Source organism: Bacillus cereus group sp. BfR-BA-01382, assembly GCF_022663475.1.
GTDB lineage: Bacteria > Bacillota > Bacilli > Bacillales > Bacillaceae_G > Bacillus_A > Bacillus_A thuringiensis_S.
In genome coordinates, this window is the sequence record NZ_JAKUFQ010000043.1 from 1 (window position 1) to 44,461 (window position 44,461).

Here is a 44,461-nt window from a genome sequence, read left to right on the forward strand (position 1 = left end):
GTTATCTGCAAATACACAAGCGAAACTCCTTCGTGTATTGCAGGAAAAAGAAATTGTAAAAGTTGGTGGAACGAAAGCGATACCTATTAATGTTCGAGTAATTGCAGCGACACATGTGAATTTAGAAAAGGCTATTCTAGAAGGGAAGTTTAGGGAGGATTTATATTATCGATTAAATAAAATTCCAATTCAAATTCCATCTCTTCGTCAACGTAAAGGAGATATACCGAAAATTGCGGACAGGTTGATTCAAAAAATTAATCAAGATTATGGTCGTAATGTAGAAGGGCTCACTGATTCAGCTATTTTATATTTACAATCATACGAATGGCCAGGGAATGTGAGAGAACTTGAAAATATTTTAGGACGAGCGATTATTTTTATGAATTATAACGAGATATATATTGATGTACAACATTTACCACCATTACATAACGAAGAGCAGGTGGAGTCAAAGCAATCTCATTTATTACCTGAATTAGAAGAAAAGCCACTTGAACATTTAGTGACAGAGTTTGAAGGGAATATTATTCATGAATATTTGGAGAGATTTGATGGGAATAAAACACAAACTGCAAAAGCGTTAGGAATTTCCGTACGAAATTTATATTATAAGCTAGAAAAGTATGACCATGCAAAAAATAGCATGCAATAAATTGCGTACTGTGCAATTTATTGCATGGTATACAAAAAGCGACAAAATAAGACAGAATCTTTTGTTATTTTCCAAAGTATTGATTTTACTGCATTTTGAATGCGTTTTCATTATTGGTAAGACCACTTTTAAAAGTTGGCACGGTATTTGCTTTATAAATAGACGAGGGACGACGGAAAGGGTTGATTACAAAATATGAAGTTAGAATACTTAATTGATCAAGCAGCGGGACAGCCTAAAAAAACTGTAGCTGTAGCAGTAGCTGAAGATCATGAAGTAATTGAAGCTGTAGCGAAAGCAATTAAATTACAGCTAGCTCAATTTCGTCTATATGGAAATCAAGAAAAAATAATGGGGATGCTACAAGAACATGGTTTACAAACTTCAGAACATGTTGAAGTGATTGCAGCAATGTCTAATGCAGAGGCTGCAGAACTTTCTGTTAAAGCTGTGAGAAATGGTGAGGCAGACGTGCTTATGAAGGGGAACATCCCAACAGCGAATATTTTGAAGGCTGTGTTAAACAAAGAGTGGGGCCTACGTAAAGGTAGCGTACTTTCACATGTAGCAGCATTTGAAGTTCCAAATTATGATCGTCTTATTTTCGTTACAGATGCAGCGATGAACATCGCACCTGATGTAACACAAAAAGCTGCTATTATACAAAATACTGTAGAAGTTGCCCAGGCAATAGGAATCGACTTGCCAAAAGTGGCACCAATTGCAGCAGTAGAAGTTGTGAATCCAGCGATGCAGGCGACAATTGATGCAGCGATGTTAACACAAATGAATCGCCGCGGACAAATTAAAGATTGTATCGTTGATGGACCACTTGCTTTAGATAATGCAGTATCACAAATTGCAGCAGAGCATAAAGGCATAGTAAGTGATGTAGCAGGTAAGGCAGATATTTTACTCGTCCCAACGATTGAAGCTGGAAATGTGCTATATAAATCACTCGTATACTTTGCGGATGCAAAAGTAGGAGCAATGATTGCTGGCGCAAAAGCACCGATTGTTTTAACATCTCGTGCTGATTCAGCAGAAACAAAAGTATATTCATTAGCATTGGCAGTTGCGACTGCTTCAAAATAAACCAAAAAGGGTAAAACATTAGGGGGAAACGACAATGACATTAGAAATCTTCGAATACTTAGAAAAATATGATTATGAGCAAGTGGTATTTTGTCAAGATAAAGAATCTGGTTTAAAAGCAATTATTGCAATTCATGATACAACACTTGGACCGGCTCTTGGTGGAACAAGAATGTGGACATATGATTCTGAAGAAGCGGCGATTGAAGATGCATTGCGTCTTGCAAAAGGGATGACATACAAAAACGCAGCAGCTGGTTTAAACTTAGGTGGTGCGAAAACAGTAATTATCGGTGATCCTCGTAAAGATAAGAGTGAAGCAATGTTCCGTGCACTAGGACGTTATATCCAAGGACTAAACGGACGATACATTACAGCTGAAGATGTTGGTACAACAGTAGATGATATGGATATTATCCACGAAGAAACTGACTTTGTAACAGGTATCTCACCATCATTCGGTTCTTCTGGTAACCCATCTCCAGTAACTGCATACGGTGTTTATCGTGGTATGAAAGCAGCTGCAAAAGAAGCTTTCGGTACTGACAATTTAGAAGGAAAAGTAATTGCTGTTCAAGGCGTTGGTAACGTAGCATATCATCTATGCAAACATTTACACGCTGAAGGAGCAAAATTAATCGTTACAGATATTAATAAAGAAGCTGTACAACGTGCTGTAGAAGAATTCGGTGCATCAGCAGTTGAACCAAATGAAATTTACGGTGTTGAATGCGATATTTACGCACCATGTGCATTAGGCGCAACAGTTAATGATGAAACTATTCCACAACTTAAAGCAAAAGTAATCGCAGGTTCTGCAAATAACCAATTAAAAGAAGATCGTCACGGTGACATCATTCATGAAATGGGTATTGTATACGCACCAGATTATGTAATTAATGCAGGTGGCGTAATTAACGTAGCAGACGAATTATATGGATACAATAGAGAACGTGCACTAAAACGTGTTGAGTCTATTTATGACACGATTGCAAAAGTAATCGAAATTTCAAAACGCGATGGCATAGCAACTTATGTAGCGGCAGATCGTCTAGCTGAAGAGCGCATTGCAAGCTTGAAAAATTCTCGTAGCACTTACTTACGCAACGGTCACGATATTATTAGCCGTCGCTAATCATTCATATATAACTTTTACAAAAGGTGTGGTTACCTCTTATGAGGTTTCCGCTTCCTTTTGAATTTATTAGTGGAGGTAGCAACATTGTCTGTAAATCGAATTCTTGTTATTAACCCAGGTAGTACATCCACAAAAATTGGTGTTTTTGATAATGAAAGACCCGTTCTAGAAGAAACGATTCGTCATGACGTAGAACAGATTGGAAAATATAAGCGAATTATCGACCAATATGAGTTTCGAAAAGAAACGATTTTAGAAGTTCTACATTCTCATGGTATTAACATTTCAAAATTAAACGCTGTTTGTGGACGTGGTGGATTACTTCGTCCAATCGAAGGCGGTACTTATACAGTAAACGATGCGATGTTAGAAGATTTGAAAAATGGCTTTAGCGGTCATCACGCTTCAAACCTTGGAGGCATTTTGGCATATGAAATTGCTTCTGGATTAAATATCCCTGCATTCATTGTGGATCCTGTCGTTGTAGATGAGATGGAGCCGGTTGCTCGTATAAGTGGCATTGCTGGTATGGAACGCAAAAGTATCTTCCATGCATTAAATCAAAAAGCAGTTGCTCGTAAAGTAGCTGAACAGTTAAATCACAAATACGAGGATTTAAATTTATTAGTTACACATATGGGCGGTGGCATTACAGTTGGTGCTCATAAAAAAGGAAGAGTAGTCGATGTGAATAACGGTTTAAACGGAGAAGGACCATTTAGTCCAGAGCGCGCTGGTACAGTACCAGTAGGGCAACTAGTAGAAATGTGTTTCTCTGGTGAGTATTACCGTGATGAAATGATTAAAAAACTTGTCGGACAAGGTGGACTTGTAAGTTTAATCGGTACAAATGATGCGATTAAAGTAGAGAAAATGGTTGAAAAAGGTGATCCTGAAGCAACTCTTATTTATAAGGCAATGGCATATCAAGTTGCAAAAGAGATTGGCGGAGCTAGCGCTGTACTTCACGGGAAAATCGATGCAATCGTATTAACTGGTGGACTGGCATACAGTAAAATTCTTGTCGATGAAATAAAAGAGCGAGTGGACTGGATTGCAGATGTTATCGTACATCCAGGCGAAGATGAGTTAGAAGCGTTAGCAGAAGGAGCACTTCGTGTGTTACGTGAAGAAGAAGCTCCAAAAGAATACGTTGTACGTGAAAAAGAAACGGTAGCTAGGGGTTGAGATAATGGCAAAAGAATATGATTTAGTCATCGTTGGCGGCGGTACTGGTGGATATGTTGCTGCAATTCGTGCATCACAATTAGGATTAAAAACAGCACTAGTCGAAAAAGAAAATCTTGGTGGTACTTGTTTACACAAAGGATGTATTCCTAGTAAAGCTCTTTTACGTAGTGCGGAAGTATATGCAACTGCTAAAAAAAGCGAAGAGTTCGGAGTTATTGCAAGCAATGTAGAACTAAACTTTGCGAAAGTACAAGAGCGTAAAGAGAAGATTGTAACGCAGCTTCATAAAGGCGTTCAACATTTAATGAAACAAGGTAAAATTGATGTGTTTGAAGGTATTGGTCGTATTCTTGGCCCGTCTATTTTCTCTCCTATGCCAGGGACAATTTCAGTTGAACTTGCAAGTGGAGAAGAGAATGAAATGTTAATTCCAAAAAATGTACTTGTTGCAACAGGTTCTCGTCCAAATTCATTACCAGGTTTAGAATTAGATGGAGAATACGTAATGTCTTCGGATCATGCCCTAAAAATGGAAACGCTTCCTAGTTCGATTATTATCGTTGGTGGCGGTGTAATCGGTATTGAGTGGGCATCTATGCTTGCTGACTTCGGTGTAGAAGTTACAGTATTAGAGTATGCAAAAACGATATTACCACTAGAAGATCAAGACGTTTCAAAAGAAATGCAACGTCTATTCAAGAAAAAAGGTATTAAAGTGGTAACTGGTGCAAAAGTATTACCAGAAACATTGGTAAAAGATAATGGAGTAACAATCCAAGCTGAACATAACGGTGAGAATAAAGAATTTAAAGCTGAAAAAATGCTTGTATCTGTTGGAAGACAAGCGAATACGCAAAATATTGGCTTAGAGAACACAGATATCGTTGTGGAAAAAGGATACATTCAAACAAATGAGTTTTATCAAACGAAAGAATCGCATATTTACGCAATTGGAGATGTAATCGGTGGTTTGCAACTTGCTCACGTTGCTTCTCATGAAGGAATTGCTGCAGTAGAACATATTGCAGGGAAAGAAGTTACACCAATTGATTACTCTATGGTATCAAAATGCGTATATAGCAGTCCAGAAGTTGCTTCTGTTGGCTTAACAGAACAAGAAGCGAAAGAAAAAGGCTATAAGTTAAAAGTAGGTAAGTTCTCATTCCGCGCAATCGGAAAAGCACTTGTATACGGAGAATCAGATGGTTTCGTAAAACTTGTAGTTGATGAAGAGACAAATGACATTCTTGGTGTTCATATGATTGGACCACATGTAACAGATATGATTTCTGAAGCTGGTCTTGCAAGAGTACTTGATGCAACACCTTGGGAAGTAGCACATACAATTCATCCGCATCCATCATTATCTGAGGCGATTGGTGAAGCAGCACTTGCTGTAGATGGAAGAGCGTTACACGCATAAAAATGTGGATTTAGGAGGTTATGAAAAATGGCAGAAGTAAAAGAAAAGCGCCATGAAGAGCTTGGCTTAAGTGATGAGCAAGTATTAGAAATGTTCCGTACGATGTTACTTGCACGTAAAATCGACGAACGTATGTGGTTATTAAACCGCGCTGGTAAAATTCCATTCGTAATTTCTTGTCAAGGACAAGAGGCTGCACAAGTTGGAGCGGCGTTCGCTCTTGATAGAGAGAAAGATTATGCATTACCATACTATCGTGATATGGGTGTTGTACTAGCATTTGGTATGACAGCTAAAGAGCTTATGTTGTCTGCTTTCGCGAAAGCTGGAGATCCAAACTCTGGTGGTCGTCAAATGCCTGGTCACTTCGGTCAAAAGAAAAATCGTATTGTTACAGGTTCATCTCCAGTAACAACGCAAGTACCACATGCAGTTGGTATTGCACTAGCTGGAAAAATGGAGAAGAAAGATTTAGTAACGTTCGTTACATTTGGAGAAGGTTCTTCAAACCAAGGTGACTTCCATGAAGGGGCAAACTTTGCTGGTGTACACAGACTACCTGTTATTTTTATGTGTGAAAATAACAAATATGCAATCTCTATTCCGGTTGAAAAACAATTAGCATGTAAAAACGTATCAGATCGTGCAATTGGTTATGGTATGCCTGGATATACAATAGACGGAAACGATCCGCTTGCAGTATATAAAGCTGTAAAAGAAGCAGCAGATCGCGGTCGTCGTGGTGAAGGCCCAACTTTAATTGAAACAGTATCATATCGTTTAACAGCACATTCTAGTGACGATGATGATCGTGTTTATCGTGATAAAGAAGAAGTAGAAGAAGCAAAGAAAAAAGATTCAATTATAACATTCGCGGCTTATTTAAAAGAAGCTGGTGTGTTAACTGAGGAATCGGAAAAACAAATGTTAGACGAAATTATGCATATCGTAAATGAAGCAACAGAATATGCAGAAAATGCTCCGTATGCAGCACCTGAAGATGCATTGAAGCACGTATACGCAGAATAGGGGGGAACGTTTCATGGCTGTAATGTCTTATATTGATGCTATTACATTAGCAATGCGCGAAGAAATGGAACGCGATGAGAAAGTATTCGTTTTAGGAGAAGATGTTGGTAAAAAAGGTGGCGTGTTTAAAGCGACACACGGTTTGTATGATCAATTTGGTGAAGATCGTGCGCTTGATGCACCGCTTGCAGAATCTGCAATTGCTGGGGTAGCAATTGGTGCAGCAATGTATGGTATGCGTCCAATCGCTGAAATGCAGTTTGCTGATTTCATCATGCCAGCAGTAAACCAAATTGTTTCTGAGGCAGCAAAAATTCGTTATCGTTCTAATAATGATTGGACTTGTCCAGTTACAATCCGTGCACCATTTGGCGGGGGGGTTCACGGTGCATTGTATCATTCACAATCTGTAGAAGCGATGTTTGCAAACCAACCAGGTTTAAAAATCGTTATCCCTTCTACACCATATGATGCAAAAGGCTTATTAAAAGCAGCCATTCGTGATGAAGATCCAGTATTATTCTTCGAACATAAACGTGCATATCGTTTAATTAAAGGTGAAGTGCCGGAGGATGACTACGTATTACCAATCGGAAAAGCAGATGTAAAACGTGAAGGTGATGATATTACAGTTATCACGTACGGATTATGTGTTCATTTTGCTCTTCAAGCAGCTGAAAAGTTAGCACAAGATGGCATCTCTGCACACATTCTTGATTTACGTACTGTATATCCATTAGATAAAGAAGCAATCATTGAAGCAGCTTCTAAAACAGGTAAAGTTCTTCTTGTAACAGAAGACAATAAAGAAGGAAGCATTATGAGTGAAGTGGCAGCAATTATTGCTGAAAACTGTCTATTTGATTTAGATGCGCCAATCGCACGTCTTGCAGGTCCAGACGTTCCAGCAATGCCATATGCACCAACAATGGAAAAATTCTTTATGGTAAATCCAGATAAAGTTGAAAAAGCAATGCGTGAACTTGCGGAATTTTAATCGGGGGGACTATACATGGCTGTAGAAAATATTACAATGCCTCAGCTCGGGGAGAGCGTTACAGAGGGCACAATTAGTAAATGGCTCGTTAATGTTGGCGATCACGTAAACAAGTATGATCCGCTTGCAGAAGTAATGACTGATAAAGTAAATGCTGAAGTACCATCTTCTTTCACTGGTATTGTGAAAGAGTTAATCGCTGGTGAAGGTGATACGTTAGCTGTAGGTGAAGTAGTTTGTGTGATTCAAGTAGAAGGCGCAGACGAAGTAGCAGCAACAGCTGTTGAGGAAAAAACGAAAGAAGAACCAAAGGCAGCAGCAATTACGCCTGAAAAAGCACCGAAAGTAAAACAACCAACTGATGGAAAACCACGTTTTTCACCAGCTGTGTTAAAACTTGCGGGTGAGCATAACGTTGATTTAGATTTAGTAGAGGGTACGGGAGCAAACGGCCGTATCACTCGTAAAGATATTTTAAAGCTAGTGGAATCTGGAAATATTCCACTAGCAGGTGCGAAGAAAGAGGAAGCTGTAGCGGTAGTAGTAGAAGCTCGCCCAGAAGCACCAAAAGCAGCACCAGTAGCGCAAAAAGTAGAAGCTGCGAAACCAGTTTCTGTACCTACAATGCCTGGAGATATCGAAATTCCAGTAACAGGTGTGCGTAAAGCAATCGCAGCAAACATGTTACGCAGTAAACACGAAGCACCACACGCTTGGATGATGATTGAAGTAGATGTGACAAACCTTGTGTCATACCGTAACTCAATTAAAGGTGACTTTAAGAAGCGTGAAGGCTTTAACTTAACGTTCTTTGCTTTCTTCGTAAAAGCAGTGGCACAAGCGTTAAAAGAGTATCCTCAAATTAATTCAATGTGGGCTGGCGATAAAATTGTTCAGAAGAAAGATATTAACCTTTCTATCGCTGTTGCAACAGAGGAAGAATTATTTGTACCAGTAATTAAGCAAGCGGACGAGAAAACAATTAAAGGTATCGCTCGTGAAATTACAGAACTTGCAGGAAAAGTACGCACGAAATCGCTAAAAGCAGACGAAATGCAAGGTGGAACATTTACAATTAATAACACAGGATCATTCGGTTCTGTTCAATCTATGGGTATTATTAATTACCCACAAGCGGCTATTTTACAAGTTGAATCAATTGTAAAACGCCCAGTAATTATGGATAATGGTATGTTCGGTGCTCGTGACATGGTTAACTTATGTTTATCACTTGATCACCGCGTACTTGATGGTTTAATCTGTGGTAAGTTCTTAGGACGTGTTAAAGAAATTTTAGAAAACATGTCAGAAAACAATACATCTGTATATTAATAAAAAGCTCGCTTATGCGAGCTTTTTATCGTCTTATTTCTTCATCTACATCCTACTATATGTATAAATACCTTTCCCAGTAATCTTACAATAAACGATTATGTATTAGGAATTTACGAAAATACATTGCTGATATATGGTATATGGATATAAAATAAGAAAAGAATAATTTTTTTGGCAAATCTTACTGATGAAACTGTAGTATAATATATTGTATTGTATGAAAAAGAGAGTTATTCTATATAAGTGTTTTATAGATAATGTGTAATCAGTCGTCAAAACATGAAGAATGTTGACTCCTGGTTTTTTATTTTGCTGTAACAATGTTTCAGGAGGATGTCATGAAAAGAAGTACCGAGTTTCTAAAAAGTTTAGATGTAAAATTAATTTTAATTTTGTGTGCACTATGTGTGACGAGTATAGCTGCTATATATAGCAGTCAGCAAACGGGACAGTATGGAGCTGCAAACTTTGCTATGAAGCAGGGGATTAACTACATAATTGGGGTTGTATTGTTACTTCTTATTGCTAGCATTGACTTAGATCAGTTGCAAAAATTGTCTTGGCCGCTTTATATTGCTGGGTTTGCTTCACTTATTCTTTTGAAAGTATTACCACCATCAGGTTTTACACCTGAAAAATTAGGTGCAAAAAGATGGTTTGTTTTCCCAGTATTTGGACAAATTCAGCCGTCTGAGTTTTTCAAAATTGCATTGCTTCTTGTAGTAGCGAGTATAGCAGTGAAACATAATGCACAGTATATGGCAAGGACATTCCAAACAGATTTAAAGCTAGTAGGTAAAATTATGCTAGTGTCACTTCCGCCTATGGCGGTTGTATATAGTCAACCGGATACAGGTATGGTGTTCTTATATGCTGCTGCAATTGCATGTATTTTATTTATGTCAGGTATACAAAAGAAATTGATAGCATTATGTACAGTTATTCCGTTGACCATATTATCTGCTTTAATATTTATTTTCTTTAAGTATCAAGATTTTTTCTATAATAATTTAGTTACTTTACTAAAACCTCACCAACAGTCGCGTATTGTAGGTTGGTTAAATCCATTTGAAAATGCAGATCAAGGTTACCAAACGCAACAATCGATTTTAGCTGTAGGTAGTGGAGGAATGGAAGGTAAAGGGTTTGGGGGAGGAAGCGTCTATATCCCAGAGAAGCATACTGACTTTATTTTCGCTACAATTGCCGAAGAAGGTGGGTTTATCGTAGCAGCGTTAGTTGTCTTCTTGTTCCTATTACTACTATATCGAACAATTATTATTGGTTATTCCGCTGATAATTTATTTGGTACATTATTATGCGCTGGATCGATTGGTATATTAACAGTTCAAATATTCCAAAACATCGGTATGATCGTTGGATTAATGCCTGTAAAAGGTATTGCATTACCTTTCTTATCGTATGGGGGAAGTTCCTTATTCTCGAATATGATTATGATGGGGCTCATACTATCGGTACGGAAAACTTATAAAAAATATATGTTTTCAGTTAAGTAAAAAAAGCTGGTTCGTTTTTAAACGAATCAGCTTTTTTACATATATGCTCATAAACGTTGCAAACTAAAACAGGATAGCAGTTTGAGACGGGTAAGGAGTGCAAATTGATGCATATGCATATTTTTGAAGGAGCACGGCATCTTTCTAATAGTGAATGGGTTATTCGGGCTATTATAGCATACATATTTTTAATATTAGTTGCGAAAGCGATGGGGCAAAGGTCTATCGCACAACTTCGTTTTTTAGATGTTGTATTAGTGTTATTGCTTGGTGGGAATATTTCTAACGCATTGTCTGATGAAAAAGTAGGGTTACTGGGCTCGATGATTACAACGTTCATACTTGTTGTACTTCATATTATAAGCTCAGTTTTAATGCTGAAATGGGATAGATGGAGACGCTTTTTAGAGCCAGCACCTATCATTCTTATACACAATGGTTCCATTGATTTTAGCAATTTGAAAAAGGCGAGAATTACGGCGGAATATTTATTTTCGGAACTTCGCATGCGAAATGTGAGCGATATTCAAACGGTTAAATTAGCATTATGGGAAGCGAGTGGCGTTGTTTCTATATTTCAGTATCCAGAATATGAAGCAGCTTCACGGCGGGATCTAAAAGTGGCGGGGAGAAGGTCTCCAGTTTCTTTCATTTTAGTGAAAAATGGAAGGATTCAACAGGACGTTCTCGCTTTAATAGGAAAAACAGAAGAGTGGGCAAAAGAGTTTTTAGAGAAGAGTGCGGAAATTGAATCCATTATGTTAGCTACAGTAGATGAATCACATAAAATAAATATTTTGTTAAAAAAATGAAAAATATACGCATTTTGTCGTTTTGTACATATGATACAATAGTGTGGACAACGAAAAAGGAGGCGATACGGTGGGATATGTAGAAGAATTACGAAAAATAGTTGGTCATCGCCCTTTAATTTTAGTTGGTGCTGTTGTACTCGTTATAAATGAAAATGGTTATGTTTTATTGCAGCAGCGGACAGAGCCGTACGGAAAATGGGGGCTACCTGGCGGACTAATGGAGCTTAGTGAATCACCAGAAGAAACAGCTTATCGTGAAGTATATGAAGAGACAGGAATAAAAGTGAAGAACTTGCGACTAATCAATGTATTTTCTGGAGCGAACTACTTTACAAAATTAGCAAACGGTGATGAATTTCAATCTGTAACAACCGCCTATTATACGGATGAATACGAAGGGGATTTTGTTATGAATAAAGAAGAAGCAGTTCAGCTTAAATTCTTTTCAGTAACAGAACTACCTGACTATATTGTGGGATCGCATAAAAAAATGATTGCTGAATATATGAATATTATGGAAAAAAAGATATAATAAAAGTGAAAGAAATACAAAAACACAGCTCTGGTTGGTAGTCCAGACGCATGATTTCATGTCAGTAACCTTCCCCTCCGGGATGTCCCGTATTTCTAATTTTTTAAAGGAGGGGCTGTCAATGGAGTTGACAGTATATCATGATGGCCAATTTTTTGTTGGAATTATTACATGCAAAGAACAAGGGAAATTGTATGGAGCGAGGTATATTTTTGGAGCGGAACCGTCAGATGAAGAAGTGCTTATGTTTGTGAATGGTTCACTTTTAGAGCATTTTCAGCATTTTGCAAAATGTGGTGTAGAAGTTAAAGAAAAACAGCGTCCTAAAAATATAAAGCGTATCATACGACAAACAGCAAAAGAAACAAATGTTAAACGTTTTACTAAGGCGCAAGAGGCGATTAGTTTATCTTATGAATTGCATAAACAAGAAAAGAAAGTGCAGTCTAAGGAGAAGCGAGAAGCTGAAAAAGAAAGAAGACGTTTAATTAAAGTACAAAAAGCAAAGCAAAAACATCGTGGTCATTAAAGAAAAGGTGTTAGAGCAAGTGCTCTAACACCTTTTCTATACTTAAATACAAGTAAACTTACTTGTATTTCATAAACATTAACTGGTAAGATACAAATAGGTAGTTTTAGAGGAGGGAAAAGAGTGATTAATTTTAACTTTTTTATGAATGATGTTGTCCGCCAAGCGCGTGAAGAGATTGTCTCTGCTGGATATACAGAATTGACGACGCCGGAAGCGGTAGAAGAAGCATTTAAAAGAAATGGAACAACACTTGTAATGGTAAACTCTGTATGTGGTTGTGCAGGTGGTATCGCTCGTCCTGCTGCTGCGCATTCCGTACATTATGATAAACGTCCTAACCACCTTGTAACGGTGTTTGCAGGTCAAGATAAAGAAGCGACAGCAAGAGCGCGTGAATATTTCGAAGGGTACCCACCTTCTTCTCCATCATTTGCTTTATTAAAAGATGGAAAAATTGTAACGATGGTAGAGCGTCATGAAATTGAAGGTCATGAACCGATGCAAGTTATTGCAAAACTACAATCGTATTTCGAAGAGAATTGTGAAGAACTATAAAAAATAATAAAAAAGGCGGCACGTCCACAATCAAGTGGATGTGCCGCCTTTTTTATTTATTATTTTAATTTCTGAGATATGCATAGTTATGTTATTTTATGCATTATTTTATACACGACAAAAAGCGTTTATATTGTTATTTTATTTATTTTTTATTTTATATATTGCATAAAAATAAAAGTGCTGATACAATACAAATATCGAATAAATATTCTATTAAACTTTTAAATATACATTATTAGGGGGAAGAAAGATGAAGAAGTTATTATCAATATCGTTTGCACTTATTTTAATTGTAAGTATATTCAGCGCTTGTAGTAATGGGGAATCGAAAGAAACAAAAGGAAATAAGAAAGTACTCGTAATGGGGACTTCAGCAGATTATAAACCATATGAATACGTGGAAGCTTCAAAAAGTGATGAAATTATTGGTTTTGATGTTGATGTTGCTAAATATATCGGAAAAGAACTTGGGTATGAAGTGAAAGTGAAAGATATGGACTTTGGTGGTTTATTAGCATCTCTTAGTTCAGGAAAAGTTGATTTCGTAATGGCAGGTATGACGCCAACTGCAGAGCGTAAAAATAATGTTGATTTTACAGATATTTATTTTGTTGCGAAAAATATGGTCGTTTCTAAAAAGGATTCTAATATTAAATCTGTAGAGGATTTAAAAGGGAAAAAAGTAGGAGTACAAACAGGATCTATTCAAGAAGAGAAAGCAGCAGAATTTAAAAAACAAGTAGATTTCCAAGTTGAGGGACGTGACCGTATACCAGAAATCGTACAAGAAATTAAAGCTGGTCGTTTTGACGCTGCAATTATAGAAGACACAGTTGCTAAAAATTATTTAGAGAAAATGAAAGATTTAAAAGGAATTGAAATTAAAGAAGCGCCAGAAGAAGTTGGCGCAGCAATTGCCCTTCCGAAAAATAGTGATAAAACAGCTGAATTTAATAAAGTAATTAAAAAAATGCAAGAAAATGGAGAAATGGATAAATTAGTGAAGAAATGGTTTGGCAGCGAAAAATAAGCTGCCTTTCACTTTTCTTTGAGGGGAATGAAAAGGATGAACTTAGATTTTTCGGCGATTACGCCTTCGATACCATATATACTAAAAGGTTTAGAAGTTACTTTGAAAATTGTAGCAGTATCAGCTTTAGCAGGATTTATTTTAGGAACATTATTAGCACTTTGTAAAATTGCTAGAATACGAGCGTTAAATATAGCAGCAGATTTTTATACATCAATTTTTCGTGGTACACCACTTGTATTGCAATTAATGATTATTTATTTCGGCGTCCCGCAAATAATTGGTTATGAAATACCAGCATTCTTAGCAGCTGTACTTGCATTTAGCTTGAATTCAGGTGCATACATGTCAGAAGTGATTCGTGCTGGTATTCAAGCAGTTGATAAAGGACAAACAGAAGCAGCGATGGCTTTAGGGATACCGTACGGAAAAATGATGAGAAATATTATTTTCCCTCAAGCATTAAAAAATATATTACCAGCTCTTGTGAACGAATTTGCGACACTTACGAAAGAATCGGCTGTAGTAACAGTAATAGGCGCGACTGATTTAATGCGTCGTGCTTACATCGTAGGCGGTGAGACATTTAAATATCTTGAACCATTACTTTTTGTTGGACTCATTTATTATATGTTAGTCATTATTCTTACATTAGTCGGGAAGGCAATTGAAGGGAGAATGAAGAAAAGTGATTAAAATTGAAAACCTTCATAAATCATTTGGTAAAAACGAAGTATTAAAAGGAATTACAACAACGATTGAAAAAGGGGAAGTAGTTGCAATTATAGGACCTTCTGGATCAGGAAAATCAACATTTTTACGTTGTATGAATATGTTAGAAGCACCAACGGATGGTCACATTTGGATTGGAACGGAAGAAGTAACGAATTCGAAAACGAATGTTATGCATGTTCGTGAAAATGTCGGTATGGTATTTCAGCATTTTCACTTATTTCCTCATATGACTGTATTAGAAAATATTACGTATGCTCCTATCAATGTAAAAGGGGTAACGAAGCAAGAAGCTGAAAAGAAAGCGGAGAAACTTTTAGAAAAGGTTGGATTAGTAGATAAAAAAGATACGTATCCGAATCGTCTTTCGGGAGGACAAAAGCAACGTGTAGCAATTGCAAGAGCGTTAGCGATGGAACCGGAAGTTATGTTATTTGATGAACCGACATCGGCGCTAGATCCAGAGATGGTGAAAGAAGTGTTAGAAGTTATGAAATCGTTAGTTACGACAGGAATGACGATGGCTATCGTTACACATGAAATGGGCTTTGCAAAAGAAGTGGCAGATCGTGTTCTTTTCTTGGACGGAGGAAAGCTTGTAGAAGATAGTGTGCCAGAAGAATTTTTTGCAGCGCCGAAAAGTGAACGTGCGCAACAATTTTTACAAAAAATATTGTAATATGAAAAGGTTATGTGAATAATAAGTAGAAAAGGATGACATTGTGTCATCCTTTTTTTATACTAACTGTAAATACGTTTATACATATAGGAGTAATGATATGTTTAAAATTGGATATCGTACAGTAAAAACAGCAATTGGGACAGGCGCGGCAGTTTTTATTGCTCAGTTATTAGGATTAGAATTTTATAGTTCAGCGGGTATTTTAGTTATTTTATGTGTACAAAATACGAAGCGCAAATCGCTTCAAGTGTCGTTACATCGTTTTCTAGCGTGTGTATTATCAATGGTATTCGCGTTTTGTATTTTTGAAACGATTGGCTATACACCACTTGCAATTAGCATATTGTTACTTACATTTATTCCGACTGCAGTTATGCTCAAAATTCAAGAGGGTATTGTCACGAGCTCAGTTATTGTTATGCACCTGTATTCATTGAAGCAAATTACATGGCTTATAGTTGGAAATGAAATTGCTATATTAACGATAGGGATTAGCGTGGCTCTATTAGTGAATATGTATATGCCGAGTAGTGAAAATAAGCTAAAAGAGTATCAAGATAAAATAGAGAGTAATTTTAAAACGATTTTGTTTGAAATGGTTGTGTATTTACGAAATCGAGAAAGTAGTTGGAGTGGAGCAGAACTCATTGAAACCGAGAATATGTTAAATGAGGCAAGAGATTTATCGTTTAAAAAACTTGAGAATGCATTTATGCGAGAAGATGATTATTACTATCGTTATTTTAATATGCGTATGCAACAATTCGAAATTTTAGAGCGAATGATACCACTAGCAGCTTCTTTATCGTGGACATATGAACAAGCTGACATGATTGCAGATGTTGTTGAAAACATTGGTAATGCTATTAGCCCTGAGAGTACTGGCGTTATTTCCTTAAGGCAGCTTCAAGAAATGAGGGAATTATTTAGAGACATGCCATTGCCAGCTACACGCGAAGAATTTGAGATACGTGCGAAACTTGTTCAACTTGTGTATGAAATGGAACAATATTTACTCATTAAAAGTCGCTTTAAGGGAAAGGATAATATAAAAGAACTTATATAGAAGGTAGGAATTATCTATGCCGTATCTTCTCTCTATCATATTATGTCTTTCTTTATCGCCGCTTTGGCCTCTTGGGGATAATCCGCGTGCCGGAGATCCTTTTATTATTGTAAATAAAGCAACGAATAAATTAGCTTACATTGACGATGGAAAGATTCAAAAAGTTTTTCCAGTAGCGACAGGGAAAACGAATGAATTAACTCCAGAAGGAACTTTTGATGTTGTAATGAAAGCGAAGGACCCGTATTACATTGCGAAGAATATTCCGGGTGGATCGCCAAAAAATCCACTTGGGTCAAGGTGGATTGGGTTTAATGCAAGAGGAACTGATGGAAGTAAATATGGAATACATGGAACAAACCAACCGAGTTCAATTGGAAAGTATATTTCACAAGGATGTATAAGAATGAAGAAAAACGATGTGGAATATTTGTTTGATCGTATTCCAATTGGAACGAAAGTATGGATTGTGAAATCGAAAAAATCATTTCAGCAATTGGCAAAAGAAAAAGGAGCCGTTGCATATGAAAAAGCCAACGAAAAGGTTGGCTTTTTCTATTGTAATAAGTTGTCTTGACATGTGTACATAACCATGCGTTAATGAAAGTATAGAAAGATAAAATTAGATAAAGGGGTTGCTCATATGTACTTGAATCCAAAACTTTCGTATATGCAGTTTTTTATGGGATTTCTATTTGTTATTACATTCATATTGGCAACTTTTAATATATGTTCTTATCTTGTAGCGATTGTATGTATGGCATTACTTAATCTCACTTTTGTTATTGGAGCATTTCAGCAGAAACAATATACAAGTTTTGTAATAGCACTTGTAATGTCATTTTCCTTTAGTATTGTAGCGATTGTGTTTTATATAAAATAAACCATCTCGATGTCGAGATGGTTTATTTTTTCATGTGTAAAAAGTAAAAAAAGGACAAACACATCGCCCTTTTTACCAAAACATACTCGCGCCAGCAAGTAATGTTGTTACAAGCATAGAAATTAGCATCACATAAACCATAATTTTTTGAGCTTTTTTATGCATCGTTATACCTCCTTGCAAATCAGTACAATTTCATTGTAACGAGAAATGAAATTATGGACAAGGGGAGAGTGAGGACAAAATTCGGGAGGGGATTGCAAAATATAACAGGAAATTTGAGTGTGTATAGAGAATATAGTTACAAGGATATATTGTTAATTTTTAGTTGGGCAAGCTGAAGAATGGAGATACGATGATGAAAATATACGAAACAGATCGTTTATACTTAAGGGAAATAGATGAGTCGTATGCTGAAACAGTTCTTCAATATTACGACAGAAATCGTGAATTTTTAAAAGCTTGGGAAGAGTATAGACCGGATGATTTTTTTACGCTAGATTATCAAAAGAAAAAGTTGCAAAAGGATAGAAAAGAGTTCGAAGACGGGAAAATCATCAGACTATGGATTTTTAAAAAGGGTGATGATACAAAAATAATTGGGTGTATTTCATTTAATTTAATCGTTCGTGGCATTTATCAATCTTGTGTACTCGGTTATAAATTAGATAAAGCAGAGTTAAACAAAGGGTATACGACAGAAGCACTTAGAAAAGCAATTCAAGTTGCTTTTGAGGAATTTCAGTTACATCGTATAGAAGCTCCGATTATGCCTCGTAATTTAGCATCTATACAAGTGGTGACGAAGATAGGTTTTCAATATGAAGGCGTGTCTAGGAAGATGTTAATGGTAAATGGCGTGTGGGAGGATCATATGCGCTGGGTATTGTTAAATGAGTAATAGAAAGCAGATGGTTATCTAGACATGTAAACCATCTGTTTTTTGTCTTGTATTTCGAAACTTTTGCGAAATTCTGTTATAATTAGTAGTGTTACATACATAATGGTAGTGCAGGAGGCGCAGTCTTATGATTAATCAAGAACGTTTAGTAAATGAATTTATGGAATTAGTACAAGTAGATTCTGAAACGAAATTTGAAGCAGAAATCTGCAAAGTATTAACGAAGAAATTTACAGATTTAGGTGTAGAAGTATTTGAAGATGACACAATGGCTGTAACTGGTCATGGTGCAGGCAACTTAATTTGTACTTTACCAGCAACAAAAGATGGTGTTGATACAATTTACTTTACTTCTCATATGGATACAGTAGTTCCTGGTAATGGAATTAAGCCTTCTATTAAAGATGGATATATCGTATCAGATGGTACAACAATTTTAGGTGCGGATGATAAAGCTGGATTAGCATCAATGTTCGAAGCAATCCGTGTTTTAAAAGAGAAAAATATCCCTCACGGTAAAATTGAATTTATTATTACAGTCGGAGAAGAATCAGGTCTTGTTGGTGCAAAAGCTTTAGATCGTGAGCGTATTACAGCGAAATATGGCTACGCATTAGATAGCGATGGAAAAGTTGGTGAAATCGTTGTTGCAGCTCCAACACAAGCGAAAGTGAACGCAATTATTCGCGGGAAAACAGCTCACGCTGGTGTAGCGCCGGAGAAAGGTGTATCTGCAATTACTATCGCAGCGAAAGCAATTGCGAAGATGCCACTTGGTCGCATTGACTCTGAAACGACTGCAAATATTGGACGTTTTGAAGGTGGTACACAAACGAATATCGTTTGCGATCATGTACAAATCTTTGCAGAAGCTCGTTCGTTAATCAATGAGAAAATGGAAGCACAAGTTGCGAAAATGAAAGAAGCATTTGAAACAACTGCAAAAGAAATGGGCGGTCATGCAGACGTTGAAGTAAACGTTATGTACCCAGGATTTAAATTTGCTGATGGCGATCACGTTGTAGAAGTTGCAAAACGTGCAGCTGAAAAAATTGGTCGTACACCTTCTCTTCACCAAAGTGGTGGCGGAAGTGATGCAAACGTAATTGCAGGACACGGTATTCCAACAGTTAACTTGGCAGTTGGTTATGAAGAAATTCATACAACAAACGAGAAAATTCCTGTTGAAGAGTTAGCAAAAACAGCAGAATTAGTTGTTGCAATTATTGAAGAAGTAGCGAAGTAATGGAATAGAAAAAGCGTGTAAATCAATTGTGATTTACACGCTTTTTATTTTGACTCGATTGCTTTGACAAGACGTATAAGCCAATATAAGAAAAACTATGGAAGTATATACGTTGTTGCTATATGTACTAGACGAGGGAATAATCCTAACGTATTCATATTGAAAATCGGAAGTAGTAAATAATTAATTGCAATGATTAATATAACTACAAGGAATGTATAGTTGAGTTTGGCCCGCCATTTGCCGGGCAGTAAGCCCCCCACCTCAAAATTCAGCGAAAGCAAAGAAGTTAGGTGGGGATCGGGCTGCTTGTAAAAGTCCAATTGGTGAGGGCTAATAATCAGTGGGGGATGAATAACCCCCCACTGATTAAAGTTTCACTTTATTAGTTGATTTCATCATAATCAGCCCCTTTCACATATATATCCTCTTTATATCGATTATAAAAAAGAACAAGTAATTATTATAACTATTGTGCAAAATTTGATATAATAAAAGAACGAACGTTCTGATTAGGGAGTGAGTACTATGCGAGAAATGTATCCGAAAAATGGTCATGTAATTTTACATGTAGATATGAATTGCTTTTTCGCATCTGTTGAAATTGCTCATGATCCATCATTACAAGGAAAGCCATTAGCGGTTGCTGGAAATGAAAAAGAGAGAAAAGGAATTATCATAACATGTAGTTATGAGGCGAGAGAATACGGAATACGTACGACGATGCCCCTTTGGGAAGCGAAAAGGTTATGCCCGCAATTAGTTGTAAGGCGTCCTAATTTCACATTATATCGCGAAGCTTCATTTCAAATGTTTCAAGTCCTTTCCCGTTTTACAGAAAAGATACAACCAGTCTCAATAGATGAAGGATATTTAGATATTACAGATTGCTACGCACTTGGTTCTCCTCTTGAAATAGCAAAGATGATTCAACAAGCACTATTAACAGAGTTGCAGCTTCCGTGTAGTATTGGAATCGCTCCAAATCTTTTCCTAGCAAAGACCGCTTCAGATATGAAAAAACCACTTGGTATTACCGTGCTTCGAAAACGCGATATTCCAGAACTGATTTGGCCACGTCCAGTTGGAGCAATGCATGGAATTGGTGAGAAAACAGCTGAAAAATTAAATGATATTCATATACAGACAATTGAACAGTTGGCAAAGGGAGACGAGCATATCATTCGCGCTAAAATTGGCAAGCACGGTGTTGATTTGCAAAGGCGTGCAAAAGGTATGGATGATAGGGAAGTGGATCCGAGTCAAATGGGACAGCATAAAAGTGTCGGTAACTCGATGACTTTTTCAAAGGATATGGATGAAGAGAAAGAATTACTTGATATGTTAGAACGTTTATCAAAGTCAGTGAGTAAAAGGTTACAAAAGCGAACCCTTGTCAGCTATAATATTCAAATTATGATTAAATACCATGATAGGCGAACAGTAACACGGAGTAAGCAATTGAAAAATGCGATTTGGGAAGAACGCGATATTTTTCAAGCAGCATCCCGTTTATGGAAGCAACATTGGGATGGTGATTCCGTTCGTTTACTAGGTGTTACAGCTACTGAAATAGAGTGGAAGACAGAATCGGTGAAACAATTAGATTTGTTTTCATTTGAAGAGGATGCAAAAAAAGAACCGCTACTTGCTGTCATTGATCAAATTAATGATAAGTATGGAACACTGCTTTTACAACGAGGTAGTCAACTACTACGTAAGCAAGAGAAGTCGTTTCAACAAAAGTTAGAAAATAAATTTATGTAGAAGGTGTCATGAAGTAGTAAAAATCATGACACCTTTCCTATTTAACTCGCTTCTAAATCTAAAGAAGTCTTCCATCCAGCTCCAGTAACGCCAGATTCTAATAGCATTCTACTTACTATTTTTTCAATTAAGATAGCTGCATTTGTCTTGCAATGTAATATAGCCTGTATACAAACTTTTTGATTAGAATCTACATCTTCACTATACAACTCTTTTAAACTGAGCCCTTCTGTACTTACCATATGCATAAGTAAAAAACGAATATGTGCTTCAGTTTCTTCTGAACAAGTAAGGGAAAGTAAGTAGTTCGTTTGTTCAGGTGATTCTTCTTTTGATTTTTTATTCATAAAAAGAGCAATTGGGCGAAGAAGTATATTTGCTAGTAACACGCCGGCTGCACCTAATATAGCTGCAACGAGGAAACCGGCGCCTGTAAGAGTACCGACAGCAGCTGCACACCATAAAGTAGCTGCCGTATTTAGCCCTCTAATACTAAAACCATCGCGGATAATAACGCCACCCCCTAAAAAACTAATGCCACTAACGACTTGAGCAGCAATGCGGGATGGGCTAGCATCATGATCAAGCATGACGGATAATAAAACAAATATACAGGCACCAAGTGATACGAGAGCATTTGTCCGTAACCCAGCCATTCGATGTCTCCATTGTCTTTCCATTCCGATGCAAGCTCCTACAATAATTGCTATAACTAATCTGAATATAATGTCGTACCATACCATCATGGTCACCTCCATATATAAATATGTGTTATGTCTTTTAGAATGAGCGGGGAATACCCACTCATTCTTATTTTTACAACCAGCTATGAAACTTTTTAATATAAAGCTTTTTCAGGAATTGTGTTAAAAAAGCGTAGCCTAATAGTATTCCTACTAACCAAGGGAAGTAGCTAAGTGGCAATGCTTGTAAACCAACGGCTGCACCAAGTGGTGAGAATGGAATATAAATCCCGATTGCCATAATAAGAGCGGTTAATAAAACGACGGGTGTTGATGCAGTGCTTTGAATAAATGGAATCTTCTGTGTTCGTATCATGTGAACAATTAAAGTTTGAGTTAACAATCCAACCACAAACCAACCGGACTGGAATAATGATTGCTCGCTCGGTGTATTTGCGCCAAATACATTCCACATGACTACGTATGTGATAATATCAAATATGGAACTAATTGGGCCGATACAAATAATGAAGTTTCGTAAGTTTGCAGTATCCCATTTTCGGGGTTTTTCTAGAAACTCTTTATCCATTTTGTCCCATGGAATAGAAAGTTGTGAAATATCATAAAGTAAGTTTTGAATTAAAAGGTGAATGGCAAGCATCGGTAAAAAAGGAATGAAAGCACTCGCTACTAACACGCTAAACACATTACCGAAGTTAGAGCTAGCTGTCATCTTAATATATTTTAAAATATTTCCGAATGTAGTACGTCCTTCTACAATCCCGGCTTCTAATATAGTTAAACTTTTTTCGAGTAGAATAATATCAGAAGCTTCTTTCGCAATATCAGTAGCAGTATCAACAGATATTCCGACATCAGCTTCACGTAATGCTACAGCATCGTTAATGCCGTCTCCCATGTAACCTACAGTGTGTCTGTTTCCTTGTAATGCGTGTATAATGCGAGATTTTTGCATTGGATTAAGCTTCGCAAATACAGTCGTTTCTTCAGCAAGTTTTGCTAATGCTTTATCTGGTAAAGAATCAATCTCGTAACCGAGGATTGGTTCGCCGATATCTAATCCAACTTCTTTACAAACTTTTCGTGTAACAATTTCGTTATCGCCAGTTAAAATTTTTACTTGTACACCATGCTTTTGTAATGCTTGAATTGCAGCTGCTGCAGATGGTTTCGGTGGATCTAAAAAGCCGATATATCCAGCGAGAATCATATCAGTTTCGTCTTTTACTGCGTACTCTTTATCATTTATGTTTCTATCTTTTTTATAAGCCACAGCAATAACCCGCATACCTTCACTATTCAATGTCTCGCTTAGTTTTTTGACATTTGAGCGCATTTCCTCAGTGAGTGTAACGATTTTTTTATCCACTTCAGTGTAGTTGCAAATTGATAAAATTTCTTCTACGGCACCTTTACAAACCATTGTATGTTCACCTGAAATATCTTTTACGATGACTGACATACGCCGGCGGGCGAAATCGAATGGAATTTCATCTAGCTTTTGAAAAGCTGATGGGTCAAATGTATTGTTTTCCTCTGTATGCTTAATAACAGCTTTATCTATTAAGTTTTTCAATCCAGTTTGATAGAAACTATTTAAATAGGCAAATTGCAAGACACGATTGCATTTATTTCCATTAGAATCTAAGTGACGAACAAGGACAACTTTATCTTCTGTTAAAGTTCCGGTTTTATCTGTACAAAGAATGTTCATAGCACCTAAGTTTTGAATAGAATTTAGCTGTTTTACAATTACTTTTTGTTTAGACATGTTAACGGCACCTTTAGCTAAATTAGCAGTTACAATCATTGGTAACATTTCAGGTGTAAGACCAACAGCAACGGCAATAGCGAAGAAGAAAGCTTCTTGCCAATCTCCCTTTGTGAATCCGTTAATGAGAAGGACGATAGGCGCCATAATAAGCATGAATGTAATTAAGAGCCAGCTTACTTTGTTTACACCTTTATCAAAGCTTGTTTCTACACGCTTTCCGATTACCTTATTTGCTAAAGAGCCGAAATACGTATCGGTACTTGTTGAGATGACAACAGCTTTTGCGCTACCACTTACAATATTTGTTCCCATGAAGCAAAGGTTTTCCATATCGAGTGGATTGTAATTTTTTTTCATGTTTTTCGGTAAGATATGCTTATTTTCTGTATGGTAGCAGTGTTCGTATTTTTCTATAGGAAGTGCTTCCCCTGTCAAAGAAGATTGATTAACAAATAAATCTTTAGCGGATACAACACGCACATCAGCTGGAACGATATCACCAGCTGAAAGGGAAATAATATCGCCAGGTACAAGCTCTTCAATTGGAATTTCTGTTGTGTAATTTCGATTTAAATTCGTTACATTTTTTGTTTCATGTACAAATCCATTTATTCTAAATACGCTCGCAGTTGTTCGAACCATAGCCTTTAAATTATCGGCAGCTTTTTGAGAACGAAATTCTTGGGAAAACCGAATCGTTGCACTAAGTAGTACCATTGCAGATACGACAATTGTTCCTTGTATGTCATCTGTGAAAAAGGAGAGTGCCCCAAGAGCTAATAAAACGAAAATAAATGGATTTTTAAATGCCAGCAGAAATTGAATGTACCACGGCGCCATTTTATTATGAGCTATTTCGTTCGGACCGTATAAAGAAAGTCTACGAGCCACTTCTTGTTTAGATAATCCATCTTGTGTTGTTTCTAGAAGTTTTAACGCAGAGATTACATCTTGTGTTGCAACCTCCACTAATAATTCGTTATTTGTTTTCATGCTATCTTGCTCATAAGCATGCTTTGTTTCTTGTCTTTGTAAATTAAACATCGGTAGTTCCTCCTCTGTCATGAAGGAGGAAACAATCTGTTACCTAACTAACTATTTGAAATGGTGAGGAACAGTTTCTTTCCTACCTACATGATGAAATATGAATGTAAAACGTATGGGTATCTGGGCCGAATCATCAATTGCCAACTGTTCCTCACCTCCGTACAATTTAGTAGTTTCTGAATATGCTATGTTTGTTTCATAGTAAGGTGCATATAGACGTAAAAAGACCTTTACTCAAAACGAGTAAAGGTCTGAATTCGCAGTTAAAAGAGTCCACAACAAAGACTGCTAGTAGACATAAATAAAAACAGTTTTTGTGTATGACAAAATACATGCACCTCTCCCTCGTTGAGTTTTAGCACTGTATAGCATAGGTACTGAAACCAGCTACGTTAAAAAAGGCCTTCATTCCGACCTTTCCTGTTGACCCATTGGCGTCTCTCGACATTTTTGGGCAGCAGCGTTTCTCTATACAGGAGCCTCACCTAACAGAGACCATATTCAATTACATGTTGAATGTTAGCACTGTAAAATCGTAGTGTCAATATCTTTTTTATCTGTGTTTTTAAAATATTAAATGGATTTATAATAGATATATGGGATGAAATACATGATATTAATTATAAATAATGTGGAAAATAAATATTTTTATAAAAGGGGAATTTGTAATGGTACCACAAAATTTTATTATAAATATTGAGAATCAAAAGTGGTTGTTTAATGAGCAGGAAGATTTATGTTCTCACGGGGAAATTTATTTAAATGTGGATGGAACGATTATTACGCGGACAGGTATGGATGAGGAATGGGGAATAAGTGAATCAGCTTTAGCTCTGTTACGAACTTTAGATAAAGAATATATTTGTGATATTGAAAATGAAGAGGGGCTTATTTTGCACGGATGTGGCACTATGCTCATGTTAGGATGCCCAATTTCAATTCATTGGACTATAAACCATATAGGTGAAAATGTGGTTTTAAAGGATTTTGTCAAAGTTATTTCTACTGATCAAAAGGCTATATACTATGAAGGGCTTCATATAGAATTGAATGAAAATGAATATAGAAAACAAATTGTTTCTTTTGCACTACAAGCAAAAGAATTATTTAATAAATCAAGTGAAAAGATAATTTTAAATGAGCTTGAGCGAAGTATGTATACCGACTTTTGGACGGAATATGATCATTTGTTAAATAAGTATAAATAAAAAAGCACTGTAACCAGTGCTTTTTTATTATAGATTACGAGATTGTAGGGTTTTCAAAAATAACAATCTCTGAACTGTTTGTAGTTGAAACGCGTTGGGCGTAATATGTTAAAGCTGAAGAAATATATGCTGGTAACGTATCATTTGTATGTGATGTTGTATATTCATGGATTAATTCCTTTAAAGTTGTCCATTCTAATTGTGCTGGGTGATCAGACACGAAAGAACTTACCCAGCGATCAAATGAAGATGAAAAATCAGTTTGTAAACGAAATACTTCTTTCATAATAAAACGCTCCCTTAAAATGTAGTATAATTATTTTACCACAAAACACGAACGATTGGTAAATTTTTTAAGTATAACGTTCGTGTTATATAGTTGTCTAGATGATTGGTTATGTAAATTCGATTTGCCATTTGAAATAACATTCCGTAAGATGAGAGATAGAGTATATTTAGAGCTGGAGGAAAGAAAGTGGAATTTGTATTTTTAGGAACTGGTGCAGGTGTTCCTTCAAAAGGAAGGAACGTTTCAGCAATTGCTTTACAATTGTTAGAAGAACGAGGACAGACTTGGTTATTTGATTGTGGCGAGGCCACGCAACATCAAATATTACATACATCGGTACGTCCGCGCCGCATTGAAAAAATATTTATTACGCATTTACATGGCGATCATATTTTTGGATTGCCTGGTTTATTAGGTAGCCGTTCATTTCAAGGAGGAACTACGCCTTTAACGGTGTATGGACCGAAAGGAATTAAACAATTTATTGAAGTGGCATTATCGGTAAGTACGACACATGTGAAATATCCACTTGAAGTTGTGGAGATAACAGAAGAAGGTACCGTATTTGAAGATAATGAATTTTATGTAGAAACGAAAAGATTGTCACACGGTATAGAATGTTTTGGATATCGTATTGTAGAGAAAGATATACAAGGTGCTCTTTTAGTTGATAAATTGCTTGAGATGGGTGTGAAACCAGGTCCAATCTTTAAACGTTTAAAAGATGGAGAAGTAGTTGAATTAGAGGATGGCACGATATTAAATGGAAATGAGTTTATCGGCCCACCTCAAAAAGGAAGAATTATTACTATCTTAGGTGATACGCGATATTGCGAAGCGAGTAGGGAGCTTGCGCAAGATGCAGATGTACTTGTCCATGAAGCGACTTTCGCAGCAGAAGATGAGCAACAAGCGCATGATTATTTTCATTCCACATCTAAGCAAGCTGCGAGCATTGCACTTCAGGCAAATGCGAAGCGATTAATCTTAACTCACATTAGTTCTCGCTATCAAGGAGATACATATAAGGAATTATTGAAAGAGGCAAGAGAGTTGTTTTCTAATACAGAAATAGCGACAGATTTGAAATCATTCCCAGTAGAAAAATGATAATTTTGTAAAAAATGGTAACGATGGGTTACCATTTTTTTATGTCTAAAAAAATTTAAAAATAAAACTGTTATTATTTTATGCTTATACTTGGATGATACAGAAAATTAGAATGGTTTGAATATATACGATAAAAATACGAAATAATGATTATTTAGAAAAACTGTTATATAAGTCAGATGACATACAAGTGATACAAATAGCAGGAATGGACTTTTATTCAGAACTTTTAAAATTCAACAAAAGTAAGCGTTTTATAAAAAACAAGCTATAATGAGGGCAGATTATAATTTATGATAAGTCACATGCTTTTTAGTTATTATCGTAACAAGTGAAGTTGACTAAACCATGAGAGAGTAACATGAGAATTATAATAGGAAAGATATCACTTGTTTATGCTATGCTTGCAATGGCTTCTGTGTTAAACTTTGGATTGCTACCAGACTTTATTGTGGATTATCTTATATCATTTTTTTAATGAAAATAATACTAAGATTCTTATGTATTATGATAACTGGTATTATTTCAGGTTATATTGGATTACTTTTATTCAAAAATTATCCAATTCATACAGCAGAACAAATTCGTGGTACAACTGGAAAAGCGACAGATGTAGCAGCTTAATAGAATAGTAGAATAAATTTTTTTCATAGAGGTTTAGGGGGAGTTATGATGAAGTATCGCTCAGTATTTGATATTATCGGTCCAGTTATGATTGGACCATCAAGTTCACATACAGCAGGCGCGGCAAGAATGGGGCAAGTTGCTCGCCAGCTGTTTCGTCATGAACCAGAAAGAGTAAGCATTTCGTTATATGGATCATTTGCAAAGACGTATCGAGGGCATGGTACCGATGTAGCACTAATCGGTGGAATATTGGGATTTGAAACAGATGACTTACGTATTCCAGAGGCGCTAGAAATAGCAAAAGAGCGCGGAATTGAAGTGGAATTCATTGAAGAAGATGCCAATGCACCTCACCCAAATACAGCAAGAATTCGTTTGTATAAAGGTGAAGAAGAAATTGAAGTTGTTGCTTGCTCAATTGGTGGCGGTAAAATTGAAGTTGTAGAATTAAACGGATTCGATCTTCAATTATCAGGCACAAGTCCAGCACTACTTATTGTAAATAACGATCGCTTTGGTGCTATTGCAGCGGTGGCTTCAATCCTTGCTACACACGAGATTAACATTAGTACAATGAGTGTTTCTCGTAAAGAAAAAGGAAGAAGAGCGCTTATGGTTATTGAAACAGATGAATTATTAGCAGATGAAGTGATTGAAGAAATAAAAGCGCAACAAAATATTTGTCAAGTAACTATTATGGATTAATTGCAGGGGGGACACACCATGTTTCGGAACGCAGCGGAACTAGTGGCGCAAGCTAAAGAACAAAATGTAAAAATCGCAGAAATTATGATTCAATGTGAAATGGAAACAAGACGTATTTCACGTGAAGAAGTAATTGCTGGTATGGAAAAGAACTTAGTCGTGATGGAACAAGCAGTAGAACGTGGTATTCGCGGCGTGAAATCACCAACTGGTTTAACTGGTGGAGATGCTGTAAAAGTTCAAGCGTATATGAAGAGTGGAAAAGGCTTATCTGGAGATACGATTTTGGATGCAGTAAGCAAAGCTGTTGCAACAAATGAAGTAAACGCAGCGATGGGAATTATTTGTGCAACACCAACAGCAGGGTCTGCTGGAACAGTGCCAGGTGTACTATTTGCACTAAGAGAAAAATTGCAGCCTACACGTGAAGAAATGATTGAGTTCTTATTTACAGCAGGAGCTTTCGGTATGGTTGTTGCGAATAATGCTTGTATTTCTGGTGCGGCAGGAGGATGCCAAGCTGAAGTTGGTTCAGCAAGTGGAATGGCGGCTGCAGCTGCAGTTGAGATGGCTGGTGGAACACAAGATCAAGCAGCTACAGCGATGGCAATTTCATTAAAGAACATGCTTGGTTTAGTGTGCGATCCTGTTGCAGGACTTGTAGAAGTGCCTTGTGTAAAACGTAATGCAGCAGGAGCTGCGAATGCGATGATTTCAGCAGATTTAGCATTAGCTGGTGTAACGAGTACAATTCCATGTGATGAAGTAATTGAGGCAATGTTTAGAATTGGACAAACGATGCCAGTAGCACTTCGTGAAACAGCAGAAGGTGGACTTGCAGCAACGCCGACTGGTCGTCGCCTGCAAGAAGAGATTTTTGGGAAGAACAATAACTAAGTGTAAAAATAGAAAAAGGAGCTCAAGTTTATTTGAGCTCCTTTTTCTATTTTTCTTTTGTTAGTTGTTCTAATGTTTTTCCAAGATTATGTGATCGTTCCGTTGCCTGTGTAATACAAGAAATAAGTGCTTGTTGAAATTCATGTTCTTGTAATACTTCAATACCTGCTTCGGTAGTTCCACCAGGAGAAGTAATTTCCTTTCGCAAAATAGAAGGGTGCTTGTCACTTGCTTTTAGCATTTCAGCAGCACCAATCATCGTTTGAAGAATAAGTGATTTTGCAACATCTTCTTTTAAACCAATTTTTTTTGCAGCTTCTTCCATAGCTTCCACTACGTAATAAATATAAGCAGGTCCACTTCCGGATAATGCAGTGACAGCATGCATATCATCTTCCTCTACAACAGAGACGAGACCGATCGTTTCAAATAAAGATGTTGCAGTGCGAATATGTTCCGCTGTTGCATGTTTTGAAGGGGAGATAGCGGTAGCTGATTTTAGAATGGCTGCGGATGTATTTGGCATTGCACGAATAATTGGAACGTCTTTTTGAAGTAGTTTTCTAATTGAGTGAGTAGAAACACCTGCTAGTAATGAAATAATAAGCACGTTATTATTTATGTATTCTTTAAAAGGGGTAAGCGCCTCTGCAACATCCTTTGGTTTCATTGCTAGAAAAAGAATATTTGCATCAGTAAGTAATTCTTTTTTATTATGAGTACCTTTGACACCGTATTTTTTATGTAGCTCTTGTAATCTCGTCTCGTTAGAACGATTACTTACAGTAATTTGTTCACCTTTAACAACATTTGCATGTAACAAGCCACCAATAATAGCTTCAGCAATAGAGCCTGCACCGAGAAAGGAAATGTTTTGAATAGACATGATGTTCCTCCTTTAATTTTGGTTAGAAATTCTTATAAATGTACATACATTCGTTTTCTTATAGGAAACACCTCTTTTTATCTGAAAATAATGACAAATATATATAGAAGTTGTAAACTGAAGAAGTATTCATTTTTGAACCGGAAAGAGACAGGGGGGCTAAGCATGACGGCGATTCACCGAATGGAGATTCCTGTACCATTTGCAGTGGAAACTGTGAATGTGTTTTTAGTTGAGGGGGAGACATTAACATTAATTGATACAGGGACGAATACAGAAGAGGCAAGGAATGCGTTAGAAAGTCAATTAGGTGCATTAGGATATACGATAGAAGATATTGAAACAGTAGTCATTACGCATCATCATGCAGATCATTGTGGACTTTTAAATATATTTTCTGAGAAGACGAATATTATTGGACATCCTTGGAATGAGCCTTGGATCACACAAAATCCAGAATTTTTAAAGCGGTATCATGAATTTTTTAGAGAGACGGCCTTACAGTTTGGTGTGCCAGCAGCATTTTTGAAAGACGAGTCGTTATTGACGACGAGGACACTTAAATATTCTTGTAATAGATCGTTAACGCATACTGTGAGAGAAGGAGATCGTATTAATTCTTTGCCTGGATTTACAGTGCTTGAAACACCAGGCCATGCTTCTACTCATATTTCTTTATATAGAGAATCTGATGGAATATTAATTGGTGGAGATGCTCTCATTAGTCATATTTCTTCGAATCCAATACTAGAACCACCATATGAAGGGCAAACAGAACGGGCACGCCCATTACTACAATATAATCAAACATTACAGCGTTTAAGCGAAATGAATATTTCACGCATTTTATCAGGGCATGGGGAAGATGTTCTAAATGTGAAACAACTTATTGAAACGAGATTACAAAAGCAAGAAACACGTGCTTTTAAAGTACTTGAGTTATTAAAGGAAAAACCAATGACAGCATTTGAAGTATGTGTAAAACTATTTCCGGTATTATATAAAGAACAATTACCACTTACTATTTCAGAAACGGTTGGACAATTGGACTATTTAGCATATAATCAACAAGTGATGATTGATGAGTCATCGCAACAATTGATTTATTATGCAAAGTAGGTGACAGCAATGACAGGACGTTTACAAAATAAAGTAATCGTCATTACAGGTGCTTCTAGTGGGATTGGTGAGCAAGTTGCAATGCAAGTTGCAGCACAGGGAGCGACTCCAGTATTAATGGCTCGAACAGAAGAGAAACTACAAGCGTTAGTAGACAAAATTAAAGAAACTTATAATACGCCTTGCTATTATTATGTATTAGATGTAAGTGATGAGATGGAAGTACAGTCTGTTTTTTCAAAGGTATTACAAGAAGTGGGACGTATTGATATATTAGTAAACAATGCGGGATTTGGTATTTTTAAAACGTTTGAAGATGCGTCAATGGGTGAAGTAAAAGATATGTTCCAAGTAAATGTATTTGGATTAGTAGCATGTACGAAAGCGGTACTACCTTATATGGTAAACAAGAATGAAGGACATATTATTAATATTGCTTCACTTGCTGGAAAAATTGCAACTCCGAAATCGAGTGCTTATGCAGCAACGAAACATGCCGTATTAGGATTTACGAATAGTTTACGCATGGAATTAGCCAATACAGATATTTATGTTACAGCAATTAATCCAGGTCCGATAGATACAAACTTTTTTGAAATAGCGGATCAATCTGGTACATATGTAAAGAATATGGGACGTTACATGTTAAAACCAACATACGTAGCAGAACAAATCGTAAAGTCGATGCACACGAAAAAACGTGAAGTAAACTTACCGAAGTGGATGGGAATTGGCCCGAAACTTTATGCTTTATTCCCAGGTTTATTTGAACATGTAGCAGGTAAATCATTAAGTAAAAAATAGGAGATTTCCATATGGAAATCTCCTATTTTTTATTGTTTTCCAGTTACATAATCATAAACAATATCCTCAATTTCCTCGTATAAATCAATTTCAATATTTGAATGAGTCACCGTTTGAATATGTTTCACTAGCATTTCCTGATCTTCTTTTGATATTGGACTGCATTGATATTGTTGAAAACTTTTTATAATCATTTTCTCAATTAATTTTTCGTTCATATTTTTCCCCGCCTGTATGTACGTATGTATTGTTTTATTGTACTTGAAGTGAAATAAAAAAACTACTATGCACTATTTTTGTATAAAAATTCGGTTGAGTATATTATTTTTCTAATAAAATTAAGTTTTTTTAGATTTAAAAATTTATAAATATTTAATTGACTCTATAAATATACAATATTATAATCATACTTAATTTAAAGAATCGATATGAGGAGGAACTTATGAAAGTCGCAATTATTGGAGCCACTGGATATGGGGGCATTGAGTTAATTCGTTTATTAGAACAACATCCATATTTTTCGATAGCATCTCTCCATTCTTTTTCACAAGTTGGTGAGTGTATAACAAATGTATATCCGCATCTTCGAAATGTCCTTTTTCATACGTTACAAGAAATTGATGTGGAGACGATAGGAAAAGAAGCAGAAATCGTATTTCTAGCAACCCCAGCAGGAGTATCGGCGGAGTTAACTCCCAAGTTATTAGCAGAAGGTTTAAAAGTAATTGACCTATCTGGAGACTTTCGTATGATAGATCCTTCGTCATATGAACTGTGGTATAAAAGGCCAGCAGCGAAAGAAGAAATTCTTAGAAAAGCAGTGTATGGGTTAAGTGAATGGAAAAGGACTGGGATTCAAAAGGCAAGTTTAATTGCAAACCCAGGATGTTTTGCTACAGCCACATTGCTAGCGATAGCGCCGTTAGTACGTAGCGGCATGATTGAAGAAGATTCGATTATTATTGATGCGAAATCAGGGGTATCAGGAGCAGGTAAAACACCAACAACAATGACTCACTTTCCTGAGCTATATGATAACTTGCACATTTATAAAGTGAATGAGCATCAGCACGTTCCAGAGATTGAGCAAATGCTTACAGAATGGAATAGTGGATCACAGCCAATTACATTTAGCACACATTTAATACCGATATCTCGAGGAATCATGATTACACTTTATGCAAAAGTAAAACAAAAGATGGAAATAAAGCAACTTCAAAAATTGTATGAAGAAACGTATGAACAATCGCCTTTCATCCGAATTTGTACGCAAGGGAAATTTCCAAGTCCAAAAGAAGTGAGAGGCTCAAATTATTGTGATATTGGCATAGCTTACGATGAAAGAGCTGAAAGAGTTACGGTCGTTTCTGTTATAGACAATATGATGAAAGGCGCGGCTGGGCAAGCGATTCAAAATGCAAACATAATAGCGGGACTAGAAGAGACAACAGGTTTACAACATATGCCGCTTTATGTATAAGGGGGACATGATGATTAAAGTAGCGTCTATTACAAAATTAGAAAATGGTTCAATTGTAACGCCGAAAGGCTTTTCGGCAATTGGTACTGCAAATGGTTTAAAAAAGGAGAAAAAGGATTTAGGTGCCATCGTTTGTGATGTACCAGCATCATGTGCCGCTGTGTATACAACGAATCAAATACAAGCAGCTCCTTTACAAGTAACGAAGGATAGTATAACGGCAGAAGGGAAGTTACAAGCAATTATCGTTAATAGTGGAAATGCAAATGCTTGTACTGGAATGAAAGGATTACAAGACGCATACGAGATGCGCGCATTAGGGGCGGAACATTTTGGGATGAAAGAAAATTACGTTGCAGTAGCTTCAACAGGTGTAATTGGTGTTCCACTGCCGATGGATATAATCCGAAAGGGAGTTGCAACTCTTATACCGACGAAGGAAGAAAGTGAAGCATATTGTTTTTCTGAAGCAATTTTAACGACGGATCTTATAATGAAAGAAACTTGCTATGAAATGATTATTGATGGGAAGAAAGTGGCGATTGCGGGTGTTGCAAAAGGTTCAGGGATGATTCATCCGAATATGGCAACGATGCTTAGTTTTATTACGACAGATGCTCATATAGAGCATGACGTATTGCAAACAGCGTTATCCGAAATTACGAATCATACATTTAATCAAATTACGGTAGATGGAGATACTTCTACGAATGATATGGTCATCGTTATGGCAAGTGGATTATCAGAAACAAGGCCGATAAATATGGAACATACAGATTGGGAAACTTTCGTATGTGCTTTACAGCAAGTATGTGAAGATTTAGCGAAAAAAATTGCGCAAGATGGTGAAGGAGCTACGAAGTTAATAGAAGTAAATGTGCTAGGAGCTCAAACGAATGAAGAGGCAAAAAAAATTGCAAAGCAAATAGTCGGTTCGAGTCTTGTGAAAACAGCAATACATGGTGAAGACCCAAACTGGGGGCGAATTATTAGCAGTATTGGACAAAGTGAAGTAGCTATTCATCCGAACACAATTGACATTACTCTTCAATCTATATCGGTATTAAAAAATAGTGAGCCTCAAATATTTTCTGAAGAAGAAATGAAAGAGAGATTACAAGAAGATGAAATAGTCATTAATGTGTACTTACACTTAGGTGAAGAGACAGGATCAGCTTGGGGCTGTGACTTAAGCTATGAATATGTGAAAATAAATGCTTGTTATCGTACATAAGGAGAGAGAAGATGAGCGATTATATTGTAGTGAAATGCGGCGGTAGTATGTTGAATCAATTAAATGCTGTGTTTTTTGATTGTATAAAGAAATTGCAACAGAAGTATAAAGTGGTGATTATTCATGGTGGTGGGCCAGAAATTGATGCCAAATTAAAAGATTGTAACATCAACGTAGAAAAAAGAGATGGATTACGCGTAACACCAAAAGAAGTTATGGATGTTGTTCAAATGGTGCTATGCGGAAGTACGAATAAAAAACTCGTAATGAATTTACAAAAGCATAATTTACTTGCTGTAGGTTGTTCAGGGTGTGACGGTAATTTACTTCAAGTTCAACCTGTCAGCGAGGAGATAGGATATGTGGGAGAAGTAAGTTATGTAGAAACAGCCTTATTAAAAGGATTAATAAATATGGGATATATTCCTGTTATTGCTCCAATCGGGGTAAATGGTAATGAAATTTATAACATAAATGCGGACAATGCTGCAGCTGGGATTGCGGCCGCGTTAGGGGCAAAAGAGCTGATTTTTATTACGGATGTAGATGGAATATTACATGAAGGGAATTTGGTAAAGGAAACGGATGAATCTGAAATTGCAACTTTTATAGAAACAGGTGTTATTACAGGTGGGATGATTCCGAAAGTACAGGCGGCACTAGCATCATTAAAAATGGGAGTGCAAAAGATAAGTATTGTGAATGGTACAAAAGATTTTACTGAGGTTACGGGAGAGTGTATTGGAACGACGGTAACGAAAGGTGTGAGTATTGCATGACGAGTCATCTTTTTCAAACGTATGGCAGAAGAACTATTGAGTTTGTAAAGGGAACTGGAACGAAAGTTATTGATAATAAAGGTAAGCAATATTTAGATTTTACATCAGGAATTGGCGTATGTAATTTAGGACATTGTCACCCTACTGTTCTCAAAGGTGTACAAGAGCAACTTGATGATATATGGCATATATCTAACCTGTTTACAAACAGCTTACAAGAAGAAGTTGCGTCATTATTAACAGAAAATAGAGCATTAGATTATGTGTTTTTCTGTAATAGTGGGGCAGAGGCAAATGAAGCGGCTTTAAAGTTAGCACGTAAGCATACTGGAAAATCTCTCGTCGTAACATGCCAGCAGTCTTTTCACGGTAGAACATTTGGAACGATGAGTGCAACAGGCCAAGATAAGGTAAAAGAAGGATTTGGTCCGTTACTTCCATCTTTTTTACATATCCCTTTTAACGATATTAAAGCATTAGAGGAAGTAATGAATGAAGAAGTTGCGGCGGTAATGGTAGAAGTAGTTCAAGGAGAGGGAGGAGTAATACCTGCTGATCTATCTTTTTTGAAAGAGATTGAAACATTATGTAATAAGTTCGGTTCCTTATTTATTATAGACGAAGTACAAACGGGGATAGGAAGAACTGGAACACTATTCGCTTATGAACAAGTGCGAATAGAGCCTGATATCGTTACCGTTGCAAAAGCACTTGGGAATGGGATTCCTGTCGGAGCAATGATTGGCCGGAAAGAGCTCGGAACGTCGTTTACTGCAGGATCACACGGTTCAACTTTTGGCGGGAATTACATCGCGATGGCTGCAGCGAAAGAAGTATTGCAAGTAAGTAAAAGACCATTGTTTTTAAAAGAAGTACAAGAAAAAGGCGAGTATGTATTAGAGAAGTTGCAAGAGGAATTACAGCATGTCGAATGTATTCAAAATATACGTGGTAAGGGGCTTATGATTGGGATTGAGTGTAAGCATGAAGTTGCAAGTTTTATAGAACAACTAGAAAACGAAGGACTTCTCGTATTACAAGCAGGCCCTAATGTTATAAGACTATTACCGCCACTCATTGTCACGAATGAAGAGTTAGAACAGGCAGTATATATAATAAAAAAAGTAGTTTGTACAAAAAACGTATCAATCATATAAGGGGGAAGTTTCATGTCAACTTTACAAGTACCGAAATTAAATACGAAAGATCTTTTAACACTAGAAGAATTAACGAAAGAAGAAATTATTTCTTTAATTGAGTTCGCTATATATTTAAAAAAGAATAAGCAAGAGCCTTTATTACAAGGCAAAATATTAGGGCTTATTTTTGATAAGCATTCAACTCGTACTCGTGTATCTTTTGAAGCGGGAATGGTACAACTCGGGGGACATGGTATGTTTTTAAGTGGGAAAGAGATGCAAATGGGAAGAGGAGAAACCGTTTCAGATACTGCGAAAGTATTATCGCAGTATATTGACGGGATCATGATACGTACATTCTCACACGCGGATGTAGAAGAGCTTGCAAAAGAATCTAGTATTCCTGTTATTAACGGTTTAACGGATGATCATCATCCTTGTCAAGCATTGGCAGACCTAATGACAATATATGAAGAAACAAATACATTTAAAGGAATAAAATTGGCTTACGTAGGTGACGGAAATAATGTATGTCATTCATTGTTGCTAGCGAGTGCAAAAGTCGGAATGCATATGACTGTTGCAACGCCTGTAGGATATGAACCGAATGAAGAGATTGTAAAAAAAGCGTTAGCGATTGCCAAGGAAACAGGAGCTGAAATTGAAGTTTTGCATGATCCTGAATTAGCGGTGAATGAAGCAGATTTCATTTATACTGACGTTTGGATGAGCATGGGGCAAGAGGGCGAAGAAGAGAAATATTCTTTATTTCAACCTTACCAAATCAATAACGAACTTGTTAAGCATGCGAAACAAACATATCGTTTCTTACACTGTTTACCTGCCCATCGTGAAGAAGAAGTAACAGGAGAAATTATAGATGGACCACAGTCTATCGTCTTCGAGCAAGCTGGTAATCGATTGCATGCTCAAAAAGCGTTATTAGTGAGTTTATTTAAAAATGTAGAAGAGCCTTCCTAAAAGGGAGGTTTTTTTATATTAAAATGTCGGATGTATATTTGGTTAACCATTTCGATATCATTTATAATAAAAGAGAAAACTAAATTTGTTTTTCAGAGTGTGTAAGGACATACTACATATAAAAATATAGTTAAAGAGATGATGAGGGTGAAAACAACTAAGAAAACATATTCGTTTTTTCAGCGGATGTGGAGAATATTAAAGTTTCAATATTATAAGTTGCTTCGATCGCCAGAAGGCGCAAAGAAAGTATCGTTAGGGTTTGCTATAGGATTCGGCTTAGAAATGTTAGTCATTTATACGGCATCGCTCGTATATGTAATATTTTATCCAATCGTCAGGTTAGCAAAGGGATCTTTTCCTGCGGCAGTTATTGGCAATATTATTGGGAAAATATCGTTTCTCCCAGTATTTTTATTTCCGCTTGCGTATACGCTAGGAAAAATGATTTATCCATTCCATGTACAGAAAATTCATCATGAACCATTTACGATATCGGACTTGTTTTCAAGTCACATTTTTACGATATTAAAGAGCTTATTACAAAGTGAAGTGTATGTATTAATTGGAATGACGATTTTAGGAGTTGTGTTTGGTCTCATTTCGTATTTCGTTGTGCATTATTTATACGAAAAGAACCGTAAGTTACGCTTGAAGAAAAGGAAGAAACGAGTGAGAGAACCACTTGTACAATTATAAACAATGTCACATTCATTTTCTCCTTTGAATATGTTTAAGAAAAAGGAGGAGAGGATAATGTATTATTATTACGTACCTCAAGTATATCCATATGTAAATTATTATCGGGTTTATGATACGAGTAGACAATACGAATTATATCGGCAACAACAATTACAGCAATTATCACAAATACCACAACAACAGCCTACACAGGAAAAAAAACCATATTTAACAACATGGCCATATTCCAATGTATACTATGGTAACTATTACGAATCATAAAGCTGCTTCTATTTAGAAGCAGCTTTATACGTTTGTTTTCAAAATTAAATTTTGAATGGTTTGAAGAGAATGAATGAGCTTTTCGCGCTCTTCCTCAGATAATGTTTGGAAATTTTCTTTTAGTTTGTCTAAAATGAATTGCTGATACTGATTTACTAATAATTTCCCTTCAGCTGTTAGGGAAATTAAAATGACCCGTCGATCTTTTTCGCTATAATGACGCTCTATTAGTTCTTCTTGAATAAGTTTGTTTAATAGAGGTGTCATGTTAGGCCGTGAAATCGCTAGCCGCTTGCCGATTTCGGAAACTGCTAATGTGCCGTTTTCATGCAAAAGCAGTAATACTTGTGTATGTGATGGCGGCATATGTCTTTGAGAAGAAAATTCTCCAGGAAGCATAAATTTGCGATAAAAAAGAGGCACTAGCGAAAGAAGATGATCAACAATACGTTCCCACTCGCGTGATTCCATATAAAGGCCCCCTTCCACTATCATTGTAACAAAAAAGACATGTTATAAAAATAGAATTGTTTCATGGTCGCTTTAATATTTGTAGGATAACACTTGCTTTGTAAATGTATTGGCAATAATCGCATAGCCGTTATCATTTGGGTGTACTTGGTCAAATAATAACTCTTTTTTATCATTCGATATTAATTTACGAATTGGTAAAACGATAGATGGTTGATTTGCTTTGGAAATGGAATAAACAGATTCATTCCAGCCATCTAAAAACATATCTGCATAACTTGCGATGGAGTCATCGAGTTGTAACGGGTTATAGAGTTCTGAGAGAATGAGTAAAGCATCCGGATTTTGATCTCGAACTGTCTTTACAATACTTTTTATATCCGCTTCAAAATGGGCTTTTTCTTTATTTAACATTTTTATACCATCTATAACACCAACATCACGATTTAAACGAAATAAATTATTTCCTCCAATATTAATTGTAATTATATTTGCTGCTCTAATTTTTTCCTTTACATCTTCTGATTGAACTTTTTTAGCGAGACGATCTGTTGTAAGACCGTTTACCCCAAGGTTTTCTACTGTAATTGGTTTATGAATTTGTGCTTCTATTTGCTTAGAAGCTAATTCAGCAAATCCACCTTGTGTCGATCCATATCCTTTAGCGAGTGAATCACCTAATACAAGATGATAAAAAGATTCATTTGTTTGCTTATCAATCCAATTTGGGGCAGATGTTTTTTCTGTTTTTTCTTCAGATTCATTTTGTTTTGTCTCGTCGTTCTTTTCAAAATAAGAATAAGAAATGATCAGAAGGAGGAGACAAACAATTGTTAAGATGACTTTTTTCATAAATTCATCCTCCTTGTAATTGGTAATTGTATCATATTCAGCAGTATTAGCAATGTAAGGGCATATTATATGTTTATGAAAAGTTTATAATAACTTTACAGAAAATTTGTTGAAGTTTGTCAAAAAATATTGACGATAGGAAAGAACTTTATATATGATAATGTCAGATAAGGTGAAACTTTAATTAGTGGGAGCTTTATTTCCGATTAATTAATGGTCTTCATCAATCGGGCGTTTAAGGGGACTACTCGTTAGCGCAGGGTGAAATGAAAATTGTGTCTCTAATAGAAGAAAAAAGGTATGTGGTTAGAGACAGATAGGGATTCATTTCATTATTTTTGGTAATTGTATAAGGGGGATTTTTTGTGAAAAAGTCAAAAAAAATGCTAGCTGGAGCAACTCTTGCGATTGGTGTTATAGCGCCGCAAGTAATGCCAGCAACAGCTCATGCAGATGAGAACACTGGGGAGAGTACAGTTAACTTACGAATTCTAGAAACATCAGATATTCACGTTAACTTAATGAATTACGATTATTATCAAACGAAAACAGATAATAAAGTAGGACTTGTACAAACGGCAACACTCGTTAATAAAGCACGTGAAGAAGTGAAAAACTCTGTCCTATTTGATGATGGGGATGCATTACAAGGGACACCGCTTGGGGATTACGTAGCGAATAAAATAAAAGATCCGAAGAATCGTGTGGATCCTAGTTATACACATCCATTATATCGTGTAATGAATTTAATGAAGTATGACGTCATCTCTCTTGGGAATCATGAATTTAACTATGGTTTAGATTATTTAAACAAAGTGATTGAAAAAACGGATTTCCCGGTTATTAACTCGAATGTATATAAAGTTGACCATGATGATAAGGAAGAGAACGATGAAAATTATTTTAAACCATATCATATTTTAAAGAAAGAAGTAGTGGATGAAGCAGGCCAAAAACAAATAGTGAAAATTGGTGTAATGGGATTTGTTCCACCACAAATCATGAACTGGGATAAAGCGAACTTAGAAGGAAAAGTAAAAGCGAAAGACATCGTCGCAACAGCAAGAATAATGGTGAAAAAAATGCAAAATGAGGGTGCGGATATTATCGTTGCATTGGCTCATTCAGGCGTCGATAAGAGCGAATATAAAGAAGTGAATAAAATGGAAAATGCATCATATCATTTAGCAACACAAGTTCCTGGCGTAGATGCAGTATTAATGGGACATTCACATACTGAAGTGCAGGATATATTTAATGGTGTTCCAGTTGTAATGCCTGGCGTTTTTGGCAGTAACTTAGGTATTATTGATATGCAATTGAAAAAGGTAAACGGAAAATGGGAAGTACAAAAAAAGGATCAACCTAAGCCAGCACTTCGTAAGATTGCTGATAGTAAAGGTAATCCGTTAGTACAGTCGGATCAAAAATTAGTTAATGAAATTAAAGATGAACATGAAAAGACAATCGAATATGTAAATACACCTGTAGGTGAAACGAAAGCACCAATTAATAGTTATTTTTCATTAGTACAAGATGATCCTTCCGTACAAATTGTGACAAATGCGCAAAAATGGTATGTAGAACAAGAACTTAAAAAACCAGAGTACGAAAAGATTAAAGATATTCCGGTTTTATCTGCAGGTGCACCATTTAAAGCAGGTGGCCGAAACGGTGCTGCATATTATACTGATATTCCAGCTGGAACGTTAGCAATTAAAAACGTTGCAGATTTATACGTGTATCCAAATACGTTATATGCTGTAAAAGTAAATGGGGCACAAGTGAAAGAATGGCTTGAAATGTCTGCAGGTCAGTTTAATCAAATTGATCCAAAGAAAACAGAAGAACAGCCGTTAGTAAATATAGGCTATCCTACATATAACTTTGATATTTTAGATGGTTTAAAATATGAAATTGATGTAACACAACCGCCGAAATACGATAAAGATGGAAAAGTTGTAAATGCAAATACGAATCGTATTGTAAATATGACATATGAAGGTAAACCAGTAGCTGATGATCAAGAGTTCATCGTTGCTACAAATAATTATCGTGGAAGTAGCCAGACGTTCCCGGGTGTAAGTAAAGGGGAAGTTGTATATCAATCGCAAGATGAAACACGTCAAATTATTGTAAAGTATATGCAAGAAACGCCAGTTATTAACCCGACAGCAGATAAAAATTGGACGTTTAAACCGATTGTTGCAGATAAATTAATTACAACATTTGATTCTTCACCAAAAGCAAAAGAGTATATAAAGAAAGATGGAAAGATTTCATATGTTGGACCATCTGAAAATGAATTTGCTAAATATGCAATTGATATAACGAAGAAGAATGATGATAAAGAAACTGGTGAAGGAAATCCAACGACACCGCCAACAGGTAATGGAGAAAACCCAACACCACCAACAGAAGAAGGTAATAATGGTAATGAACCAAAGCAAGATGGAAATAATACCGGATCTGGACAAACTACAACAGATGATCAAAATACAAAAGAAACAACAACAACTGTAAGTGAAAATAAAGAAGCTGAAAAAGATGAACGTGATTTACCGAAAACAGGTGCAAGTATTGCTTCTACAATTGGAGCTGGTCTTGCGTTTGTTGGAGCGGGATTACTTATGTTATTTAGAAGAAAGAAAGCGAATAGATAGTCGAGAAATATAAAAAGGATTACCGATTTGGTAATCCTTTTTGTTATATTATGAAACTGGTACTGCTTTTTCTTTTTTCCATGAAAGACCGAATCCAGTAAAACCGACGATAATGGTTACGACTGGACAAGCTAAACAGAAGATTGCGTATGGCAGGTAATCGAATGTTGGAACGCTAAGAACATTTGTTAAGAATACGCCACTGACACCCCATGGTACGAGTGGATTAATTACTGTACCAGCATCTTCTAATACTCGTGATAAATTACGACGCTCTAAACCGACTTCATCGTATTTATTAGCGAATGCTTGTCCTGTTAAAACGATGGATAAGTACTGCTCACCAAGTAAGAAGTTTACACCAATTGCAGTTGAAGCAGTAGAAATAATTAAGCGTGTACTAGTTTTTACGAAGCTAGAGATAATATTCATCAGCTGCGCTATAATGCCCATTCCTTGTAATAATCCTCCCATACAAAGAGCTAGGAAAATAAGAGCAATTGACATCATCATACTTTGCAGGCCACCGCGAGATAATAAGCTATCAATATCTTTGATACCAGTTTTAGAAACGTAACCGTCTTGCATAATTTTCATTAAATCAGCTAAAGAAGTGCTAGGTTTAAAAATAAAGAGAATAATAATTCCTACCACAATTCCTGCAAGTAATGTTGGAACTGCGGGTACCTTTTTAAATGCGAATAGGAACAGTAATAAAATAGGAATAAGTGTAACGATAGAAATCGTTGCATTTTTTTCTAGTGTATTAATAAATGCTGAGAAATCAACGTTTCCACCAGATCCGCTTCCTAAAATGAAAAATGCGATAAAAGCAATAATGAAAGCTGGCACTGTTGTCCAAAGCATGTTACGAATATGTTCAAATAAATCTACACCCGTTACAGCAGGCGCTAAGTTTGTTGTATCAGATAAAGGAGACATTTTATCTCCGAAGAATGCACCAGAAATAATTGCACCAGCAATAAGAGCTGGATCGTATCCAAGGGCAGTACCCATTCCCATAAAAGCAAGTCCTACAGTTGCAGCAGTTGTAAAAGCACTACCGATACTCGTTCCAACAATTGCACAAACAACAAAAACAGTTGGAACGAAAATTTTTGGAGATACAAGCTGGAAGCCGTATACCATTAAAGTCGGAATAGTTCCAGCTGCGATCCAAACGCTAATTAATACGCCTACAAGTAAGAAAATAAATATAGATGGAATACCAGCTGAAATACTACTAATCATCCCTTTCTCCATAGTAGACCAAGAGATTCTCTTCAGGAATCCAAATGCTAATAAAAGAACGATACCAAATAAAATTGGGATGTGTGGTGAAACTTCTAATTGAATAACACTAAAACCAATACAGAAAAAGATAAAAATTGTTAAAAGAACAGACTCAATTTTTGAAACCATTGTTTTCCCCTCCTAAGTAATGTGAAATAGCTCTTTTTTATATAAAATTCGCCAATATTGTATATTTCCTTCTAAATTTTAGAATTTTGTGACAAATTACCGGTAATTGTTGGTTCTTCTATATGATGCGGAAATGATTGGATAAAAAAACGTCCTTGCATATAATTATGCAGGGACGAAGAA

Annotated in this window: 45 protein-coding genes and 1 riboswitch; of the genes, 36 read left to right on the forward strand and 9 right to left on the reverse strand. The window is 36.3% G+C overall.

Annotated features, from left to right (window positions below; translation table 11 throughout):
* The 19 genes from MR160_RS17635 to MR160_RS17725 form a co-directional block, all read left to right on the forward strand.
* Positions 1 to 655 (forward strand): AAA-type ATPase lid domain-containing protein (locus MR160_RS17635; protein ID WP_242297811.1); only part of this gene is annotated, 655 nt, incomplete at its 5' end.
* Positions 656 to 850: 195 nt separating this feature from the next.
* Positions 851 to 1,750: a phosphate butyryltransferase gene (gene yqiS, locus MR160_RS17640; protein ID WP_000764673.1), complete on the forward strand. Its 900-nt coding sequence runs from the start codon at positions 851 to 853 to the stop codon at positions 1,748 to 1,750.
* Between the two features lie 34 nt (positions 1,751 to 1,784).
* The gene (locus MR160_RS17645) at positions 1,785 to 2,885 is read left to right on the forward strand and encodes a leucine dehydrogenase (RefSeq protein WP_000171355.1); all 1,101 of its coding nucleotides are present in this window, start codon (positions 1,785 to 1,787) and stop codon (positions 2,883 to 2,885) included.
* 87 nt (positions 2,886 to 2,972) lie between these two features.
* Complete coding sequence (gene buk, locus MR160_RS17650) at positions 2,973 to 4,076, forward strand: butyrate kinase (protein ID WP_000115782.1); 1,104 nt, start codon at positions 2,973 to 2,975, stop codon at positions 4,074 to 4,076.
* A gap of 4 nt (positions 4,077 to 4,080) precedes the next feature.
* Positions 4,081 to 5,502, forward strand: a complete 1,422-nt coding sequence (gene lpdA / locus MR160_RS17655; protein WP_001051295.1) for a dihydrolipoyl dehydrogenase — start codon at positions 4,081 to 4,083, stop codon at positions 5,500 to 5,502.
* A gap of 27 nt (positions 5,503 to 5,529) precedes the next feature.
* A complete protein-coding gene (bfmBAA, locus tag MR160_RS17660; RefSeq protein ID WP_242297812.1) occupies positions 5,530 to 6,531 on the forward strand; it encodes a 3-methyl-2-oxobutanoate dehydrogenase subunit alpha in 1,002 nt (333 codons plus the stop codon).
* A gap of 13 nt (positions 6,532 to 6,544) precedes the next feature.
* Complete coding sequence (gene bfmBAB / locus MR160_RS17665; protein ID WP_000290071.1) at positions 6,545 to 7,528, forward strand: 3-methyl-2-oxobutanoate dehydrogenase subunit beta; 984 nt, start codon at positions 6,545 to 6,547, stop codon at positions 7,526 to 7,528.
* Positions 7,529 to 7,543: 15 nt separating this feature from the next.
* Positions 7,544 to 8,860 carry a dihydrolipoamide acetyltransferase family protein gene (locus MR160_RS17670; RefSeq protein ID WP_086402847.1) on the forward strand — a complete coding sequence of 439 codons (1,317 nt, stop codon included), beginning with the start codon at positions 7,544 to 7,546 and terminating at the stop codon, positions 8,858 to 8,860.
* A 341-nt stretch (positions 8,861 to 9,201) separates the two neighbouring features.
* Entirely contained in the window at positions 9,202 to 10,380 is a 1,179-nt protein-coding gene (locus MR160_RS17675) for an FtsW/RodA/SpoVE family cell cycle protein (protein ID WP_000831177.1), read from the forward strand.
* A gap of 107 nt (positions 10,381 to 10,487) precedes the next feature.
* Positions 10,488 to 11,192, forward strand: coding sequence for a DUF421 domain-containing protein (locus tag MR160_RS17680; RefSeq protein WP_000550956.1), 705 nt, complete (start codon positions 10,488 to 10,490; stop codon positions 11,190 to 11,192).
* A 70-nt stretch (positions 11,193 to 11,262) separates the two neighbouring features.
* The gene (locus tag MR160_RS17685) at positions 11,263 to 11,727 is read left to right on the forward strand and encodes an NUDIX hydrolase (RefSeq protein ID WP_000542552.1); all 465 of its coding nucleotides are present in this window, start codon (positions 11,263 to 11,265) and stop codon (positions 11,725 to 11,727) included.
* A 121-nt stretch (positions 11,728 to 11,848) separates the two neighbouring features.
* Positions 11,849 to 12,256: a YjdF family protein gene (locus tag MR160_RS17690; RefSeq protein ID WP_000424202.1), complete on the forward strand. Its 408-nt coding sequence runs from the start codon at positions 11,849 to 11,851 to the stop codon at positions 12,254 to 12,256.
* 144 nt (positions 12,257 to 12,400) lie between these two features.
* Complete coding sequence (locus MR160_RS17695) at positions 12,401 to 12,814, forward strand: BrxA/BrxB family bacilliredoxin (RefSeq protein ID WP_001979317.1); 414 nt, start codon at positions 12,401 to 12,403, stop codon at positions 12,812 to 12,814.
* A gap of 253 nt (positions 12,815 to 13,067) precedes the next feature.
* Positions 13,068 to 13,847, forward strand: a complete 780-nt coding sequence (locus MR160_RS17700) for a transporter substrate-binding domain-containing protein (RefSeq protein ID WP_000735462.1) — start codon at positions 13,068 to 13,070, stop codon at positions 13,845 to 13,847.
* A 36-nt stretch (positions 13,848 to 13,883) separates the two neighbouring features.
* The gene (locus MR160_RS17705) at positions 13,884 to 14,543 is read left to right on the forward strand and encodes an amino acid ABC transporter permease (RefSeq protein ID WP_001046915.1); all 660 of its coding nucleotides are present in this window, start codon (positions 13,884 to 13,886) and stop codon (positions 14,541 to 14,543) included.
* The gene (locus MR160_RS17710) at positions 14,536 to 15,258 is read left to right on the forward strand and encodes an amino acid ABC transporter ATP-binding protein (RefSeq protein WP_000590207.1); all 723 of its coding nucleotides are present in this window, start codon (positions 14,536 to 14,538) and stop codon (positions 15,256 to 15,258) included. The genes MR160_RS17705 and MR160_RS17710 overlap by 8 nt, the downstream gene beginning before the upstream one ends.
* A gap of 100 nt (positions 15,259 to 15,358) precedes the next feature.
* Positions 15,359 to 16,327: an aromatic acid exporter family protein gene (locus MR160_RS17715; RefSeq protein WP_000472671.1), complete on the forward strand. Its 969-nt coding sequence runs from the start codon at positions 15,359 to 15,361 to the stop codon at positions 16,325 to 16,327.
* 16 nt (positions 16,328 to 16,343) lie between these two features.
* Positions 16,344 to 16,904 (forward strand): L,D-transpeptidase, encoded by a 561-nt coding sequence (locus MR160_RS17720; RefSeq protein ID WP_001146571.1) that lies wholly within the window; start codon positions 16,344 to 16,346, stop codon positions 16,902 to 16,904.
* 66 nt (positions 16,905 to 16,970) lie between these two features.
* Positions 16,971 to 17,210: a DUF3894 domain-containing protein gene (locus tag MR160_RS17725; RefSeq protein WP_000281167.1), complete on the forward strand. Its 240-nt coding sequence runs from the start codon at positions 16,971 to 16,973 to the stop codon at positions 17,208 to 17,210.
* 72 nt (positions 17,211 to 17,282) lie between these two features.
* On the opposite strand, the gene prli42 is transcribed toward MR160_RS17725, so the two are convergent.
* Positions 17,283 to 17,375, reverse strand: a complete 93-nt coding sequence (gene prli42, locus MR160_RS17730; RefSeq protein WP_000549037.1) for a stressosome-associated protein Prli42 — start codon at positions 17,373 to 17,375, stop codon at positions 17,283 to 17,285.
* A gap of 190 nt (positions 17,376 to 17,565) precedes the next feature.
* Between prli42 and MR160_RS17735 the strand changes: the two genes are divergently transcribed.
* From MR160_RS17735 to MR160_RS17745, 3 genes are all read left to right on the forward strand, one after another.
* Complete coding sequence (locus MR160_RS17735) at positions 17,566 to 18,111, forward strand: GNAT family N-acetyltransferase (protein WP_014894891.1); 546 nt, start codon at positions 17,566 to 17,568, stop codon at positions 18,109 to 18,111.
* Between the two features lie 127 nt (positions 18,112 to 18,238).
* Positions 18,239 to 19,357 (forward strand): tripeptidase T, encoded by a 1,119-nt coding sequence (locus tag MR160_RS17740; protein ID WP_000609803.1) that lies wholly within the window; start codon positions 18,239 to 18,241, stop codon positions 19,355 to 19,357.
* Between the two features lie 528 nt (positions 19,358 to 19,885).
* Positions 19,886 to 21,124, forward strand: a complete 1,239-nt coding sequence (locus tag MR160_RS17745) for a DNA polymerase IV (protein ID WP_001208844.1) — start codon at positions 19,886 to 19,888, stop codon at positions 21,122 to 21,124.
* Between the two features lie 41 nt (positions 21,125 to 21,165).
* Here MR160_RS17745 and MR160_RS17750 read toward each other — a convergent pair whose 3' ends face one another.
* Together MR160_RS17750 and mgtA are read right to left on the reverse strand one after the other, a co-directional pair.
* Positions 21,166 to 21,867, reverse strand: coding sequence for an MgtC/SapB family protein (locus MR160_RS17750; protein WP_000262340.1), 702 nt, complete (start codon positions 21,865 to 21,867; stop codon positions 21,166 to 21,168).
* A 73-nt stretch (positions 21,868 to 21,940) separates the two neighbouring features.
* Positions 21,941 to 24,646, reverse strand: a complete 2,706-nt coding sequence (mgtA, locus tag MR160_RS17755; protein ID WP_242297814.1) for a magnesium-translocating P-type ATPase — start codon at positions 24,644 to 24,646, stop codon at positions 21,941 to 21,943.
* Between the two features lie 335 nt (positions 24,647 to 24,981).
* Positions 24,982 to 25,149: riboswitch (M-box (ykoK) riboswitch) on the reverse strand.
* A 168-nt stretch (positions 25,150 to 25,317) separates the two neighbouring features.
* Here mgtA and MR160_RS17760 point away from each other — a divergent pair.
* Positions 25,318 to 25,857 (forward strand): hypothetical protein, encoded by a 540-nt coding sequence (locus MR160_RS17760; protein WP_000249065.1) that lies wholly within the window; start codon positions 25,318 to 25,320, stop codon positions 25,855 to 25,857.
* Positions 25,858 to 25,891: 34 nt separating this feature from the next.
* Here MR160_RS17760 and MR160_RS17765 read toward each other — a convergent pair whose 3' ends face one another.
* Positions 25,892 to 26,143 (reverse strand): DUF3932 family protein, encoded by a 252-nt coding sequence (locus MR160_RS17765; RefSeq protein ID WP_000665709.1) that lies wholly within the window; start codon positions 26,141 to 26,143, stop codon positions 25,892 to 25,894.
* Positions 26,144 to 26,332: 189 nt separating this feature from the next.
* Between MR160_RS17765 and rnz the strand changes: the two genes are divergently transcribed.
* The 3 genes from rnz to sdaAA all read left to right on the forward strand — a co-directional run bounded on the left by rnz (position 26,333) and on the right by sdaAA (position 29,485).
* Positions 26,333 to 27,256, forward strand: coding sequence for a ribonuclease Z (gene rnz / locus MR160_RS17770; protein ID WP_000397454.1), 924 nt, complete (start codon positions 26,333 to 26,335; stop codon positions 27,254 to 27,256).
* Between the two features lie 672 nt (positions 27,257 to 27,928).
* Positions 27,929 to 28,588, forward strand: a complete 660-nt coding sequence (gene sdaAB, locus MR160_RS17775) for an L-serine ammonia-lyase, iron-sulfur-dependent subunit beta (protein ID WP_000877451.1) — start codon at positions 27,929 to 27,931, stop codon at positions 28,586 to 28,588.
* A gap of 18 nt (positions 28,589 to 28,606) precedes the next feature.
* Positions 28,607 to 29,485 carry an L-serine ammonia-lyase, iron-sulfur-dependent, subunit alpha gene (gene sdaAA, locus MR160_RS17780; protein ID WP_000489454.1) on the forward strand — a complete coding sequence of 293 codons (879 nt, stop codon included), beginning with the start codon at positions 28,607 to 28,609 and terminating at the stop codon, positions 29,483 to 29,485.
* A 46-nt stretch (positions 29,486 to 29,531) separates the two neighbouring features.
* Here the strand turns inward: sdaAA and proI are convergent, their stop codons facing one another.
* Positions 29,532 to 30,371 carry a pyrroline-5-carboxylate reductase ProI gene (gene proI, locus MR160_RS17785; RefSeq protein WP_000027254.1) on the reverse strand — a complete coding sequence of 280 codons (840 nt, stop codon included), beginning with the start codon at positions 30,369 to 30,371 and terminating at the stop codon, positions 29,532 to 29,534.
* Positions 30,372 to 30,536: 165 nt separating this feature from the next.
* Here proI and MR160_RS17790 point away from each other — a divergent pair, with 165 nt between their 5' ends.
* Together MR160_RS17790 and MR160_RS17795 are read left to right on the forward strand one after the other, a co-directional pair.
* Positions 30,537 to 31,490 carry an MBL fold metallo-hydrolase gene (locus MR160_RS17790; protein ID WP_000125124.1) on the forward strand — a complete coding sequence of 318 codons (954 nt, stop codon included), beginning with the start codon at positions 30,537 to 30,539 and terminating at the stop codon, positions 31,488 to 31,490.
* A 9-nt stretch (positions 31,491 to 31,499) separates the two neighbouring features.
* On the forward strand, positions 31,500 to 32,294 hold the full coding sequence (locus MR160_RS17795) for an SDR family NAD(P)-dependent oxidoreductase (RefSeq protein ID WP_242297816.1): 795 nt from the start codon (positions 31,500 to 31,502) through the stop codon (positions 32,292 to 32,294).
* Between the two features lie 29 nt (positions 32,295 to 32,323).
* On the opposite strand, the gene MR160_RS17800 is transcribed toward MR160_RS17795, so the two are convergent.
* The gene (locus tag MR160_RS17800; protein ID WP_001003222.1) at positions 32,324 to 32,512 is read right to left on the reverse strand and encodes a YqzH family protein; all 189 of its coding nucleotides are present in this window, start codon (positions 32,510 to 32,512) and stop codon (positions 32,324 to 32,326) included.
* 224 nt (positions 32,513 to 32,736) lie between these two features.
* On the opposite strand from MR160_RS17800, the gene argC reads away from it, so the two are divergent.
* From argC to MR160_RS17835, 7 genes are all read left to right on the forward strand, one after another.
* Positions 32,737 to 33,774 (forward strand): N-acetyl-gamma-glutamyl-phosphate reductase, encoded by a 1,038-nt coding sequence (argC, locus tag MR160_RS17805; RefSeq protein WP_079245898.1) that lies wholly within the window; start codon positions 32,737 to 32,739, stop codon positions 33,772 to 33,774.
* 10 nt (positions 33,775 to 33,784) lie between these two features.
* Positions 33,785 to 35,008, forward strand: coding sequence for a bifunctional glutamate N-acetyltransferase/amino-acid acetyltransferase ArgJ (gene argJ, locus MR160_RS17810; protein WP_000598383.1), 1,224 nt, complete (start codon positions 33,785 to 33,787; stop codon positions 35,006 to 35,008).
* 11 nt (positions 35,009 to 35,019) lie between these two features.
* Positions 35,020 to 35,787, forward strand: a complete 768-nt coding sequence (gene argB / locus MR160_RS17815; RefSeq protein WP_001286790.1) for an acetylglutamate kinase — start codon at positions 35,020 to 35,022, stop codon at positions 35,785 to 35,787.
* Positions 35,784 to 36,944, forward strand: a complete 1,161-nt coding sequence (locus tag MR160_RS17820) for an acetylornithine transaminase (RefSeq protein ID WP_000200545.1) — start codon at positions 35,784 to 35,786, stop codon at positions 36,942 to 36,944. The genes argB and MR160_RS17820 overlap by 4 nt, the downstream gene beginning before the upstream one ends.
* A 12-nt stretch (positions 36,945 to 36,956) precedes the next feature.
* The gene (argF, locus tag MR160_RS17825; RefSeq protein WP_016098950.1) at positions 36,957 to 37,907 is read left to right on the forward strand and encodes an ornithine carbamoyltransferase; all 951 of its coding nucleotides are present in this window, start codon (positions 36,957 to 36,959) and stop codon (positions 37,905 to 37,907) included.
* 138 nt (positions 37,908 to 38,045) lie between these two features.
* Complete coding sequence (locus MR160_RS17830) at positions 38,046 to 38,606, forward strand: DUF2062 domain-containing protein (RefSeq protein ID WP_003309896.1); 561 nt, start codon at positions 38,046 to 38,048, stop codon at positions 38,604 to 38,606.
* A 57-nt stretch (positions 38,607 to 38,663) separates the two neighbouring features.
* Positions 38,664 to 38,870, forward strand: a complete 207-nt coding sequence (locus tag MR160_RS17835; RefSeq protein ID WP_242297818.1) for a hypothetical protein — start codon at positions 38,664 to 38,666, stop codon at positions 38,868 to 38,870.
* A 24-nt stretch (positions 38,871 to 38,894) separates the two neighbouring features.
* Here the strand turns inward: MR160_RS17835 and MR160_RS17840 are convergent, their stop codons facing one another.
* Both MR160_RS17840 and MR160_RS17845 read right to left on the reverse strand, forming a co-directional pair.
* Positions 38,895 to 39,341 (reverse strand): MarR family winged helix-turn-helix transcriptional regulator, encoded by a 447-nt coding sequence (locus tag MR160_RS17840; RefSeq protein WP_000445819.1) that lies wholly within the window; start codon positions 39,339 to 39,341, stop codon positions 38,895 to 38,897.
* Between the two features lie 72 nt (positions 39,342 to 39,413).
* Positions 39,414 to 40,193: a GDSL-type esterase/lipase family protein gene (locus MR160_RS17845; protein ID WP_000755850.1), complete on the reverse strand. Its 780-nt coding sequence runs from the start codon at positions 40,191 to 40,193 to the stop codon at positions 39,414 to 39,416.
* 365 nt (positions 40,194 to 40,558) lie between these two features.
* Between MR160_RS17845 and cpdB the strand changes: the two genes are divergently transcribed.
* On the forward strand, positions 40,559 to 42,856 hold the full coding sequence (gene cpdB / locus MR160_RS17850; protein ID WP_242297820.1) for a bifunctional 2',3'-cyclic-nucleotide 2'-phosphodiesterase/3'-nucleotidase: 2,298 nt from the start codon (positions 40,559 to 40,561) through the stop codon (positions 42,854 to 42,856).
* Between the two features lie 48 nt (positions 42,857 to 42,904).
* On the opposite strand, the gene nhaC is transcribed toward cpdB, so the two are convergent.
* Positions 42,905 to 44,278, reverse strand: coding sequence for a Na+/H+ antiporter NhaC (nhaC, locus tag MR160_RS17855; RefSeq protein WP_000253737.1), 1,374 nt, complete (start codon positions 44,276 to 44,278; stop codon positions 42,905 to 42,907).
* Positions 44,279 to 44,461: the final 183 nt, after the last annotated feature.

Bases quoted from the DNA above. Each gene is read 5' to 3' on its own strand.
- MR160_RS17820 (WP_000200545.1), top strand. From the start codon at position 35,784: ATGACGAGTCATCTTTTTCAAACGTATGGCAGAAGAACTATTGAGTTT.
- MR160_RS17725 (WP_000281167.1), top strand. From the start codon at position 16,971: ATGTACTTGAATCCAAAACTTTCGTATATGCAGTTTTTTATGGGATTT.
- MR160_RS17700 (WP_000735462.1), top strand. From the start codon at position 13,068: ATGAAGAAGTTATTATCAATATCGTTTGCACTTATTTTAATTGTAAGT.
- prli42 (WP_000549037.1), bottom strand. From the start codon at position 17,375: ATGCATAAAAAAGCTCAAAAAATTATGGTTTATGTGATGCTAATTTCT.
- MR160_RS17680 (WP_000550956.1), top strand. From the start codon at position 10,488: ATGCATATGCATATTTTTGAAGGAGCACGGCATCTTTCTAATAGTGAA.
- lpdA (WP_001051295.1), top strand. From the start codon at position 4,081: ATGGCAAAAGAATATGATTTAGTCATCGTTGGCGGCGGTACTGGTGGA.
- MR160_RS17845 (WP_000755850.1), bottom strand. From the start codon at position 40,193: ATGAAAAAAGTCATCTTAACAATTGTTTGTCTCCTCCTTCTGATCATT.
- yqiS (WP_000764673.1), top strand. From the start codon at position 851: ATGAAGTTAGAATACTTAATTGATCAAGCAGCGGGACAGCCTAAAAAA.
- nhaC (WP_000253737.1), bottom strand. From the start codon at position 44,278: ATGGTTTCAAAAATTGAGTCTGTTCTTTTAACAATTTTTATCTTTTTC.
- MR160_RS17735 (WP_014894891.1), top strand. From the start codon at position 17,566: ATGATGAAAATATACGAAACAGATCGTTTATACTTAAGGGAAATAGAT.
- sdaAA (WP_000489454.1), top strand. From the start codon at position 28,607: ATGTTTCGGAACGCAGCGGAACTAGTGGCGCAAGCTAAAGAACAAAAT.
- bfmBAB (WP_000290071.1), top strand. From the start codon at position 6,545: ATGGCTGTAATGTCTTATATTGATGCTATTACATTAGCAATGCGCGAA.
- MR160_RS17695 (WP_001979317.1), top strand. From the start codon at position 12,401: ATGAATGATGTTGTCCGCCAAGCGCGTGAAGAGATTGTCTCTGCTGGA.
- MR160_RS17750 (WP_000262340.1), bottom strand. From the start codon at position 21,867: ATGGTATGGTACGACATTATATTCAGATTAGTTATAGCAATTATTGTA.
- MR160_RS17830 (WP_003309896.1), top strand. From the start codon at position 38,046: ATGATGAGGGTGAAAACAACTAAGAAAACATATTCGTTTTTTCAGCGG.
- MR160_RS17840 (WP_000445819.1), bottom strand. From the start codon at position 39,341: ATGGAATCACGCGAGTGGGAACGTATTGTTGATCATCTTCTTTCGCTA.
- MR160_RS17690 (WP_000424202.1), top strand. From the start codon at position 11,849: ATGGAGTTGACAGTATATCATGATGGCCAATTTTTTGTTGGAATTATT.
- argB (WP_001286790.1), top strand. From the start codon at position 35,020: ATGAGCGATTATATTGTAGTGAAATGCGGCGGTAGTATGTTGAATCAA.
- sdaAB (WP_000877451.1), top strand. From the start codon at position 27,929: ATGAAGTATCGCTCAGTATTTGATATTATCGGTCCAGTTATGATTGGA.
- MR160_RS17800 (WP_001003222.1), bottom strand. From the start codon at position 32,512: ATGAACGAAAAATTAATTGAGAAAATGATTATAAAAAGTTTTCAACAA.
- MR160_RS17760 (WP_000249065.1), top strand. From the start codon at position 25,318: ATGGTACCACAAAATTTTATTATAAATATTGAGAATCAAAAGTGGTTG.
- MR160_RS17645 (WP_000171355.1), top strand. From the start codon at position 1,785: ATGACATTAGAAATCTTCGAATACTTAGAAAAATATGATTATGAGCAA.
- bfmBAA (WP_242297812.1), top strand. From the start codon at position 5,530: ATGGCAGAAGTAAAAGAAAAGCGCCATGAAGAGCTTGGCTTAAGTGAT.
- argJ (WP_000598383.1), top strand. From the start codon at position 33,785: ATGATTAAAGTAGCGTCTATTACAAAATTAGAAAATGGTTCAATTGTA.
- MR160_RS17670 (WP_086402847.1), top strand. From the start codon at position 7,544: ATGGCTGTAGAAAATATTACAATGCCTCAGCTCGGGGAGAGCGTTACA.
- mgtA (WP_242297814.1), bottom strand. From the start codon at position 24,646: ATGTTTAATTTACAAAGACAAGAAACAAAGCATGCTTATGAGCAAGAT.
- MR160_RS17705 (WP_001046915.1), top strand. From the start codon at position 13,884: ATGAACTTAGATTTTTCGGCGATTACGCCTTCGATACCATATATACTA.
- MR160_RS17745 (WP_001208844.1), top strand. From the start codon at position 19,886: ATGCGAGAAATGTATCCGAAAAATGGTCATGTAATTTTACATGTAGAT.
- MR160_RS17835 (WP_242297818.1), top strand. From the start codon at position 38,664: ATGTATTATTATTACGTACCTCAAGTATATCCATATGTAAATTATTAT.
- MR160_RS17715 (WP_000472671.1), top strand. From the start codon at position 15,359: ATGTTTAAAATTGGATATCGTACAGTAAAAACAGCAATTGGGACAGGC.
- proI (WP_000027254.1), bottom strand. From the start codon at position 30,371: ATGTCTATTCAAAACATTTCCTTTCTCGGTGCAGGCTCTATTGCTGAA.
- argC (WP_079245898.1), top strand. From the start codon at position 32,737: ATGAAAGTCGCAATTATTGGAGCCACTGGATATGGGGGCATTGAGTTA.
- MR160_RS17795 (WP_242297816.1), top strand. From the start codon at position 31,500: ATGACAGGACGTTTACAAAATAAAGTAATCGTCATTACAGGTGCTTCT.
- MR160_RS17740 (WP_000609803.1), top strand. From the start codon at position 18,239: ATGATTAATCAAGAACGTTTAGTAAATGAATTTATGGAATTAGTACAA.
- argF (WP_016098950.1), top strand. From the start codon at position 36,957: ATGTCAACTTTACAAGTACCGAAATTAAATACGAAAGATCTTTTAACA.
- MR160_RS17675 (WP_000831177.1), top strand. From the start codon at position 9,202: ATGAAAAGAAGTACCGAGTTTCTAAAAAGTTTAGATGTAAAATTAATT.
- MR160_RS17765 (WP_000665709.1), bottom strand. From the start codon at position 26,143: ATGAAAGAAGTATTTCGTTTACAAACTGATTTTTCATCTTCATTTGAT.
- MR160_RS17720 (WP_001146571.1), top strand. From the start codon at position 16,344: ATGCCGTATCTTCTCTCTATCATATTATGTCTTTCTTTATCGCCGCTT.
- MR160_RS17790 (WP_000125124.1), top strand. From the start codon at position 30,537: ATGACGGCGATTCACCGAATGGAGATTCCTGTACCATTTGCAGTGGAA.